The organism is Streptomyces microflavus (genome assembly GCF_014650075.1).
GTDB classification, from domain to species: Bacteria; Actinomycetota; Actinomycetes; order Streptomycetales; family Streptomycetaceae; genus Streptomyces; species Streptomyces microflavus.
In genome coordinates, this window is record NZ_BMUG01000009.1 from 340,409 (window position 1) to 398,079 (window position 57,671).

The 57,671-nt window shown below is 70.3% G+C and carries 39 protein-coding genes and 2 pseudogenes (2 of these 41 running past the window's edge); 19 read left to right on the plus strand and 22 right to left on the minus strand.

Translation table 11 applies throughout. The features are described 5' to 3' along the window. Window positions 1–932 carry the 5' portion of an amidohydrolase gene (locus IE264_RS26725; protein WP_032759864.1) on the minus strand. The gene continues 304 nt to the left of window position 1, outside the view, so only the first 932 of its 1,236 coding nucleotides appear in the window; it begins with the start codon at window positions 930–932; its stop codon lies off the left edge, out of view. A gap of 642 nt (window positions 933–1,574) precedes the next feature. Between IE264_RS26725 and IE264_RS38740 the strand changes: the two are divergent. Then, window positions 1,575–2,255: pseudogene (locus IE264_RS38740) on the plus strand (site-specific integrase); the annotation flags it as partial. 165 nt (window positions 2,256–2,420) lie between these two features. On the opposite strand, the gene IE264_RS26730 reads toward IE264_RS38740, so the two are convergent. From IE264_RS26730 to IE264_RS26740, 3 genes are all read right to left on the minus strand, one after another. Beyond that, entirely contained in the window at window positions 2,421–2,816 is a 396-nt protein-coding gene (locus IE264_RS26730) for a hypothetical protein (RefSeq protein ID WP_158706580.1), read from the minus strand. A gap of 531 nt (window positions 2,817–3,347) precedes the next feature. After that, on the minus strand, window positions 3,348–3,818 hold the full coding sequence (locus IE264_RS26735; RefSeq protein ID WP_032759866.1) for an NUDIX domain-containing protein: 471 nt from the start codon (window positions 3,816–3,818) through the stop codon (window positions 3,348–3,350). A 2-nt stretch (window positions 3,819–3,820) separates the two neighbouring features. Next, window positions 3,821–4,540, minus strand: coding sequence for a DUF5919 domain-containing protein (locus tag IE264_RS26740; protein WP_051822022.1), 720 nt, complete (start codon window positions 4,538–4,540; stop codon window positions 3,821–3,823). 280 nt (window positions 4,541–4,820) lie between these two features. On the opposite strand from IE264_RS26740, the gene IE264_RS38115 reads away from it, so the two are divergent. Continuing rightward, on the plus strand, window positions 4,821–5,063 hold the full coding sequence (locus IE264_RS38115; RefSeq protein ID WP_078657625.1) for a hypothetical protein: 243 nt from the start codon (window positions 4,821–4,823) through the stop codon (window positions 5,061–5,063). Next, window positions 5,051–5,296, plus strand: a complete 246-nt coding sequence (locus tag IE264_RS26745) for a DUF7848 domain-containing protein (RefSeq protein ID WP_032759868.1) — start codon at window positions 5,051–5,053, stop codon at window positions 5,294–5,296. The genes IE264_RS38115 and IE264_RS26745 overlap by 13 nt, the downstream gene beginning before the upstream one ends. A gap of 557 nt (window positions 5,297–5,853) precedes the next feature. Here IE264_RS26745 and IE264_RS26750 read toward each other — a convergent pair. Continuing rightward, entirely contained in the window at window positions 5,854–6,573 is a 720-nt protein-coding gene (locus IE264_RS26750) for a GntR family transcriptional regulator (protein WP_229887772.1), read from the minus strand. On the opposite strand from IE264_RS26750, the pseudogene IE264_RS38120 reads away from it, so the two are divergent. Further along, window positions 6,527–7,791, plus strand: a pseudogene (locus tag IE264_RS38120) (tyrosine-type recombinase/integrase); the annotation flags it as partial. The gene IE264_RS26750 and the pseudogene IE264_RS38120 sit on opposite strands and share 47 nt — an antisense overlap. Before the next feature lie 140 nt (window positions 7,792–7,931). Here IE264_RS38120 and IE264_RS26770 read toward each other — a convergent pair. Together IE264_RS26770 and IE264_RS26775 are read right to left on the minus strand one after the other, a co-directional pair. Further along, a complete protein-coding gene (locus tag IE264_RS26770; RefSeq protein ID WP_032759872.1) occupies window positions 7,932–8,501 on the minus strand; it encodes a hypothetical protein in 570 nt (189 codons plus the stop codon). 2 nt (window positions 8,502–8,503) lie between these two features. After that, the gene (locus tag IE264_RS26775) at window positions 8,504–15,187 is read right to left on the minus strand and encodes a polymorphic toxin-type HINT domain-containing protein (RefSeq protein WP_078657621.1); all 6,684 of its coding nucleotides are present in this window, start codon (window positions 15,185–15,187) and stop codon (window positions 8,504–8,506) included. 379 nt (window positions 15,188–15,566) lie between these two features. On the opposite strand from IE264_RS26775, the gene IE264_RS38125 reads away from it, so the two are divergent. Together IE264_RS38125 and IE264_RS26785 are read left to right on the plus strand one after the other, a co-directional pair. After that, window positions 15,567–19,898 carry an FG-GAP-like repeat-containing protein gene (locus IE264_RS38125; protein ID WP_051822024.1) on the plus strand — a complete coding sequence of 1,444 codons (4,332 nt, stop codon included), beginning with the start codon at window positions 15,567–15,569 and terminating at the stop codon, window positions 19,896–19,898. A gap of 208 nt (window positions 19,899–20,106) precedes the next feature. Beyond that, window positions 20,107–21,618 carry a N,N-dimethylformamidase beta subunit family domain-containing protein gene (locus IE264_RS26785; protein WP_229887774.1) on the plus strand — a complete coding sequence of 504 codons (1,512 nt, stop codon included), beginning with the start codon at window positions 20,107–20,109 and terminating at the stop codon, window positions 21,616–21,618. 6 nt (window positions 21,619–21,624) lie between these two features. Here IE264_RS26785 and IE264_RS26790 read toward each other — a convergent pair whose 3' ends face one another. The 4 genes from IE264_RS26790 to IE264_RS26805 are packed head-to-tail and all read right to left on the minus strand — an operon-like array spanning window position 21,625 to window position 26,283. After that, window positions 21,625–22,659, minus strand: a complete 1,035-nt coding sequence (locus IE264_RS26790) for a hypothetical protein (RefSeq protein WP_015610906.1) — start codon at window positions 22,657–22,659, stop codon at window positions 21,625–21,627. Window positions 22,660–22,669: 10 nt separating this feature from the next. Then, window positions 22,670–23,602, minus strand: a complete 933-nt coding sequence (locus IE264_RS26795; protein ID WP_015610905.1) for an N-acetylneuraminate synthase family protein — start codon at window positions 23,600–23,602, stop codon at window positions 22,670–22,672. A gap of 12 nt (window positions 23,603–23,614) precedes the next feature. Then, window positions 23,615–24,850, minus strand: coding sequence for an acylneuraminate cytidylyltransferase (locus IE264_RS26800; protein ID WP_015610904.1), 1,236 nt, complete (start codon window positions 24,848–24,850; stop codon window positions 23,615–23,617). Window positions 24,851–24,900: 50 nt separating this feature from the next. Further along, window positions 24,901–26,283 (minus strand): DUF6716 putative glycosyltransferase, encoded by a 1,383-nt coding sequence (locus tag IE264_RS26805; protein ID WP_032759874.1) that lies wholly within the window; start codon window positions 26,281–26,283, stop codon window positions 24,901–24,903. A gap of 208 nt (window positions 26,284–26,491) precedes the next feature. Here IE264_RS26805 and IE264_RS26810 point away from each other — a divergent pair, with 208 nt between their 5' ends. The 5 genes from IE264_RS26810 (at window position 26,492) to IE264_RS26830 (ending at window position 32,630) form a co-directional block, all read left to right on the plus strand. Beyond that, window positions 26,492–27,505 (plus strand): glycosyltransferase family 2 protein, encoded by a 1,014-nt coding sequence (locus IE264_RS26810; protein ID WP_032759906.1) that lies wholly within the window; start codon window positions 26,492–26,494, stop codon window positions 27,503–27,505. Then, window positions 27,505–28,899 carry a polysialyltransferase family glycosyltransferase gene (locus IE264_RS26815; protein ID WP_032759875.1) on the plus strand — a complete coding sequence of 465 codons (1,395 nt, stop codon included), beginning with the start codon at window positions 27,505–27,507 and terminating at the stop codon, window positions 28,897–28,899. The genes IE264_RS26810 and IE264_RS26815 overlap by 1 nt, the downstream gene beginning before the upstream one ends. Before the next feature lie 67 nt (window positions 28,900–28,966). Further along, window positions 28,967–30,136, plus strand: a complete 1,170-nt coding sequence (locus IE264_RS26820) for an acyltransferase family protein (RefSeq protein ID WP_229887776.1) — start codon at window positions 28,967–28,969, stop codon at window positions 30,134–30,136. Between the two features lie 46 nt (window positions 30,137–30,182). Next, a complete protein-coding gene (locus IE264_RS26825) occupies window positions 30,183–32,093 on the plus strand; it encodes a sialidase family protein (protein ID WP_032759876.1) in 1,911 nt (636 codons plus the stop codon). A gap of 75 nt (window positions 32,094–32,168) precedes the next feature. Beyond that, window positions 32,169–32,630: a MarR family winged helix-turn-helix transcriptional regulator gene (locus IE264_RS26830; protein WP_032759877.1), complete on the plus strand. Its 462-nt coding sequence runs from the start codon at window positions 32,169–32,171 to the stop codon at window positions 32,628–32,630. Between the two features lie 25 nt (window positions 32,631–32,655). On the opposite strand, the gene leuE is transcribed toward IE264_RS26830, so the two are convergent. Continuing rightward, window positions 32,656–33,321, minus strand: a complete 666-nt coding sequence (leuE, locus tag IE264_RS26835; protein ID WP_032759878.1) for a leucine efflux protein LeuE — start codon at window positions 33,319–33,321, stop codon at window positions 32,656–32,658. Window positions 33,322–33,570: 249 nt separating this feature from the next. On the opposite strand from leuE, the gene IE264_RS26840 reads away from it, so the two are divergent. Then, window positions 33,571–34,614: a L,D-transpeptidase family protein gene (locus IE264_RS26840; RefSeq protein WP_190167711.1), complete on the plus strand. Its 1,044-nt coding sequence runs from the start codon at window positions 33,571–33,573 to the stop codon at window positions 34,612–34,614. Window positions 34,615–34,873: 259 nt separating this feature from the next. Here the strand turns inward: IE264_RS26840 and IE264_RS26845 are convergent, their stop codons facing one another. Together IE264_RS26845 and IE264_RS26850 are read right to left on the minus strand one after the other, a co-directional pair. Beyond that, a complete protein-coding gene (locus tag IE264_RS26845; RefSeq protein WP_015610895.1) occupies window positions 34,874–35,989 on the minus strand; it encodes a hypothetical protein in 1,116 nt (371 codons plus the stop codon). Then, window positions 35,989–36,768 (minus strand): RNA polymerase sigma factor, encoded by a 780-nt coding sequence (locus tag IE264_RS26850; protein ID WP_015610894.1) that lies wholly within the window; start codon window positions 36,766–36,768, stop codon window positions 35,989–35,991. The genes IE264_RS26845 and IE264_RS26850 overlap by 1 nt, the downstream gene beginning before the upstream one ends. Window positions 36,769–37,094: 326 nt before the next feature. On the opposite strand from IE264_RS26850, the gene IE264_RS26855 reads away from it, so the two are divergent. Continuing rightward, window positions 37,095–38,276, plus strand: a complete 1,182-nt coding sequence (locus IE264_RS26855; protein ID WP_032759879.1) for a UDP-N-acetylglucosamine--N-acetylmuramyl-(pentapeptide) pyrophosphoryl-undecaprenol N-acetylglucosamine transferase — start codon at window positions 37,095–37,097, stop codon at window positions 38,274–38,276. A gap of 85 nt (window positions 38,277–38,361) precedes the next feature. On the opposite strand, the gene IE264_RS26860 is transcribed toward IE264_RS26855, so the two are convergent. Both IE264_RS26860 and IE264_RS26865 read right to left on the minus strand, forming a co-directional pair. Continuing rightward, window positions 38,362–38,664 (minus strand): hypothetical protein, encoded by a 303-nt coding sequence (locus tag IE264_RS26860; protein ID WP_015610892.1) that lies wholly within the window; start codon window positions 38,662–38,664, stop codon window positions 38,362–38,364. A 165-nt stretch (window positions 38,665–38,829) separates the two neighbouring features. Then, window positions 38,830–42,078, minus strand: a complete 3,249-nt coding sequence (locus IE264_RS26865; RefSeq protein ID WP_032759880.1) for an AfsR/SARP family transcriptional regulator — start codon at window positions 42,076–42,078, stop codon at window positions 38,830–38,832. Window positions 42,079–42,255: 177 nt separating this feature from the next. Between IE264_RS26865 and IE264_RS26870 the strand changes: the two genes are divergently transcribed. From IE264_RS26870 to IE264_RS26885, 4 genes are all read left to right on the plus strand, one after another. After that, on the plus strand, window positions 42,256–42,867 hold the full coding sequence (locus tag IE264_RS26870; RefSeq protein ID WP_015610890.1) for an NADPH-dependent FMN reductase: 612 nt from the start codon (window positions 42,256–42,258) through the stop codon (window positions 42,865–42,867). 8 nt (window positions 42,868–42,875) lie between these two features. After that, entirely contained in the window at window positions 42,876–43,625 is a 750-nt protein-coding gene (locus IE264_RS26875; protein WP_032759882.1) for a thioesterase II family protein, read from the plus strand. A 59-nt stretch (window positions 43,626–43,684) separates the two neighbouring features. Next, window positions 43,685–46,012, plus strand: coding sequence for an AfsR/SARP family transcriptional regulator (locus IE264_RS26880; protein ID WP_078657622.1), 2,328 nt, complete (start codon window positions 43,685–43,687; stop codon window positions 46,010–46,012). 345 nt (window positions 46,013–46,357) lie between these two features. Further along, entirely contained in the window at window positions 46,358–46,948 is a 591-nt protein-coding gene (locus IE264_RS26885) for a hypothetical protein (RefSeq protein WP_032759883.1), read from the plus strand. Between the two features lie 9 nt (window positions 46,949–46,957). Here the strand turns inward: IE264_RS26885 and IE264_RS26890 are convergent, their stop codons facing one another. Further along, window positions 46,958–49,456, minus strand: coding sequence for an ATP-binding protein (locus IE264_RS26890; protein ID WP_106973148.1), 2,499 nt, complete (start codon window positions 49,454–49,456; stop codon window positions 46,958–46,960). Window positions 49,457–49,590: 134 nt separating this feature from the next. Further along, window positions 49,591–51,195: an aspartate aminotransferase family protein gene (locus IE264_RS26895; RefSeq protein WP_032759884.1), complete on the minus strand. Its 1,605-nt coding sequence runs from the start codon at window positions 51,193–51,195 to the stop codon at window positions 49,591–49,593. Window positions 51,196–51,392: 197 nt separating this feature from the next. On the opposite strand from IE264_RS26895, the gene IE264_RS26900 reads away from it, so the two are divergent. After that, on the plus strand, window positions 51,393–51,941 hold the full coding sequence (locus tag IE264_RS26900; protein ID WP_015610884.1) for a flavin reductase family protein: 549 nt from the start codon (window positions 51,393–51,395) through the stop codon (window positions 51,939–51,941). Window positions 51,942–52,051: 110 nt separating this feature from the next. Here IE264_RS26900 and IE264_RS26905 read toward each other — a convergent pair whose 3' ends face one another. The 4 genes from IE264_RS26905 to IE264_RS26920 all read right to left on the minus strand — a co-directional run bounded on the left by IE264_RS26905 (window position 52,052) and on the right by IE264_RS26920 (window position 55,769). After that, the gene (locus IE264_RS26905; RefSeq protein WP_032759887.1) at window positions 52,052–53,227 is read right to left on the minus strand and encodes an acyl-CoA dehydrogenase family protein; all 1,176 of its coding nucleotides are present in this window, start codon (window positions 53,225–53,227) and stop codon (window positions 52,052–52,054) included. 102 nt (window positions 53,228–53,329) lie between these two features. After that, on the minus strand, window positions 53,330–53,755 hold the full coding sequence (locus tag IE264_RS26910) for a YybH family protein (protein ID WP_015610882.1): 426 nt from the start codon (window positions 53,753–53,755) through the stop codon (window positions 53,330–53,332). Window positions 53,756–53,849: 94 nt separating this feature from the next. Next, window positions 53,850–55,283, minus strand: coding sequence for a flavin monoamine oxidase family protein (locus IE264_RS26915; RefSeq protein WP_229887780.1), 1,434 nt, complete (start codon window positions 55,281–55,283; stop codon window positions 53,850–53,852). 108 nt (window positions 55,284–55,391) lie between these two features. After that, the gene (locus tag IE264_RS26920; protein WP_015610880.1) at window positions 55,392–55,769 is read right to left on the minus strand and encodes a YybH family protein; all 378 of its coding nucleotides are present in this window, start codon (window positions 55,767–55,769) and stop codon (window positions 55,392–55,394) included. Window positions 55,770–56,030: 261 nt separating this feature from the next. Here IE264_RS26920 and IE264_RS26925 point away from each other — a divergent pair, with 261 nt between their 5' ends. Further along, on the plus strand, window positions 56,031–57,671 hold the 5' portion of the coding sequence (locus tag IE264_RS26925) for a type I polyketide synthase (RefSeq protein WP_032759890.1). The gene runs 12,237 nt beyond the window's last position; 1,641 of the gene's 13,878 nt are visible here — the first part of the coding sequence; its start codon is at window positions 56,031–56,033; the stop codon falls past the right edge of the window.

The window sequence follows — 57,671 nt, forward strand, 5'->3', positions numbered from 1 at the left end:
ATCACGGACTTGGCCCGGTGCATTCCGGCCACCTCGTCCACGGCGGCGTGCACCAGGTCGGGCGCGTCCCGCCAGGCCTCCAGGTCGAGGCAGCGGACCGTGCCGGAGAGCTCGGCGTGCTGCGGGACGACGTTGGGGGCGTGGCCGGTGTGGAGGCGGCCCCAGGTGAGGACGAGCCCCGAGCGGGCGTCGACGCGGCGGGAGAGCAGCGCGGGGACGTCCACGGCGACCCGGGCGGCGGCGGTGACCAGGTCGGTGGTCAGGTGCGGGCGGGCGGTGTGGCCGCCGGGCCCGTCGAGGGAGATCTCCAGGCGGTCGCAGGCGGAGGTGATGGCCCCGACGCGCAGCCCGATCTTCCCGGCGTCGACCTTGGGGTCGCAGTGCACGGCGATGATCCGCCCGACGCCCTCCAGCACCCCGGAGGCGATCGCGTCGACCGCACCGCCCGGGAGGACCTCCTCGGCGGGCTGGAAGACGAGCCGCACCGCGTTGGGCAGGAGCCCCTGCCGGTCGAGCGCGGCGAGCACCAGCCCGGCGCCGAGCACGGTGGTGGTGTGGACGTCGTGCCCGCAGGCGTGGGCCCGGTCGGGGACGGTGGACCGGTAGGGGGCGTCCACCTTGGTGTCCGGGATCGGCAGCGCGTCGATGTCGGCGCGCAGCGCCAGCATGGGCGTCACGCCGTCCCACTCCCCCACGTCACAGACGAGCCCTGTCCCGACGTCGAGCACCCGCGGCTTCAGCCCGGCCCTCTCCAGCCGGTCCTTGATGGCGGCGGTGGTGCGGAACTCCTGGTTGCCCAGCTCGGGGTGCATGTGCAGATCCCGGCGGAAGGCGATCAGCTCGGCCCTCAGCTCGTCACCGAGCCTGCCGGGCAGCCCACCTCCCCCCGGCTGGTCGACCAGGTCTTCGGGGCGGGAGGCGCGGGACTTCAACTGGTTCACCTTGTGAAGGGTAGGCCCCTTCGCCCCTCAACTGGCCACAGATCAACAAAACTTCAGCCGCACAGGGGAACAAAAGGCCGGGTGGGAGCGTGTGACGGGCCGTGACAGTGGGTATACCTTGCGGCTTCCTCGCCAACCGGGAAGGCGCCAATGAACCACGTAAGGAGCGCGCAGACCCACGTATGCACTCGCGCCCCTGCGCAGGCTTCGTCCATTGACGTTGCTGTCGACTGCCCCCTGAAGCCGCGCCCTGGCGGGGCTTCAAGTGCACTTCAGAGCGTACCTACGCTGCGACCTTCTATCCCTGTTCGACCCCACAGCGCGCTCGAAGCTGGCCCGCGATATCAGATATGCCCCTTCGACGCCGGTATCGATCTCCACCGCCCATCAGGTGCTGTCACTCCCGGTCAGCGCCATGAGGCAGCCCACAAGATCACCAGTAGAGAACCGCTCCGGGGCAAGCACGTGGCGGTCACCCACCGCCACGAGGAGCAGATCGAAGAACTGTCGCGTACCCATCGCGAACTCCCGAACCCGATCCCACGACATTACGAACCCTGCGGGGAAGCTTCTACCCTTCCGGCTCCGCTGGTGTCCGTGGTTATGCGAGGGAATCCCTGGGTGTTGCCGTTACTACTGCCGTCACTGCCCCTGCCCCACATCCACTCCGTACTCAAGTCTGCCCTAAAGCACGCCGTGCGCAAGGAGGAGATCCCGTGCAACGTGGCCTGCAATGTCCGCTCCGGCACACCACGGCCCCACCGCGGAAGCGCGCGCGTTCCTGGCCGCCGCCAGCGGTCACCGGTGGCAGCGATTGTTCGAACTCGCTCTGCACACTGGGCTCTGCAAGGCCGAACTTCTCGATCTTCGCTGGGAGGACCTCGACCTGGCCAGTGGAATCGCCAGCATCCGACGCACCCTTCACGCACCAACTCCGGCGGCCTGGCCACCTTCCCGACCAAGACTCCAGAGTTCCGAACGACGCATCTTCCTGCCCACGCCATGCCTGCGCTCCCTCGAACATCACCGCAACCGGCAGCGCCAGGCAAGGCTCCGCCGCATCCGCGTCCACACCCTCCGCCACGCTGGTCCTGAAACAGGGGCGTCGAGCCCGTCGTAATCGAGGAACTCCTCGGACACGCTCGCATCGGCGTCACCGCCCCCGTTCATGCCCGCACAAGGCTCCGTTTCCAGCAAGACGCCATGACCTGCTCGACCACACCCTCCGCGGCTCCGCCGGCCAACCCGGAGACCGTTACGACCCACCGCGCTGCGCAGCCACCGTCCCCTGATACTGCCGTCAGACATCGCTGAAGCCCCATCAGTCGCAACTGACAGGGCTTCAGATTTATGCCTGGAAATTCATGTGGCTTGGATGGAAATTCCGCTTTCGATAGAACCACGCTACCGAATCACTCAGAAATAACGCCTGCCTGCCCCAGAAATCTGGCTGCGAGTCCTTCCATCGCAATCAGCGAATCACAAAATGGAGGAACTATTGACACTCGACCAGTAGCCGCGAACCGCCTCGATGATCGGATCATACTCGACGGATGCCACAACGGATACCAGAGTAGGTCCCATCAATGAACCATCCTCGTCACCTCGCGCCACCACAACCACGTCCCCCTTGTATACGTATCCGTGGATCAACCAGTCGTCCAGCGACTCGGCGATAGACAGGGTTGTGCGGTCATGGAGCTCCTCCTCAGCCAGCAACGCCGAAAGTACGGCATCTCTGTTCGAGAACAAGAGACCAAGCCGATCGTCTTCCAGATGCGCCAGGCCTCTCAGCCTGGCCATGGCTGTGCCCAGAATGCACGGTTCGGCGTCACCGATCAATTGACTGTCGATGATGAGCTGGAACCGGAACATTCCGCGCCCCTCCGAAGGGGCGACAAGAAATCCGAATCGACCGTCATCGGTCAAGAACCTCATATCTAGCCTCTCTTGACCTGAATAGGAACACGACTCATCGGAATCGGAACCGGAGTACCCGACTTCGTCACACCGCCAGTACTGCCACTCCAGTGCCACTTACCGTTGCCGTCATCGAAGTAGCGGTAGTACTCGGCACTCTTGCCGGAACCGACCTTGGTCCATCTGGTGCCGTCGACGAGGACACTATTCCCGAATTGTTCCCCAGCGTCACCCGGCAGTACCGCCCTCTTCGGAACATATGGGTTTGGACCACCCGTCGGATCATGGTGCCCCGGGTTCTCATAATTGGAGCATGTGCTGTTATGAACGAGTACCGGCGTAGCGCCAGCCAGCACATAGTACGTGTGCTACGCGAAGCCTTTGACCTGCCTTTTCGCAGGTCAAGTGCGGTCTGCTGGTCCGGTGAGGTGCGTGGGTGTCCGTGGTTGTGCGGGGTTGTTGCCGTCGCTACTGCCGTCAGATGGTTCAGCCCAGGTACGGCTTCTCGCGCTGTTCCCGGAAGTGTTGGAGCCTGAGTCGTTGGGTGTGGTGCATCGGCAACTGCTCGATCTCTTCAGGCAGTACGAACCGGAGTTCGGTGGACTCGTCGGAGATTGCCAGTTGGCCGCCGGTGATGCGGGCGGTGAAGCAGACGTTGAACTGTCGCCGGACCTCGCCGTCGGTGTAGGCGATGATGTGTTTCGGGTCGGTGTAGGTGCCGACCAGGCCAGTGATCTCGACGTCGAGGCCGGTCTCCTCTTTGACCTCGCGGACGGCTGTGCCTGGCAGGGAGTCGGTGAGGTCCATTCCGCCTCCGGGCAGGGCCCATAGGTCGTTGTCGCGGCGGCGCTGGAGGAGGATGCGCCCGTGGTCGTCGGTGACGACGGCGGAGGCAGCGACGACCATGCTGTTCGGCTTGGGCGCGTTGGGGTCGTCGTAGTACTCGGTGCGTGCCACGGTCAGTCTTCCTCTCGTACGGGGGTTGCGGTCGCCCACACGGCGTCGAAGCTGTCGGCGTAGGTGTCGAACATGCCGCTCTCCTGGTGTCGGCGAAGGTGCCACACGGGGGCGGCGTACGCGTTGACGCCCCAGACGTGTGCGTTGACGAGTTGCTGGTCGTCGGCGCGGTAGAGGGAGTTGTAGAGCGTGGTTTCGTGGGTGCGGACTTCGATGCCGGGGGTGTCGGCGAGCGGCTTGTAGTGCATGAGCGCGAGGCGGCAGCGGGATTCGATGCCGTGTCCGAACCGCTCTTCCTGGCCGCGGGCTTGGACGTTGTCGCTGTCGGGGTCCCCGATCGCGATGCGGACGGTGCAGCCTTCGGCGGCGCGTTCGGTGAGGAGTTCGTTCAGCCGCGGGTAGGCCTCGTGGAGGAAGACTGCCGCGTAGACGAGGATGTCGATCCGTTCCCGGGCCTGGGCCATCAGGTCGGTGAACGCCGAGACGGGGATGTCGGCCCGCTGTTCGTAGAGCGCCACCAGTTCGGGGCTGATGGCGCGGGCGGGGCGGGCCTGGCGGAGCGCCGGCCAGAGTGCGTGCACGTCTTCTCCCAGGGCCTTGGCCGCCTGGAGGGCGGTGGCACGACGTGGGATACGCCCGAGGTTCACCCAGCGCTCGACCGACTTGGGGTCGACCTCGACCTGCTGAGCGAGTGCGGCATACGTCCAGCCTCCCGCCGCCATGACGGCTCGTAGTCTCTCGTTCGGCACGAGTCTCCCCTTCGTCCCAGGACGGCACTAGGGACGTTCTACACGGTGCGGGACGTCCCGTAATGGGGTTTGGTGGAGGTTCCTTCGTCCTGGTGACCGGCGTGAGGATCGGTGCCGACCTTGCGGCACCAACAGGCCCAGGGCACGCATCAACGCCGCCGAGGAGCGTCACCGTGCGAATGAGCGCCACCCCGTGTGTTCCCGCCCTGCGACTGGACGCCCGGTCGCGGGCCGCCTCGCCGGGGCGGTCACGATGACGGCCCCCACCCCTGATGCCGACGGGCACACCGTCTCGCCCGATGCCGGCGCCGTGGTGGTCGACCGGCGGAGCGGCAAGGTGGGCGTGGTGATGGGGCGTGTAGGGCCGTGCGTGCAGCTTCGGCCGCCGTGCGGTGGCCGGGAGTGGGACGTGCCGCCAGAGGACGTACGTACGCCGACTCCGGCGGAGGAGTTGAGCGCGAAGGTGGCCGTGGCCAACCGGAGGTGGGGACGGTGACCCCTCGCTCGGTCCTGCGCTACGAGACCTGGACGCTCCAGCCCGACCGCGAGCCGGACGCGGAGCCGGTCCATTACGCGATGCAGTGCGCCGTGGACGGAGAGACCTCGCCGACAAGCGAGGACTTCGCCGAACCGCAGGACTGGGTACTCCGGCACTGCGGCCAGAACCCGTCCCACCACACCTACCGGGAGATCATCACCCGCCCCTGGCGGACCTGGCGCCAGACGTGACCCGCCTCGCTCGCCCAGGCGCCGCACTGCGCTGACCCACCCGACTCCCGTCCCTGCCGGGCGCAGCCGATCGAGGCTCCCCCGCACTCGTCAGCCCCGGCAGGGACGGGCCTCACGTACGTGCCGTGCCCATGGCTGTGGGGGTTCTGGCCTCTGCCACAGAAAGTCAGCCACGACGACGGGCTCGCCGACCGACCACCCGCCACGTGTGTCTCGCTCAACCCCGCACCGGCATCAGCCCCGTTATCTCCATCGTCACGGCCCCCAGCCAGGCAGCAAGCATGGGCGTCCGGGACGGCGCGAGCCCGCCGGGCGGCCTCTCAGGTGCCCGGCCAGCCTGCTGCTGAGGGGTCGGACCGGGGCTTCCGATTGGTGGTCCGGCTACGCTCCCGGGCTCTGCGCGCCGAGTGGTCGGCGGCCGTCGCCAGCGGTGCGGCAGACAGGAGCGGGCGGCGGTCGCCGACCGCCGGCGCGGCGGCCCGCGTCAGCGGGGCGCCCTTGATCAAGTAAAGAAACTCTGAACAGCTCGCCTGCTGGTCAGGCTGTCCGGACGATGGTCAGGGTCGCTGCTGTCGGCGCTTCTTCGATTCGGCCAGTGCGGTATTCAGCTTCTCGCTCGGCGATACGCCCGGTTCGGCGTCGTCGTGGAGGGGTGGCAGGAACAGGCCGCGTCGGCTCTTCTCTCGCTTGACCTTGCGGCGCTCGCTGAAGAGTCGTTGATGCTCTTCGCGGACCACGTCCCATCGCCGGTCTAGCTCCGCTTCCCGCGCCAGCAGCTCCTCGTCGCTGAGGTCGGCGAACTCGGTGGCGGCAGCACGCGCCTCCCGGTCGATCTCATCGCGCAGCAGGTAGTTCGTGATGGGCCCGTGGTACTTGCCCGGCTCAGGCTCCTGGCGCACGAAGACGCCACGCCCCTTGACCGCGTACACGAGCCCCGCTTGCTTGAGGCTTCGATAGGCGTTCTGGGCGGTGGAGTTGGCGACTTTGAACCGCTCTTGGACCTCCCGGGCGGGAGGGAGCTGGGAGCCCGGAGGGTAGGTGCCATCCAGGATTTCCCGGCGGAGGATGTCGGCGACCTGGGCGTACGGCGGTCGGGCGTCTTCGTTGCGGATGACGTCGACCGGCCAGTCCGGCCCTTCGGTGACAGAGTCCTCGTGATCGCCATTGGCTCCTTCGGCATTCTGGCCGGCGGAGGTGCTGACGTAGCTGCCCCGGCCGAGCTGGGAGTAGACCAGCCCTCGCCCCACCTCATCCCGCCGCACCCGCTCCCGCGCCAACAGCGACGGAACCGTCTACCAGCGCAAGGACAGCCGCTGGGAAGCCGCCGGATACATCCTCGCCCCCGGCAACACCCGCAAGCGCATCCGCGTCTACGGCACCACCCGCAAGGAGGCCCTGGCCAAGCTCACCGAGAAGATCGCCGCCAGCAACCTCGGCCTGCCCGTCGCGGCAGCCGACATCACCGTCAGCGCGTACCTGAAGTACTGGCTGAACGGCGTCGCCGTCCACCAGGTGCGGGAGAACACCCACACCCGCTACGCCGCCTGCGTCCGCCTCCATCTCAACCCCGGCCTCGGGGCCAAGAAGCTCGCCCGGCTCACCGCCCGCGACGTCCTCACCTTCCTCGACCGCCTCCGCGCCAACTGCCAGTGCTGCGCCCAGGGAAGGGACACGGCCCGGCATCAGTGCTGCGCCATCGGCCAGTGCTGCGATAAGCAGCTCTCCCCGCTGACCGTGACCTACGTCCACTCGGTCCTCAAGTCCGCCCTAGAGCACGCCGTCCGCGAAGACGACCTGCCCCGCAACATCAAGACCCCCGCACCCCGCCCCCGGCGCTTCAAACCCTTCACCGCAAGCGAGGCCCGGCAGTTCCTCCACGCAGCCAGTAGCGACCGGCTCCACGCACTGTACGAACTCGCCCTGCGCACCGGGCTCCGCAAGGGCGAACTCCTCGGGCTGCACTGGGAAGACCTCGACCTCGACAGTGGCACCGCCAGCATCCACCGCTCCCTCCAGCGCACTCCTACCGGTGGCCTGACCATCCTTCACACCAAGACCCGCGCCTCCGAACGCCGCATCGCCCTCCCCACCGAATGCATCAACTCCCTCAAGGCCCACCAGGAACCGCAGTTGGAAGAACGCGGGGCAGCCGGAACAGGCTGGACAGACAATGGGCTCGTCTTACCACCCCCACCGGTAGACCTCTCGATCCCACCAACCTCACCCGCCGCTTCCGCCGTCTCCTCCACCGCGCGCAGCTCCGGACCATCCGCTTCCACGACCTTCGACACTCGACCGCGACCCTGCTCCTGGAACAGGGCATCGACCTCGTCGTCATCAAGGAACTCCTCGGCCACGCCCACATCGGCGTCACCGCCGGCGTCTACGCCCACGTACGACTCCGCCTCCAGCGCCAGGCCATCGACACTCTCGGTAGCACCCTCAGCCCGACCGATGACTCGGATGACCCGCCCACCGCAGCCGTCGTCCGCTGACGTTGCCGTCACAAGACGTCAGGCCCCGCCGGAGATCATTCCGGCGGGGCCTGTTTGATCTATTTTCCCGAGCAATGTAAACGCCCGGGCATTAGGCGTCCCACATCAGGCGCTTACCGAACCCCTTGATTCGGTTCAGCCTATCCGCGTGAAGAAGTATCACTCGCTGGGATCGTATAGGAAGCCGCGAGACTCTCGTCAAAAAACACGATCAGCTCGTCAGGCATATACGTGAATCCCTCTCCCTCAGCCGCACCTAGAGCAATAACTAGGCTTGACTTATTGGAGAATCCAAGGCGATACGCCCACGGCATTTCAGAACACCCGTCGTTGGGAACGTGCCAGGCAGGACTGATTTCCACAATATCGACCCCAAGGAACCTCTCCCAATCGACATGGTCGCTCACGTCGATAGTGTCCCCAGGCAAGTCGGCGTCCGACTCTCCAGGTTCCCTAAGCTCGATTGCCATCCCTTCGTTGAGGCCATCCATCGCCCAGGACAGGGACAGTGCAGCCCCGGTGCTCATGACCAGGTCAACGGCCATGTCGACTTCATGAGCACGATCCTCCCTGTGCCCTTCGGGCCAGGTTTCCCCCTGCGGAACTACGTAGCGGACCGCACTCACAGACACCCCCGCGATCACACCCCGAAGGTCGGCGAGACTGGCGTCGCCGCACGCCTTTGCATCCCACGGCTCGATTACCAACATGCCTAGTACCGCCCGAAGTATTGGAACTGTCCATTTGCGTCGAAGGTCGCACCGATCCCGCGCCCACCAGCAGAGTCCGGCATGATATACCGCGTTCCGCCTGCGAAGTTGCCGGAATTGACAGCGGACGTAGCTGTTTGCGGATTTGTCAGAATGTCGTCCAACAAATCCTGCCCGGCAGTCTTCAACTCCTTGCCGGGAACCACAGGGAGATCACCGCGGTTCATATGCTTCTGGTATTCACGCCCTGCATGAGTCGTCTTCCCCTTGGCTGGACGCATTCCACTCTGCGAAAGCGCATCCAGATCGGGGCAGCCTCCGGAGTTATGCACGAGCACGGGAGTCACACCCGCCAGCACATAGTACGTGTGGAGGTTACTGATGGTCAGGTTGTAGACCGCTGCGTCCTGGGTCCACCTATCAATAGCGGCGATCTGGGTGCGCCCACCCGCGCTGGTCTGAAGACGCTGGCCGGGGATCAGGTCCTTGGCATCAACCCACTCTCCCGCCTCGGGCACCCAGAAGGGGTGCCCATCTGTGGCTGTGATGGCAGTGGGCTTACTATCCGAATCCGGCGATGCAGCAAGGGTGATGTACACAAGATCCTTGCTCCCATCGCCCCTTATTTCTGCAGTGACCGTCTCAGCACGTGATTTCCCAGTCTCGGGGTCGGTGGCCAGGACCTTGTCTCCAGCCTCTACCTCCTCAATGGGCATAGCAGTGCCGTCGGCCATCAGCACCTGGGTACCCGGGGGGAAGCTGTTACCGGTGTCACATTTTCCGCTTCCGCGCCCCGCCTTGGCGCGACCTCTGCCTGACAGACGAATGCGACCGTTGCCTTCCAAGCCGACTTCCTGAAGGACGCTCATCAGGTGCGAACCGTAGAGGTCGTCCTCGCATGAACCGACTTCCTGGCACGCCCCCCAGAAAGCGGATACCTTGATGCTGGATTCGTCGTCACGAGTACCGGGCTGATAGTGGAAAGTGTTCAGGATCCTGTCATAGGCAAGAAGGAACTCACGCCGCTTAACTTCTGGGACGGGCAGTCTCCCGCCCTGAGGACTCAGATATTTCTGTTCATTCACTCCCGGCTGTGGATTGGGATTAGCTTTCCGATACGGGTCTGTCGTAGGCATGAACTTCTGGCCGGGCTTCTTGACCGTGACCGTTCCGTTCCGGCGGTCGTAGGCGTCCTCATCCTGGGCACTGCCGCCCGTAGCCATGGGCCGCAGACCGTCGGGGTCCCATTTTGTGATGGGGTCGTTGTTGGCGTACGTGTACCCGTTCATCTGCTGCGGGTCGGTGAGATCGAAGAGCGGATCAACAGAAATGAAGCGGCCGAGGTCCGGGTCGTACTCCCGTGCGCCGAGGTGAGTGAGCCCGCTGTCCTTGTCCATCGTTCCGCCGACGAACCCCTTGTCGCCCGACCACGTCGAGGGCGCGATGCCGCGAGGTGCGCCGAAGATCGTGGTCTTGCGGCGGGTGACGGTCTGCGACGCGTCGGCGGAGACCTGCGTGGTGGTCGTTCGGTGGTGGTCGCCGACCAGGAAGGTCAGCTTGCCGCCCGTTCGCATGGCGACCGTCTCGCCACCGGCCGCGTAGTAGCGCGTACCTGAGACCTTGCCGGCCTTGTCCAGGTGCAGTTCGTTGCCGAAGGGAAGGTAGAGCGTGGTTCCGGTGGAGTCGCGCCGCACGATGCGGTCGCCTCCGGAGCCGTAGAGATAGCTGGAGGTCTGGGTGGCTTGCGTGACCGACTGCAGATGGCCTTCCGCATCCCACTTGAGAGCCTGCGGAGCGGCGTTGCCGATCTTGCGGGTCTCCATATTGCCGGCGTCGTCGTAGGTGTACGTCTCCGTCCGGGCCTGGGCACCCGTCTGCGAGACGCCCGGCAGATTGTGCGTTCCCGCTTTCGGCGTGGCGTACGTCCGCACGATGTCCGAGGCAGGCCCTGCGGCGGCAGTGTGCTGTGTTTCCGTCTTGCGGTTGCCCACGACGTCGTAGGTGTATGTCGTCCAGTACGGATCCGGGCCGCCGATCACCGCAGGAACAGGGGCGGTTGCCGCGCAGTTGTCGGTGGCGGTCCACGCTTCGGTGACCTGCCGCAGGGCATCGCGAGCGAAGCACTGCGTGTCGTCGACAGCGGTGGCGTCCTGCCCGGTGGTCGTACCGATCCGGGTGACGTTGCCCGCGGGATCGTAGGAGTAGCGGACATCATCGATCCGCCCGGGAGCGGCCTCGCGATCCGCCAGTGCCCGGGTCAGGTCGCCCGTGTGCTCGTCGTACTCGCTGGTCAGCCACAGATGCCGGCCGAAGGCTCCGAGCTCCTTCTTCGCGGGGCGGCCGTAGTGGTCGTATGTCACGGAGGACAGCAACGTGTCTCCGCCGGCGGAGACCACCATCGGGAGGCCGGAGGCGTGCCCGTAGGCGTTGATGACATCCTCAGCGGGAAGACCCCCCATCGCGGGGTGGGAGCTCTCCATCAGGTGCCCCGTGTTGGGGTTGTAGATGTCCGTCCACTCGTACGTGCCGGCCAGCGCTCCCTCGGCTGCCGGGATCGTTACGCGGCTGATGGTGGGCTTGTAGAAGGCGTTGTATCCGACCACGGTGCTCATGTACCGGGCGGAGCCCTCGTACCGGCTCGTGCTGTAGAGCTGTCCCAGCCCCTTGGATGCCTTGTCGTACTCCCAGTCCGCCCGCTTGGTGGTGCCCTGCAGCAGCTCGGTCGGACGGCCCAGTTCGTCGTACTTCGTCGTCAAGGTGACCTTGCGCCCGTCCGTCACCGTTACGGGACGCCCACCCTGGTCGTAAGCCGTGTCGGAGATGCCCTTGTCCGGGTCCTCCATGTGGTTCTGCCGGCCTGCGGCGTCGTAGCCGTACTTCCACACCGCCCCTGAAGGGTCGGTCAGTTGAGTCAGCTGTCCGAGTTTGTTGTACATGTAGGCCGTCGACTGCGACTTCGTCCTCGCCGCGTCCGTGTACTGCTTGAGGTCGGTTGTCCGGCCCAGCGCATCGGTCACCGTCGTGACCGCCGTCCCACCGCGGGGAGGGACGATCGTGGTGGTATCACCCGTATAACTCGTAACCGTCCGCTTCGTCTCGTCGCCGAACTTGCGGGAGACCACCGCTACCTGGCGGCCCACACCGTCGAACAGGGTCTCCGTCGCGGAGGGGTACTTCAGCTCCTGTCCTGTCACGGGGACGGGCTCAGCCGCTCCATCGGTGTAGTACGCACCCGATTCGTGCCATGCCTGGCCTCGGCTGTTGTAGCGGCTCTCGGTGACCAGGCGCCCCTTGTCGTCCGGGGAAGGCGCCTGGGTCCCCGTCTGTCTCATCAACCCGTCGTAGAACGTGTAGGACGTCTGGTACCCGTCGACATGGTTGAGGGTCTTCGTCGTGACGACGGTCGGACCGTTCCTGCTGGTCTGGTACGCGAAGGACTGAGTGGGCGAGTCAGGAAAGGCCGTCGCCGAGCGGGACGGCATCCAGACCTGTGCAGTGCGGCCGAGCGCGTCGTACGTTGCCACGGTGACCCGGCCGTTGGCATCGGTCACCTTCTTCGACAGCCCGCGCAAAGGGTCAACATCGGTGGTCACCTGATGGCCGAGAGGGTTGGTGACCACAGTCTTGGTCGGTACCTCGCCCACCGTCGGCGTGTAGACGGTCCTGGTGGTCTTCCCGTAGGCGTCGCTCACCGACAGCGCACGGCCATAGATGTCGAAATCGGCCACCGGAGTCGTCGACACGGTGTCGTATCCCGTACCGGCACCATTGATCGTTTCGACCTTGGTCACATTGGCTTTGGTCGGCGCCTGAAGCAGTGTCGTCGCACCGTCGTAGTACACGCGCTCGTCGCTGATCACATCGCCCGGCCCGGCCGACTGGCCGCAGAGCGCCGCAACCGCCTTCTTCTGGGAGACGGTGGAGACGAGACGGGCCGGGATGTTGGCGACATAGGTGATCGTCGAGCACTTCTCGTCACCGGTCTTCGCAGCGTCGCCCGTGTCGGATTCGGAGGTGATCTGGCCGAAGGCGTCGAACGTGCGGGTGAGAGAGGTTCTGCGGTCCCCGGTCGACGTCCCGGTCCGTGTCTCCTCTTTCAGCGTTCCGGTGAAGTACGCCTCGAGATCAGGCAGCCCCGCCCGTGCCCTGGTCGCCGTCAGCTCGGAACGCCACGGTGTGTACGACACGGCGGAGACAAACTTCGAGACGTCGCCGTTGTATGTCGCGCTCTCACGCACGAACCCGGCGAACTGCTCGCGGTCGGTGACCGCGACGCCGACGGAGTCCTTGACCGATGCTCCGTCGATACCGCGGAAGTACCGCACCTCGGCGAACGTCGGTGGTTCCTCGATCCCACCGACCCGGGTCTGCACTCTGCCGTAGCCACGGGCCACCGAGTAGGTCCGGTCGTCCTTCTTCACGAACTCGTCGGTGGTCTTGGTCCAGGCCGCGCCGTCCAGGTACGTGTACTTGGTGGTCGTGTCGGGCGTCTTCGCGAGGTTGTCGCCCTCTAGCACTTCAGTGACAACATAGGAGTTGAACCAGTCGGTCTTGGCGGTCTCGCCTTCGAAGGCCCACTTCACCGGATAGCAGCGCGTCTTGTTGGACGCGTCGGCGGCGGGAAGAGTGCCGGCGGTGCAGTCAGGGGCCGAGTAGAGCGCGCCGATGGTGCCACCCATCTCGTTGGTGACCTGGTACATCCGCAGGCGGATGAACGGGGCCAGTCCATCCCCGGTCCTGTCGACCCGGTTCGCCATCTGCACGCCCGCGAAAGTGACCGGGGGAAGCTCGGTGCTGCCACCGGTCCTGCCGGTGCGCTGGATGGACTCAAGCCACATCGGAGTCGATATTCCGTCCCCGGAGGCCGGGAAGCCCTGCTCCAAGGTCCAGGAGTCCACTTCCTTGTGGACCCCGCCCGTCAGCACCTTCGTGGTGATGGTCGAAAGCCTCTTACGTGACCAGAAGGTCGGCGAGTGCTGGTCCTTGCACTCCGTCGCGCCTTCCTTGCAGTAGAGGTCGTACGGCACGTCGGGCCAGTTCTGCGCGTGAGCGGTGTCGAACGTCCCGCACGTGGTCAGGCACCGCTCCTTGACGCCGAAGTCGATGCGCCCCATGGCCTTGCCGGTGTACGCCGAACCGTCGCGGAGTCCGTAGTCGATGTGATCGAGGTAACTACCTCGGTCGTAAGGGGTGACGGTCGCCTTTCCAGTGGTTGCGGAGACGTTACGCCCGTAGTTGTTCGTCTCGTTCTTCCAGTAGTAGGACATGGCATTGCCGTGCACATCGACGACGTAGTCGAGCTGCCAGCGCCACGCCTGCTGGCACCAGGCGGCCGTGAACGAAGCGTTGTAGCAGGGTTCTCCGGACTGATTGCCGAAGACGGGTACGGTGAGGGCCGAGTTGGTCGCCGGGTCGTCGGCGGCCGTTCCGTTGTCGCTCCACCCCGGAAGTCTGTTCAGTCCGAAGAAGTACTGCGTGCCGTCCGTCGTGGTGATCTTCCAGTGTTCACCGACGCCATCGACACCGGCAGTTCCCTTGTCACCATTAGCCGCTCCGGTGAGCTTTTCGATCTTCTCTCCGGCGTCCTGAGCCGCGTGCCAGCCGCTCTTGCTGTCTCGCACCAGTTCGGTCGTTCTGCCGCCCAGCGACAACGTGGCGTTGTCGTTGTACCAGCACTGATCCCCGACCTTCGTGGAGTTGGTCCCGCCTTCCTTGTCGTCCTCACAGACCTTGTACCGCCGCTCGATGTAACCCGGCTCCCAGGACCAACCGTCACCGATCCAGCTGGGCTGGTTGTTCGATGCGGCTGTCCGGCCGTCGACACTCTGGGATGAGTACTGGAGCGAAACGGTGGGTTCGAGTCCGCCCGGAACGGAGGGAACTTCAATGGGATGCGACCAGTTGAAGGAACCGGTGGATCCACCACCACTCCACGATCCCGAGGACTGAAGCGATGTCGCCGTGAACGATCCGGACGACCCCGACTCGGCGGCGGTGGCCGCGAGTACGGTCCGCGATCCGACGGCGGCCACCGTCGATGCCGAAACGGTCTGCTTCTCGGTGTCGTTGACGCTCTTGAGGGGTTTGCTGGTTCTGCACTCGGCCTTCTGCGGGGTGGTCAGCGCGCAGGCAGGCATCTCGACCATGCGGAGCCGCGCCGCCCAGTCACCGCCGTACGCGCCGCTGAACGTGGAGTAGTCCACCTCCACCCGCACGGAGCGGTCGTTGACCGCTCCATCCGTCCGTTCGACGGCCAACAGCAGGCCGTCGACGCCGGCCTTGTCAGCAGCTTTCCGGTCGACGACGGACACCCGCGCCGTAGTGGGCCGAGCATCACTCGTGGCTGCCGATCTGGTCCGTTGCCCGACCGCCTCCGAGAGACCGACCGACAGTACGCGGCCGGCCTTGAGCAGTGCGGTGGAGCCGTCGAGCTCCACCTCGGTGCTGGCCGCGACCGGCCACGTGACCTGGGGCGACCGCCACGGGTGGCTCTTCGCATCATCCTTCAGCTTCGCGCCACCGAACTTCACCGGCTCGACCGGCACGGCTGCAGGCTGTTCGATGTCGGCCGAGGACGCCTGGGCCAAGAGGTCCGAGTCGGCTGCGAAAGTAGCCGCTGGAACGACGCCCAGCAAAAGTGCAACAGACAATGGCACAGCCAACCAGGACCTTCTGAACCTACCCATTCCTCACCCCTTGCAGACCCCGTAAACAACCGTCGGAAAGTAGCAGGATCTCCACAGGAAAGTCACTAGCCCCTCGAAGAATCGACCAACTAGACCGCTTATGCGCATTTCGGGTACCACTGATTCGCCCTCCCGGGTCCATGCCCCATCGAGACCAGAAGTACTTAACCGCCCATAACACCCAAAGGCGCGACACATTTGACCTCACTCACCGGCATTCCGGCATCACATTGCGGTCTTATCGGACTTCGGCGTTCCCGATCCAGGCACATGGACCTATCGTCGGCGCGGAAAATGTGAACTTTCTGGGGGGAGTGAAATGAATCGCACAAACAGCTGGGATCAAAGAAGAAAAAGACCGCTAAGGCAGTCCGTTTCTGTGCTTCTGGCGGCAGCCGTCGGCGTGACCGGAGCCCTCGTTCCGGCAGTCGCCGCAGCAGAGCCCGCGAGCGCACAGCACGTCGCGGCGACCACCGGGGCTCCGATCGACGACGGTTCGGTCAGCGAGGAGGACCAGGCACTGGCCACTGCCAAGTCGACCGGCTCACCGGTCGAGTTGGAGTCCGCCCGTACGGAGATTTCTGATACCTGGGTACACCCGGACGGCTTGTTCTCCGTCAAGCGATACGGATCGCCCGTGCGCCTGTTCCGCGACGGGACGTGGATACCGACCGATGCCGATCTGGCCTTCTCGTCCGACGGCGGGGTGAAGCCCAAGGCCTCGACGGTGGACGTGACGTTCTCCGGTGGCGGAACAGGGCCTCTGCTCTCGGGCGTCAAGGATGGGCGCACGCTCGCCCTCTCGTGGCCCACCGCCCTGCCGAAGCCGGTGCTCGCCGAGAACGTCGCCACCTACCGGGAAGTGCTCCCCGGCGTGGATCTTCAGCTCAAGGCAGAGGTCGAGGGCTTCTCGCAGCTCCTCGTCGTGAAGACCGCCGAAGCCGCGAAGAACCCGGCTCTGACCTCCCTCTCCTACCAGGTGAAGACGATAGGGCTGGCCGTGTCCGCAGACGCGGAGACCGGCAGTCTCGCGGCGGTCGATCCGGCTGGGCAGACCGTTTTCACCAGTCCGACACCGCTCATGTGGGATTCGCGGACCATTACCTCCGCCCCTGCGGCCAAGGCGGCCTTCGCCAGCGAGGCCGAAGCCGGGAGTCCGGGCGATGTGTTCGAACCGCCGCCCGGCGCCGCGGACGCGAAGATGCCGACCACGGTGAGCGGCGACAGCATCCAGATCAAACCGGACCAGGACCTGCTGACCGGCCCAAGAACCACTTATCCCGTATATATCGACCCGTCCTGGGCCTGGGGGAAGAAGGAGAACTGGACTCGCGTCTACAAGAAGTTCCCCGAGGCGTCCTTCTGGAATGCCAACGAAGTGGCCCGAGTCGGGTACGAGAACGAGACCAACGGCCTCTCCCGCTCCTTCTTCCAGATCGATACGGACACCATCAAGGGTGTGCAGGTAAAATCCTCAACCTTCCGAATCAAGAACGTATGGTCCTGGTCCTGCCAGGCGCGCCCGGTTGAGCTCTGGGAGACGACACCGATCTCCAAGAAGACAACGTGGGCGGACCAGCCCAGCAAGGTCGGCGGAGTTCCACTCAGAACCGTGACAGACTCGAAGGGCTGGAGCAAGGATTGCGCCGCCGGCAATCTCGAGTTCGATGTCACGGCAAAGGCGAGTCAGGCTGCTGCTGGCAAGTGGTCGAGTATCACCCTCGGACTTTATGCTTCCGACGAGGGAGACACATACGGGTGGAAGAAGTTCGACGCCAAGACTGCGATCCTGGAGACCACGTACAACAGTCCGCCCAAGACGCCCTACCGCCTGGGAACCAATCCCAGGACGTCGTGCTCAGCAGGTGGGCTCATCGGCAACACCAGAGTGAGCCTGCATGCCACCGTCGACGACCCGGAAGCAGGCAATCTGGAGGCGCAATTCCAGGTCTTTCCCAAGGGCAGCACGACCCCGGTCGTCAGTCAGAGTCTCTCGGCTCTGAAGGGTCGCGTCGTCACCCTCCCCGTCACCGATGCCAAGCTTCCGACGGGTGATTACACCTGGAAGGTCCGCGCGAAGGATTCCGACGGTGCCACCTCGGCCTGGACCTCGACGTGCGCGTTTTCGGTCGACCGCACACGCCCGAGCAACCCCCCCATCATCTCGTCTCAGGGCAACAAGTTCCCATCCGGCGAGAACGGGTGGCCCAACCCGACCGGTATGGCACGAGAGGAAGGCAAATTCACCTTCGCGCCCAACGGGGTGACGGACATCGATCACTACGTCTGGTGGACCGACCACGCCCCGGAACTCAACGAGGCGCAGCCAGGGGCACCGGCGTCAGTGCGTCCGCCCAGCTACGGTCCGCACTTCGTTCACGCCTACAGCGTCGACAAGGCCGGCAATCGCTCCGATGCCGCGAGCTACCTGTACTACGCCACACGGTCCGCCGAGCGGGACGCTCCGGGTGATCTCAACGGCGACGGCAACAAGGACATCTGGAGCGTCGATTCGAACGGCACCCTGCTGACCTACGCGGGGCAGCAGGACAGCACGTTCTCCTCGGCCACCAACGGAGGGCAGTCCTTCAGTGACGCCGACATCTCCTATCGCACCGACTGGGGTCAGGACGGCTACACCGACCTGGTGACGCTGGAGTACGACACCGTCAGCAAGCGAAAGCACCTTTGGACGTACCCGAACAACGGCCTCGGCATCGCAACCACTGATCACCAGGAAGGCAAGCAACGCCTGACTGTCAAGTGCCCCGTGGTCGACGAGGACTACGGCTGCGTCGGCGAGCCCGGGTGGACCGGGAACGACCATTGGAGCAATGCCGACCAGATCATTGCCCCCGGTGACATCAATGCCGATGGCAAGCCCGATCTGCTGGTCCGGCAGGGCAAGCTCCTCTGGGCCTATTTCGGTGACTTCACGAAGCGGCTGAGTACACCCGTTCTGGTAGGGGGCACCGACTGGGACCAGTTCACCGTGCTCGCACCCGGCGATCTGAACGACGACGGTCTCGCCGATCTCTGGCTGCGCCACAAGAGCTCGGGCGACATTCTGAGAACGTACGGAAAGAAGGGATCGAACGGGCTGCTCGACCCCACCACGTGGGGCAGCAGCACGGATCGTTCGAAGATTGGCACTGGCGTGACTGCTGCCGCCTTCCCGGAGGTCGGTTCGGTCGGTGACTTCACCGGTGACGGAGTGGCCGACCTCTGGGCGCGCAAGGCCGACAACACCATGGTCGGCTGGCCCGGCAGAACCACCGGGTCCACGCTCTTCGGTAGCTCGTTCGCCATCGACGGAGCCGTCGGCGGAGCCCGCATCCCCGCTGGGACGACGCTCACCGGCGGTCAGTCCTACACCTCCCGGTCAGCCAAGCTGACCATGAAGGACGACGGCGACCTGGAGATCACCTCCAACGCCGGCAAGCGCCTGTGGTCGACGAAGACCGCGGGGAACGTCGGGGCGAAAGCCGTCATGCAGACCCAGGGCAACCTCGTGGTCTACAAGGCCGACGGCACCACCGTGCTCTGGGATTCCAGGACGAGCGGCGCGGAAGGCTACGCCGTACTGCAGGACCGCGGAAACCTGGTCATCCACAATGCGAAGGGTCAGTCGCAGTGGAGCAGTGGCACCGTGATTCGGCACGACTACAACGGTGACGGGCGCAGCGACCTGGCGGACTGGTACGACCATGCCGACAAGTCGGACTCCATCCACAACTTCCTGACGAACTCGGACGGTACGTTCAAGAACCCGTTCGCGGGGTGGAACGTACCTGCGGACTCCTGGAACGCCGAACTCATGAAGCGCACCACCGGTGACTTCAACGGAGACGGTATCGGCGATGTGGCGGCCGTCTACGGATACCAGGATGGACGTGTCTCCCTGTGGACCTGGCTGGGCAACACGCAGGGCAGGTACGCAGCACCGTTCGAGTCGTGGAAGGTTCCGGCCGGCAACTGGAGCTTCAAGCGGATGAGGCTGAACAGCGGCGACTTCAACGGTGACGGCCGTGACGACGTGGCCGTCTGGTACGACTACGCCGACGGGCGCGACGCCCTGTGGACGTTCACCGCGAACGTCCGCGGCGGCTTCAACACTCCTTTCACGTCGTGGGCCAGTCCCGCTGGGAGCTGGACGGCAGCACGTGACAAGCAGGTGACCGGTGACTTCAACGGTGACGGGCGGGACGATCTGGCCGTCTTCCACGGGTACTCCGACGGAAGCAACAAGATCTTCACCTTCATCACCGCCCCCACCGGTGGGTTCAATTACCCAGTCGGCTCCTGGACCAGCAGCTCCTGGGGCAGTTGGGACCGCACAACGATCCATGCCGGCGACTTTGACGGGGACGGGCGGGACGACATAGCCGCCTGGTACGACTACGCCGACGGCCACGACAGCATCTACACATTCCCCAGCAGCCCTGCAGGTACGTTCAGTTCGACCACAGAGGCCTGGACGACGCCTGCGGGAAGCATGTGGCGGGACCACATGTCGATCGTCATCGGTGACTACAACGGAGACGGCCTAGACGACTTCGGCGCCTTGTACGGATATGACGACGGCAGCGTCAAGGCGTGGACCTGGTCGGCCCAGACCAACCGCACTTTCGCCAAACCCGTCAGCAGCTGGGGGGTGACCAGCGGCTTCAGCTTCGCCCGCGCGCTTGTGGTGGAGCGCTACGACAGCTGAAGGCCTGAAGGTGGTCCGCACCGGGGGTGGTGCGGACCACTCCCGGCAGCCGGAGACGATCCACTGTCTGCAGTGTGTCCCGGCACACAGGCACCGCACCTATATCTCATGCTCATCCCACTCGTACGATGAGCGATTGCTGACAGGTATCGACGCGTGAGGCACGAGGCCCGGCGTCCGGGCCCCCGGAGTGTGTGCTGTGTCGAAGGTGTCCCGTCGTGTTGCCCTAGGAGCCCTCGGGGCCGGAGCCGTCGCGGTGGCCGGTTACCAGTTGCGCGGTGAAGCCGAATCCCTGCCGAGACGTCCTGCGGCGAGTACGGGGAAGAACCCCGTGGCCCGGGAGAACCGCTCCGCCGGCTCGCAGCAATGGCGGATCGGGCAGGGCGGCACGCGGGCTGCCGACGACAAGAAGATCCAGATACAGGGGTACGCCTCGGCCACATCGGTGAGCCGTGGCGAGTCGATCGACTTCCACATATCGGCTCACCGCGCCCAGGAGTGCACCGTGGCGGTCTACCGCGTGGGCCACTACGGCGGTGACGGCGCCCGGCATCTGCTGACCGGCGACCCGGTCCGGGTGGAGCCCCGTGAGCGGCCGGTTCCCGATCCGGACACCGGGCTCATAGCCTGCGACTGGCCGGTCGCCTGGACCCTGGACGTTCCGGGCGCGTGGGTGTCGGGGATCTACCTGGCCGTATTCACCTCGGCCGATGGTTTCCGCAGCTCCACACCGTTCGTCGTACGCGACACCGAGCGCCGGTCCGACCTGCTGATGGTGCTGCCCTTCACCACGTACCAGGCGTACAACCTCTGGCCCTTCGACGGGCGCACCGGCAAGAACCTGTACAAGGGTTACACCCCCGCGGGCGAGATCGGCGGGAACGAGGAGCGGGCCCTCCAGGTCTCCTTCGACAGGCCGTACGTGGACACCGGGGTGCCGCGTTGGTTCGAGATGGACACCGCCACGGCCCGGTGGGCGGAGGAGGCCGGGTTCGACATCACCTACGCGAGCAGTGTGGACCTGCACGAGGGACGGATCGACCCCGCCAGGTACACGGCGGTCGTCTTCTCCGGACACGACGAATACTGGTCGCAGGAGATGCGCGACTGCGCCGAGGAAGCTGTGGAGGCGGGGACCCATCTCGCCTTCCTCGCCTCGAACAACATCTACTTCCACATCCGCGTCGAGCCCTCCGCGGACGGCCGTGAAGGCCGGGTGGTGACGTGCTACAAGGAGACTCCGGACCCCGAGCCGGGTGCGGCGGGCCCCACCGTGCGCTGGCGCAAACTGGCCAAGAAGCGGCGGAAGGCCGAACAGGGCCTGCTGGGCGTGCAGTACAACGGCATCCTCGCGAAGCCCGCACCGCTCGTGGTCAGGGAGAGCGGCCACTGGTTCTGGAAGGGGACAGGACTGCGGGACGGCGACAGCATTCCGGATCTGGTGGGGGTGGAGGCCGACGGTTTCGATCCCTCGATGCCCCGCCCCGCAGACAGCAAGCAGACGCTCCTGGCCGCTTCCCCGTACACCGACAGCTGGGGCCGCGGCCGCCGTGAGCACAACGCCAGCCTGTGCGAGAACACCGAGGGAACGCTCGTCTTCGTGGCGGGCACCTTCCACTGGCCGCTCGCGCTGAACGAACCCGCTCACCTCAACCCGCTGGTCCAGCGGGCCACCAGGAACCTCGTGGACAGGATGCTGGAACCTCGCCGGCAGGTGTGAGCGCCCCTACGCGTGGGCCGTCGACGTCAGCCGCTGCACCCCCCGGGCCGTCTCCGTGACCCCGCTGAGGAACCCCTGCGCGCGCGGGGAGGCCGTCGTGCGGAGCCATTCCGGGGCGATGTCGCAGACCGCGACGTTCACGCCCGTGCCGGCCAGGGCCAGCGGGAGGGTGTGGACCACCGTCGAGGGGAAGCTCACCACCGTGTGGCCGATGGGGCCGCGGCGGGCGATGAGTTCCAGGGGGAGGTCCGGGCGGACGATCTCCAGGCCGGTGGCGGCTTCCAGGGCGTGGAGCTTCTCGGCGGACTCCCGGCGGTGGGCGAAGTAGCGGGTCGCGCCGTGGGCGCGGGCCAGGGCCGTGACCGCCTCCTGGTACGGGACCGGGTCGACGACCCCCGTCTCGACCAGGGACGTGCCGACGAGGTCCGCCCCCTTGCCGATGCTCGGCGGGCCGAAGCGGGCGCGGGTCCAGGCGAAGGTGTTGGCGGTGACGGTGATGCCCTCGGGGGGCTCCACCGGCATCGCGGTGAAGACCTCCACCGTGTGCCGGGCCGTCGGGGTGAAGCGGCGCCGGGCGGTGGCCGTGACCGGGGCGAGGAGCAGCTCGCGCGGGCCGCCGCGGCCCTTGCGGTGCCAGCGGGTCAGTCGCTCGCCCCGGGCCAGCTGGGTGACGAACTCCATGGTCGCCGTGCCGTCGTCGACCACCGTGAGGCGCTCGGCGCGGACCAGGGTGAGCAGGAGCTGCACATAGCGGGAGAACGGGTCGCCGATCACTATGTGGTCGGCGCGCCTGACCAGTCCGGCCAGGGCTCGCAGGGCCTTGAGAGGCGCGCCGGACTCCCCGCGCGCCTCCTGCCAGCGGACGGTGATGCCCTCGTCGCGGGCCAGCTCCGCCATCCGGCGCAGCTGGCCGCGCGACATCGGGTCGACCGGGGGGAGGACGACGACCGTGGTGGCGGCCGGGTCGTCTCCCCCCATGGCGTGGGTCCACTCCAGGACGTTCAGGAGCTGGACCGGGCTCTCGACGAAGGCGAGGTTCACCGGTCGGCGCTCAGACCGCGACCGGCTCGGGGGCCGGCGCGTTGTCGGCCTCGGCGACGACGCCCGCGACCCGGCGGAGCTTCTTCATCGGGCCGAGCTCGGACTCGTACACCTTCTTGACTCCGTCGCCGAGGGAGGCCTCGATGGTGCGGATGTCGCGGACCAGGCGGGTCAGGCCCTGCGGCTCGACGGAGGCGGCCTGGTCGGAGCCCCACATGGCGCGGTCCAGGGTGATGTGGCGCTCGACGAAGGTGGCGCCCAGCGCGACGGCCGCGAGGGTGGTCTGCAGGCCCGTCTCGTGGCCGGAGTAGCCGATCGGGACGTTGGGGTACTCCTGCTGGAGGGTGTTGATGACCCGCAGGTTGAGCTCCTCGGCCTTGGCCGGGTACGTCGAGGTGGCGTGGCAGAGCAGGATGTTGTCGCTGCCCAGGACCTCGACCGCGTGGCGGATCTGCTTCGGGGTCGACATGCCGGTGGAGAGGATCACCGTGCGGCCGGTGGCGCGCAGGGCGCGGAGCAGCTCGTCGTCGGTGAGGGAGGCGGAGGCCACCTTGTGGGCGGGGACGTCGAACTTCTCCAGGAAGGCGACGGCCTCGGTGTCCCACGGGGAGGCGAACCAGTCGATGCCACGCTCGGCGCAGTGCTCGGAGATGGCGCGGTACTCGTCCTCGCCGAACTCGACGCGGTGGCGGTAGTCGATGTACGTCATCCGGCCCCAGGGGGTGTCGCGCTCGATGTCCCACTGGTCGCGCGGGGTGCAGATCTCCGGGGTGCGCTTCTGGAACTTGACCGCGTCGCAGCCGGCTTCGGCGGCCGCGTCGATCAGGGCGAGGGCGTTGCCGAGGTCGCCGTTGTGGTTGATGCCGATCTCACCCGTGATGTAGACGGGGTTGCCGGGTCCGGCGGTACGGGTGCCGAACGTGCGCAGGCGGGAGGTGCTCATGGTGGTGCTTCCTTACTTGGTGGGGACTGTGGGGACAGAGGGAGAGGTGGTGAGGGTGGGGCCCAGCAGCCAGGCCGCGATCTCGCGGATGGCGCCGTAGCCGCCGGGGGTGGTCGTGACGGCGCGCGCCGCGGCGCGTACCGAGTCGTGGGCGCTGCCGACCGCCACGGGCCAGCCCGCGAGGGCGAAGCAGCCCAGGTCGTTGACGTCGTTGCCGACGTAGAGAACGCGGTCGGGGGCGATGTTCTGCTCGTCGCACCACTGCTTGAGCGCCTCGTCCTTGCGGTCGATGCCGTGCAGGACGGGCACCTGGAGCTTGCGGGCGCGGGCGGCGACGACCGGGTTCTGTTCGGTGGAGAGGATCAGGAGGGGCACCCCGGCCTTGCGCAGGGCGGCGATGCCGAGTCCGTCGCCCCGGTGCACGGCGACCGTCTCGCGCCCGTCGGAGTCGACCATGACCCGGTCGTCGGTCTGGGTGCCGTCGAAGTCCAGGACGACCGCGTCCACGTCCGCGAGGGAGGGCAGCGGCGAGGGGTCCAGGAGCGGGGCGAGCGCGCGGGCGCGGGCCAGGTCGTGCGGGTCGTCGATCTCCAGCACCCGGGCCGGGTCGGTGGGGACCAGGGCGGTGTGGCCGAAGAAGCGGTGGCGGTGGGTACGGAAGCCCGCCGCGTCCATCGCGTACGCGGCGCCGGTCTCCAGGTAGTCCTGGGGGCGGTCCTGGCGGCGCGGGCGTACGGACTTGTCGTGGTTGACGCCGTACGTGCCCTCCTCGACCGCGGCCCCGTCGCGCCAGACGAACCCGTGGAACGGGGCGACGGTGACGGCCGTGTCGGCGCCCTCGTGGGCCACCGCCCTGGCGACCCCGTCGATGTCCTCGCGGGAGACGAACGGGCTGGTGCACTGGACGAGGAGGACCACGTCGACGGTGCGGGCGCGCTCGGCCTCGTACGTGTCCAGCGCGTGCAGGACGGCCGCCTCGCTGGTGGCGGTGTCGCCCGCGATGGCGGCGGGGCGCTCCACGCAGTGCAGCCGGTGGGCGGCGCCGAGGTGGGCGGCGGCGGTGCGGGCGGCCTCCGCGATGGTGGCGTCGTCGGTGGTGACGACGACGTCGGTGACCTCGGGGGCGCCGAGCGCGGCGCGGACGGCACGGGCCACCAGGGGGATGCCGCCGACCTCGGCGAGGTTCTTGGCGGGGACGCCCTTGGATCCGCCGCGGGCGGGGATCACGGCGAGCACGGTCGGGGTCATCGAAGCCCCTGAAGTCACGGTCGGGGTCATCGAAGCTCCTGAAGTAGTGGTCACAGCTCCCCCATCCGGCGGATCACCGGGGCGACGCGCTGGACGCCGTGGCGGTAGGCGCCGCGCGCCGCGTTGCGGACGGTCTCCCGCACCGCGCCCCGGACCCGGCCGGGCTCCTGCGGCGCGACGGCACCGGGCAGCGGCGTGCCGTCGGGGGCCAGGTGGTGGCGGGCGAGGATGCCGGGGAGGTAGCCGGAGGCGGTGGCGGGCGTGTAGTAGGGGGCGAGCGGAGGGAGTTGGGCGGTGTCGAGGAGTCCGGCGACCTTGGCGCGGGCGGTGTCGTAGGCGGTGCCGTACGAGCCGTCGGCGGCGACGCCCTGGCCGGCCAGCCACTCCCCGTCGGGGCGTGGGCGGAACCCGCCGTCGAGCCGGTCCCACGAGGTGAGGAGCCCCGAGCCGACGAAGTGGTGGTTGCCGAGGGGCTCCCGTACGCCGAGGTCGGTAAGGACCGCGGTCGGGATGCGGCGGTGCAGGGACTCCAGGGCGGCGGTCGAGGAGACGGTGACCAGGAGGTCGGTGCGGTCCAGGACCTCGCCCATGTGCCCGTACACCAGGCGGAAGTTGGGCGGCAGGCCGCCGGGCAGCCGCTGCGCGAGCTTCTGGTAGGGCAGTTCCTCGATGTGCGTGGTGTGCTCGCCGGGCTTGGAGCGCAGCTTCAGCAGCACCTCGCGGCGGGGGTGCAGCCGGGCGTGCTCGACGAGCCGGCGGAGCAGGTACGTACGGTCGGCGCGGGAGGCCGGTACGGAGGGCTGGGCGGCGAACACCACGGTGTCGCGGCCCTCTTCGGCGCGGTACGGGGCTCCGCCGAGGAAGGGCAGCGCCGCTTCCGTGACGGCCGAGGCGTCGGCGCCCACTCCCTCGTACACCGCGCGGAAACGTTCCGCGTCGTGGGCCGAGTTGGCGAGGACGACGTCCGCGCCGTGGCGGAGCAGGAGGCCGTCGGCGAGCTTCTCGTAGACGACGCCGACGTATCCGGTGACGACGACCGGGCGGCGCGCCGGCTTCAGCGCGGCCAGCCCGTGCAGCATCGCCTGGACGCCGCCGCCGACGAGGGCGAGTACGACGACGTCGTAACGCTCGTCGCGCACGGTGTGCAGGAACTCGACCGCGGTGACCTCACGGACCCGCTCGGCGTCGATCCCGACCTCGCCGACCTCCGCGAGCTGGCGGGGCGTCGGGGTGGCCCGGCCGCGCAGCAGCAGCCCGCTGACCTCTACGGGGCGCGCGCCCCGCTCGTCCGCCCCGTCGGTCAGGCGGCGCGCGGTGAGCGCGCCCCATTTCCACCGGGTGTCGGAGTCGGCGAGGACGGCGACCCGCAGCGCCGGGCGGGGCTCGGCGGGGGTTCGGGCCGGTTCGGCCGTATTGCTGGTACGTGGGGGCACGTCCTAGAAGTTAGGAAGGCATTTCGATGAGCAGCCCAACGTGACGGCAACAAATGGTTAACAGGCGGCCGACGCTTGGGGATTCCGCCGATCGGAAGGGTCAACTGGCGGCCCATTCGGTCCGCTTCACCGTTCGGACATTCACCGTTCACCCGCAGTACTTTTCCGGGACAAGGAAAGTGCCGGGTCTCCAACTAGCGTGATGCGGGTGGTTAAGCTCTCCGTCATCGTGCCGTTCTTCAACGTGCAGACATACGCGCCCGACACCCTCAGAAGCCTTCGGGCCAACGCCCGGGAGGACTTCGAGTTCATCCTCGTCGACGACCGTTCGACCGACGGGACGGCCGACGTGCTCCAGCGCGCGAGGAAGGACATTCCCGGCGCGAAGGTGATCGTCCATGAGCGCAACGGCGGTCTGGCCACGGCCAGGAACACCGGCCTCGACGCGGCGAGCGGGGAGTATCTGACCTTCCTGGACGGCGACGACTGGCTGGCCCCCGGCTACTTCACGGAGCTGGTCGCCGCGGCCGAGCGGCTGGAGTGCGACTTCGTACGCGCCGACCATGTGCAGGTCACCGGCCGCACGCGGACGGTGCACCGGGTGCCGCACGGCCTGCGGAACGTGGTGCTCAGCCCCCGTTCGGTGATCCTTCCGGCCGACCGCACGACCTCGGTGGACTATCCGTACGCCTGGGCCGGTATTTACCACCGCCGCCTTCTCGACCAGGGCCTTCTGCATTTCACCGACGGACTGCGCACCGCGGAGGACCGGCCGTGGATCTGGCGGCTGCACCGGGAGGCGGAGAGTTTCGCGGCGGTCGGACTGCTCGGCGTTTTCTACCGGCGGGGAGTCGCTTCCTCGCTCACCCAGATCGGGGATGTCCGCCAGCTCGATTTCATCCGGGCATTCGACCAGGTCATCGCGGAGACTTCGCAGGACCGCGACGCGGATATTCTGCTGCCGAAGGCAATGCGCACCTACTGCGCCGTCATGGCCCACCACCTCGGGTCCATGGAGCGGTTCGAACCGGGCGTGGCGCGGACGCTGCGCTCCATGAGCGCCGCCGCCCTGCGCAGGCTTCCCGGCGACCTGCTCGACGAGACCCTCACCTCCCTGGGCGACCGGCGCGCCGCCCTGCTGCGCCGGGTACGCCGCCGCCCCGTCGGCGCCGAACCCACGCCCGCCGCCACACCTGCCGCCGCCACCGGAGCCCGTGCCTGATGTCTGCCATCCGTTCCACCCAGCTCTTCTTCGCGGCCTCCCAGTACGCCGCCGCCACGGTGACCGCGGCCATCCGGGCGGGGCAGTTCGGCCCGCGCGCCGAACACCGCCGACTGCTGATCGTCAGCGACACCTCGCCCGCCCCCGAGGTCGGCACCCCGCTCGACCGGATGGCCGGATTCGCCTCGCTGCGGCCGGAGTTCGACGAGGTCCACTCGTGGAACACGTTCATCAGGCCCTTCCACCCGGCCGGCTGGTTCCCGCGCGAGCAGGACACCCTGCTCTGGGAGCGGTACCTGCGGCTGGCCTGGGAGCTGGGCGACGGGCCGGTGGAGATCGCCTGCGAGTCCATCCAGGCCAACCCGTCCAGCGCGGTGGCCAAGATCTTCGGCGAGAGCCCCATCCACCTCTACGCCGACGGGCTGATGAGTTACGGGCCCACCCGCAGCAAGATCGATCCGCTGATCGGCACCCGGGTGCAGCGGCTGCTCCACCTGGACCTGGTGCCGGGGCTGCGGCCGCTGCTGATGACCGAGTTCGACGTCGAGCCGGAGGTCGTGCCGACGATCGAGTTCCTGAAGGTGCTGGGCGAACTGGCCGACTCCGCCGAGGAGTTCACCGCACCGGCCGACTCCCCGGCGCTGCTGCTCGGCCAGTACCTCTCCGCCATCGACGTCCTCACCGCCGACGAGGAGCAGGAGCTCCATCTGCGGATGCTGCGCGGCACGGTGGCGCTCGGCCACACCCGCGTCGTCTTCAAACCGCACCCCGCCGCCCCGGTGAGCTGGTCGCGCGCCCTGGAGCAGGAGGCCGAGCTGCTCGGCGCCGAACTCACCGTCCTGGACTCCCCGGTGATCGCCGAGGTGGTGTACGAGCGGACCCGCCCCGCGCTCGTCGTGGGGGCGTTCTCCACCGCGCTGCTCACCGCCGCCACGTTCTACGGCATCCCCGTCGCGAGGGTCGGCACCGAGGAGCTGCTCGCCGCGCTGACCCCGTACCAGAACAGCAACCGCGTCCCGGTCACCATCGTCGACGCCCTGCTGCCCGCCCTGGAGGACCGCGAGGCGGTCACCTCGTGGCGGCTGCCGGGCGAGGAGCGGGTGCGCGGGGAGCTGTCGGGTCTGGTCACGGCCGTCGGCTTCGCCATGCAGCCGCAGATCTACCCGGGGCTGCGCGGCGCCGCCGAGGAGTACCTCGCCGCGCATCCGGCCCCGGCCTCGTCCCCGTACTTCCGGCGCCGCCGCCTCACCTCGCTGGCGCTGCCGGGGGCACTGCCGGGGCAGCTCGACTTCATCCCGCGCAATGCGACGGTCCGCAGGATCGCCCGGCAGGCCGTCGCCTGGAAGCGGGGCGCGGGCCGGCGGCTCCCCGGTGTCCGCAGCGCGCGCGGCTGAGGGGGCGGGGACGAACGGGGGACGAACGGGGGACGAGCAGGGAGATGAGCGGGGGATGAGCGGGGGGATGGACGTGACGAGTACGCGGACGGGTGCGCCGACGCTGCCGGTGCAGGAGGTCCGGGCTGCGGAACCGGTGCGTCCGGCCACCGCGGCGCCCGGGAAACGGGACCGGATGCGGGCCCTGGACGGGCTGCGCATCGTGGCCGCCCTGATGGTCTGCCTCTACCACTACGCCGGCAAGGAAGGGACGGTCGCCGAGTCCTGGGGCCAGTCGCCCGCGCACCTCTTCCCGACGCTGTCGTCGTTCGCGACGTACGGCAGCCTGGGGGTGCAGCTCTTCTTCATCATCAGCGGCTTCGTCATCTGCATGAGCAGCTGGGGCCGTACGGTCGGTGACTTCTTCCGCTCCCGGGTCGCCCGGCTCTACCCGGCGTACTGGGCGGCGATCGTCGTCGTCACGGCCGCGGCGGTCCTGCTGCCCGTCGTCGTACGGCCGCTGCGCCTGGACGAGCTGCTGGTCAACCTGACCATGCTCCAGCAGCCGATGGGTGTGGACCGGGTGCTCGGGGTCTGCTGGACGCTCTGGGTGGAGCTCCGCTTCTACGTCCTGTTCGCCGTCTTCGTCGTCTGGCGCGGGGTGACGTACCGCCGGGTGGTCATCTTCTGCTGCGGCTGGACCCTGGCGGGCGCCTTCGCCCGGATCGCCGACCATCCGCTGACCGACGCCCTGGTGATGCGGGACCACGCGCCGTACTTCATCGCGGGCCTCGCCCTGTACCTGATCTACCGGCACGGCAGCGACCTGCTGCTCTGGGGCATCGTCCTGATCAGCTGGCTGCTGGGACAGCGGTACTCCGTCACCGCGCTGTGGCACCCGGGCGGGGGCGGCGAGTTCGACCGCTCCCCCTATGTGATCCAGCTGATCGTGACCCTCGCCTTCGTGGCGGTGGCCGCCGTGGCGCTGGGCTGGCTGCGGTGGGCGAACTGGCGCTGGCTGACGTTCGCGGGGGCGTTGACGTACCCCTTCTACCTGCTGCACGAGCACCTGGGCTGGTTCGCGATCCGCGTCATGAGCCGCGGCCTGCACCTGCCGCCGCAGCTGACCCTCGTCGCCACGGTGGTCGCGATCCTGGTGCTGGCGCATCTGCTGCACCGGTTCGTCGAGAAACCGATCGGGCCGCGGCTGAAGCGGACGATGACACAGCAGAGCCTGCGGGTGCGGTCCAAGCGGTGAGTGCCGGAGCCCATCGACTACGAGCACGGATTCGAGGATCGACACCATGCGCTTTCCCGGACGGCCGCCGCACCCGCGTCGCCGCAGAACCCGGCCGCTGACAGCCGCTCTCACCCTGATGCTGGCGGCCACGGCCCTCACCACCCCCGCTTCCCCTGCTGCCGCAGCCGTACCGGCGGCGGTGACCACCCCGTTCAAGGCGGGCACCGAGGGCTACCGCTGCTTCCGTATCCCCGCGCTCGTCACCACGCCCTCCGGCGCCCTGCTGGCCTTCGCCGAGGGGCGGGTCGCCACCTGCAGCGATATCGGGCACAACGACATCGTGATGCGTAAGTCCACCGACGGCGGCCGTAGTTGGGGCCCGTTGAAGGTGGTGGCCGGAGCGGCCGACGAGGACGCGCACGGCAATCCGGCACCGGTCGTGGACACCGCGACCGGGCGCGTATCACTCCTGTACGCGACCGGCGGCTGGAGCGGCACGCCGAGCGCCCCGGTCCGGGGCCCGCGCAGCCTGCGGGTCGTGCACAGCGTGGACGACGGCGCCGGCTGGACGGCGGGCGCCCCGCTCCCCCACCTCAAGCCCGCCGACCGGGCCTGGATCTCCACCGGACCCGGCCACGGCATCCAGCTCGCCCGCGGTCCGCACCGGGGCAGGCTCGTCGTCCCGGGCGACTACACGACCACGGGCGGCCGGGCGGGCGGTCAGCTGTACGTCAGCGACGACGGCGGACTGACCTGGGCCCTGGGCGCACACGCGGACGTCGACCGGGCCACCTCCGCGTTCCCGGCCGAGCTGTCCGTCGCGGAGACGACCGGCGGGGGCGTGTACGTGAACGCGCGCAGCTCGGCCCGGTGCGGCACGAACGACCACCGGACGGCCGCCACCAGCGCGGACGGCGGGACCACCTTCGCCGCACCGTTCTCCCCCGTGCCCGGCCTCGACACCCCGCCCGTCTCCGGATCGCTGCTGCGCCTCCACGCGAAGGAGCTGGGCGCCGCGCGGGACCGGCTCCTGTTCTCCGCCCCCTCCCGCCTCGGCCCGCACACCCTGGAGGACCGCCGCGAGCTGGCGATCCGCTCCTCCTACGACGAGGGCAGGAGCTGGCGGACCGTCGGTACGGTGATCACGCCGGGCCGGTCCGGCTACTCCGACCTGGCGCTCGTCCCCGGCGGCGCCATCGGCGTGCTCTACGAGACGGCGGGGAACATCCCGCACAGCGACATCGCCTTCACCTCGTTCACCGAGGGCCAGATGGACGCCGCCCAGCGCGAACTGCGCCTGCCCCGCACCTCCGACACCGGCCCGGGCCAGTACGGCAACCACGCTGTGGTCCACGGCGGCGCCCAACTGGGCACCCGCAACTCCGGCAAGGCCATGACCTTCGACGGCCAGGACGACTACCTGCGCCTGGTCTCCTGCTCGGACTCGCTGCGCCTGGGCGCGGGCGACTTCACCCTCACGGCCTGGTTCCGCCACACCGCCACGACGGGCGCGCTGCCGATCGTCTGGGGGTACGGGATGGGCTCCGGCGTCCAGCAGTTCTGGCTGCGGGCGGAGCCGGGCCAGGGCAGGATCCGGGCCGCGATCGACACGGGCACGGCGTACGCGGAGGCGAAGACCACGTCCTCGTACAACGACGGGCAGTGGCACCACGCGGTCGTGAAGCGGCAGTCGGGCCGGCTGACGCTGTCCGTGGACGGCGGCCAGGAGTTCGGTGCCGCGGCCCCGGCGGGCAGCATCTCCCCGCCCGCCGAGTTCTCCGTCCACATCGGCGCCCGCCCGGACTTCCCGAACCAGCCGGCCGGTGTCACCGAGCTCTTCCGGGGCGGCCTGGACGACATCCGCATCTACGGCCGGGGCCTGACCGCCCAGGAGGCGGCACAGGTCAAGGCCGGGGCGCTGGATGTGGCCAACGAGGAGGAGCGGGTGCGGCTGGGCTTCTCCAGCATCTGGTAGCAGCCGGCCGACACGAACGCGTGGGGACCTCAAGCCACTTGACCTCAAGTTGGCTTGAGGTCCTACCTTCGGGGCATGGACTACTCACACGACGACGCAGGACTCGCCCGCCAGCCGATCGGTTACTGGAGCTGGGCCGCGCACGACGCGACGGTCACCCACATCCGGTCGGCACTGGCCGAACACGGGCTCACGCAGCCGCCCTGGTGGGTGATGAACCAGGTCATCGGCGCGGGGGAGGACGGCCGCGGCCGCGCCGAGGTGGTCACCCTGCTCAGCGGGTACCTCGACACCGGGGCGGACGGCATCGAGGAGGCCGTCGACGAACTCCTCCGACGCGAGCTGATCACCCAGGACGACGAGGACCGGCTGCGGATCACCCCCGAGGGACTGGCGCTGCGCGACCGGGCGTCCGTACGGGTCGCGCGGGCCCGCGCGGAGATCCACGAGGGCATCCCCGACGAGGAGTTCGTCGCCGCGCTGAAGGTGCTCCAGCGGATGATCCGGAACGTCGGGGGGAAGGCCTGGCACGAGTGAGAGAGCCGGCCGAGCCCCCGGACGCTTAGACGCTGCTGAGCGAGAGCTTCGCCGCGAACCCGAGGAACAGCACGCCCGCCGCCGAAGTCGCCCCCGCCGAGAGCCTCTTGCGGCGGCGGAAGGCGGCGGCCAGGCGGGTGCCGCCGAAGATCAGCGTCGAGAGGTACAGGAAGCTGGCGAGCTGGAGCAGCGTCCCCAGCAGCAGGAACGACAGGGCCGGGTAGGCGTAGCCGGGGTCGACGAACTGGACGAAGAACGAGATCAGGAACAGGATCGCCTTCGGGTTGATCAGGCTGACCACCAGCGCCCGGCGGTAGGGGTTCTCCGTCGTCGCCCCCGCCCCGGGCGTCTCGGCGGCCTCCGCCAGCTCGGCGGTGCGCCGGTGCCGTTCGCGCCACAGGGAGGCCGCCGCGCGCAGCATGCCGATTGCCAGCCAGGTCAGATAGCCGGCGCCCGCGTACTTGACGACGGCGAACAGCAGGGGCGTGGTCTGCAGCAGCGAGGCCGCGCCGAGCGCGGACAGCGTCATCAGGACGGCGTCCCCGGTCCACACTCCGGCGGCGGCCCTATAGCCGGTGCGCACGCCGCGTCGCGCCGCGACGGAGAGCACGTACAGCGAGTTCGGGCCCGGCAGCAGAACGATCAGCAGCAGGCCGGCGAGGTAGGTCGGAAGGTCGGTAACACCCAGCATGGACGGAGTTTCGCACATCTGTACGCCGCCTCGCCCAGCCGTCTCGCCAGCCGTCCGGCCAGCTGTCCGGACGGCTGGGAGGCAGCCGTCTCGCCGTGACCTTTCGGCCGTCCTGCCGTGACCTGGCGGCACTAGCGTCGTGCGCAGGATTCGACCACCGGGCAGGACGGGCATCCGTCAGGGGAAGCACCGGTGAGGCACCGGAGGATCGATCGGACGGTCGAGCCGTACGAAGTGGGGGAAGCGGGGATGGCGGGGATGGCCGACAGGAACGTGGGCGCGGAGAGCGACGCGTACGCCGGCGGGGGCGACGGCCCTTACACGCGGGGGCTCCAGGGCAGCGGCCCGTACACACGGAGGAACCGGCGCGGCAGACGGGCGGCCGGGGTGACCGCCGGGGTGCTCGTGACAGCAGCCCTGGCGGCGGGGTGCGGGCCGCAGGACCCCGGGGCGGACGCCCTGCGGCAGCCATCGGCCCGGGCCACCACCGCGCCCGCCTCTCCCGCCACCGCGCCCACCGACGACGGCAAGGGCGGGACCGGCACGGCCGAGCCGTCCCCCAGCACCCCGCCCGCGAGCCCGTCGGCCCCGCCCACCGAACCGCCCACCACACCGCCCGCGCCCTCCTCCCCCGCACCCCGGCCGAGCACCGCCCCACCGCCCCAGGTCCTGATGCGGACCGGGTCCGAGGGCGCCCAGGTGCGGGAGTTGCAGGCCCGGCTGCGGCAGATCGGACACTTCGGGCGCAACCCCACCGGCTACTACGGCACGGTCACCGCCGACTCCGTACGGTCCTTCCAGGCCAAGCGCGGCACGGAGGCGACCGGCTCCACCGACGCGGACACCTGGCGGAAGCTGCAGTCCATGACCCGTACGCCGACGGCCGACGAGCTGGACCCGCCGACCGAGCGGCCGGTGGCCGATCCGGACAAGCGGTGTCTGACCGGCCGGGTGCTCTGCATCAGCAAGAAGAGCCGGACGCTGGCGTGGATGATCGACGGCCGGGTCGTCTCGGCGATGGATGTGCGCTTCGGCTCGGAGTACACACCGACCCGTGAGGGCGAGTTCCCGGTGTACTGGAAGTCGAGGGACCACGTGTCGACGCTGTACGACACCCCGATGCCGTACGCCCTGTTCTTCAGCGGCGGCCAGGCCGTGCACTACTCCGCCGACTTCGCGGCCAACGGCTACGGCGGCGCCTCGCACGGCTGTGTGAACGTGCGGGACAGGAAGAAGGTCGCGGCCCTCTTCGACCAGGTGAAGAACGGCGACAAGGTCGTCATCTACTGGTGAGAGCGGTACGGGTCCGCTCGTGACCGTGTTACGGAATCCACTGGTGAACGCGGTACGGGGAGAGAGGGCGCGGGCGGGACCGGGGGAACGTGTCCCGCCCGCGCCGATGCGCTGAGCCGAAGGTACGGGGGGAACCCCGGCTCGTCGCGCTGCCGATGACCAGTCGGCTCACTCTGTACTGCGCCCGGCCCCCGAAAAACGTCACACTTGACCGAAACCCACTCGGTGCCGGGTCGCCGTACGGGGAGGAAAGCGCAGGTCAGCGGGCAGGAAGGGCCGTCGGCCCAGGGGTCGCCGCCCTCAGCGGCGCCGCCGCCTCCGCCTCCGCCCGGATGCCGACATCGCCCCGGCGGTCGCTCTCGGCGAGGGGCGGGGCGGGTTCGAAGGAGACGGGCGGCAGGGAGCCGCCGTCGCCGTCACCCGGTCCGTCGTCGTCCCCGCCTCCGCCGGAACCGCCGGAGCCCCCGGAGCCGCCGCCGTTCAGCAGCCGGTCGCAGAAGCGCTCCAGGTTCTCCTCGCCCTTGGCGAGCTGGACCAGCTGGCGTCGGCTCCGCTCGTCGAGGGTGCCGGCGCGGAAGGCCTTGCAGGCCTTGACGGACTTCTCGTACCACTTGCCGCCCTGGTCCCGGCCGTCGTCGGAGCCGTCGGGGTGCTCATCCTGGCCGCCGGGGCTCTTGGAGGCGTCCTCGCGTCCCGAGCCTCCGGGGCGGTTGCTCTCCCCCGTACCGTCGTCGTCCGTCTCCGTGCCGGGCCCGCCCGGCTCCGGGTCGGCGGGCTCCTCGGAGGCGCCGGGCCGGCGGCTCTCGGGCGGGGCGACCGGATCCGGGTCGGCGGGCGGGGACGGTTCGGCCGCGGCGGAGGGATCCTCGGCGGGCAGGCCGGACACCAGCGGTTCGGGGGTCGCCGCAGATACGGAGGAGGCGGGCGCGGGTGAGTCGTTGCCGCCGAAGGGGCCCGGGAGGACCCCCGTACCGGCGGCGACGGCCACTCCGCCGAGCGCGCAGCCCGCGAGCGAGACGGCCAGGCCGAAACGGACCGGGCGGCTCCAGCGGGGGCGGCGGGGCGGGGCGGCGGGGGCGGCGCCGATGTGGACGGAGTGCAGCGTTCCGGGCTGTCCGGGGAGTGCGGCGCCCGCGCTCCGTCCGGCGAGCCGGTCGCCGCCGGCCCGGGTGGCCTGCCGGAACGCGGTGAGCACGGCGTCCTCGCCGGGGAGTTCACCGGCCGGGGCGCGGCGGACGGCACGGGCCGCGCCGAGTGCTTCGGCGAGCCGGAGGGCGTCGTCGCGCGCCCGGTCGCCGAGGGGTACGACCGGCTCGCCGCGGAGCAGTTTCTCCGCCGCGTCCTTGTCGAGCCACTCGTCCTGCTCGTCGGCCATCACATGTCCCTCTGCGTCCACGGTCGCGAATGCGTCACACCGGGAGTGACCCCCGCGGGCGCTGCCGGACCGGCCCTACCGGGGCGCTGAGAGGGTACGGCACCGAGCTCCGCACCGCCGCCCGCGCCCTGACCTGCATCGCGCCCGGAACCCGGCCCCGGCGCCCGGTCCTCTCCCTCGGGGCCGCCGCCCGGCGCGGGCGCACCGGCGGGGCGGGGCGAGTCCGGGTGCTCGGAACCGAGGAGTTCGGCGAGGCGCTTGAGGCCGCGGTGGGCGGCGGTCCGTACGGCGCCGGGGCGCTTGCCGAGGGTCTGGGCAGCGCTCTTCGCGTCCAGGCCGACGACCACGCGCAGGACGACGGCCTCGGCCTGGTCCTGCGGGAGCTGGGCTATCAGGGACATCGTGCGGTCGGTGTCGAGCGCCTCCATGGCGTCGCCCGCGGTGTCGGACTCGGCGGGCCTGCCCGTGAGCTCCGTCTCATCGCCCCCGATCGCGGGGCGGCGGCTGCGCATCCGCAGATGGTCGAGCGCGCGGTTGCGGGCGATCCGGGCCGCCCAGCCGCGGAAGCGGTCGGCGTCCCCGCTGAAGCGGTCGAGGTCGCGCGCTATCTGGAGCCAGGCCTCGGACGCGACATCCTCGGCGTCCGGCTCGCCCACCAGCGTCCGTATGTAGCCCAACAGCCGTGGCTGTACAGCGCGGTACACAGCACGGAAGGCGTCCTCGTCCCCGTCCTGTGCCGCGAGCACCGCGGCGGTCAGCTCCGCGTCGTCCCCCAGCACTCCCTCAACCCGCCCTGCTGTCCTCAATCGCAGCTGGTCACCACTGCTGCGCCACTCTGCGCGACTCAGCACGCTACGTGCTCGGCAGGGGTCACGTCCATGACTTGTACAACTCGCAACAATTCGCGGCCCTCGGTGCGGTGTGACAGAAAACGCAGTCGCGGCGCTGAGATGAGTACGGGGTCGTGCTGCGACCCCGTGGAAGACGGCCGGGGCCTCTCCTGTGGGGGGTGGCGGCCCCGGTCGTCGCTCCTCTTCGCCTGCGCTCGGACCAGGCACGCTCCTGGCCGCTGAACCTCTGGTCGGTCGGCCCTAGACTGCCCCGGGTGAATACCGCGTCTCCCTCACCCTCCGTCCTCCGCCTGATCGTGACGGGCGGTGGCACCGGCGGTCACACGTACCCCGCTCTCACCGCGATCCGCACCTTGCAGGCACGCCTGGCCGCTTCCGGGCGCACGCTCGACGTGCTGTGGATCGGAACGGCCGAGGGCCTGGAAGCCCGGGTCACGAGCGCGGAGGGCATCCCGTTCACCACGGTCGCCACGGGCAAGATCCGGCGTCACGCGAATCCGCTGAAGATGATCTCGCCGGCCAACATCCGGGACATGGCGCGCGTGCCGGCCGGGATCCTTCAGGCGCGCAGTGCGGTCTCCCGCTTCCGGCCGGACGTCGTTCTCGCCACGGGCGGTTACGTCGCCGTGCCGACCGGTCTCGCGGCGAGGATGTGCCGGGTACCGCTGGTCCTGCACGAGCAGACCGTGCGCCTCGGCCTCGCCAACCGGAAGCTGGCCGGCTCGGCCGCACGGATCGCCGTGTCCTCGGAGTCGACGCTGTCGCTCCTGCCGCAGAGCGCGCGGGCGGCGGCCGTGGTGACCGGCAACCCCGTCCGGCCGGAGGTCCTGGCCGGCCACCCGGACAAGGCCGTGACCGCGCTGGGCCTCCACGCCTTCGACCGGCGCCTGCCGACGGTGTACGTCACCGGCGGGGCGCAGGGCTCGCAGCAGATCAACGACGTGGTCGGCGGCGAACTGCCGTGGCTGCTGGAGCGGGCCAACGTGGTGCACCAGTGCGGTCCGGCCCATGTCGTGGCACTGTCCGCCCGCGCCGCCGGGCTGACCGCCGACCTCGCCGCCCGGTACCACCTCACCCCGTTCGTCGGACCGGAGCTGCCGGACGTGCTGGCCCTGGCCGATCTGGTGATCTCGCGCAGCGGCGCGGGCACCCTGGCGGAGCTGACCGCCCTGGGCAAGCCCGCGGTGTTCATCCCGCTCGCCTCGGCGGCGGGCAACGAGCAGGCCCACAACGCCCGTCATCTGGAGGAGTCCGGGGCGGCGGTCGCGCTCCTCGGCGACGTCACCGGCGGGCACCTGCGGGAGGCGGTCGGGCCGCTCCTCGACGATCCGGCACGCCGGGAGGCGATGGCTGCTGCGGCCAGGGCGCATGGCCGTCCGGATGCTGCGGAGCGGCTTGTGGACGTGATCCTGTCCGCAGTGGAGGACAGGGCCTAGGGGTACCGCCCGCCGCGGCAGCGACGTGACTTTCCCGGCGGTCCGGTCCGGCCGGGGGGCGGCGGCCTCCCCGCAGATCAGCAGATCAGTGGTCGTCCCAGTGCCCGTCGTGTTCCGAGTGCCGGTGGCCGTCGTGGACGTAGTCGACGTGGTCGCCGTGCGGGACCGCCACGTGGCCGCAGTCCGGGCCGTGCCGGTGGTCGTGGCCCTCGTGGACCGCGTGGGTCGACTTCGTGCATTCGTCCGCGTGGTCGCCGTGCACGCGGTGCAGGTGGCTGTCGTGGACGTAGTCGACGTGGTCCTCGTGCGGGATCGCGACGTGTCCGCATCCCGGAGCGTGCCGGTGGGCGTGGTCGGTATGGGGGCGGTGCTCCGTGGTGGTGGACATCTGCGTGGCTCCTCTTCGACGGGGGCATGGCTGTGCCGACGGAAGCCGGGCACGCATACCTGGCGGTTATGGGTGATTTTATCGCTGTTCGTACGGGAATTCTGAGGGGAGCCACGCGCATCGGGTGACGTACTCGGCGGGCTGTACGGCGAAGCGCCGCGTCCTCTACCGGTCGGCGGACGGCGCCCCCGCCACCAGGGTCTCCGTGTGGTCCAGGCTCTCGCCCGCGGTGAACTGGGTCGCGTACACCGCGACGCCCAGGTCCTCGCGCAGGCGGGCCGCGATGCGGTCCACGTCGTCGCGCTCCGCGTGGGGCTGCGGGGCGCCGGAGCGCAGGCGGGTGGCGGTGGCCGTGCCCAGGAGGCGGGCCGCCTCGTACGGGCGGCCGGTGAGGGAGTAGGCGCCCGCCACTCCTTCCAGGGCCAGGGCGACCGAGCGGGGGTCGCCGGCGGCGCGGGCGGCGGCGAGGCCGTCCAGGTGGAGGGTGAGGGCGCCGGGGCCGTCCTCTCGCTGCTCCGCGATGAAGCCGAGCTCGGCCAGGACCAGGGCCAGGCCGGGGGCGTCGTGGCGGTTGCGGTTCCAGGTCAGCCAGGGGCGCAGCAGGCTCTCCGCCTCGTCGAGGCGGCCCTCGCGCCGGCTGCCCAGGGCCAGGCCGACCGCCGCGAACTGCTCCGCGGGGCGGTTGCCCTGCTCGACGGCGAGCCGCAGGGCGCGGGCGTGGAAGTTCTCCGCCTCCCGGTAGCGGCTCATGAGGAGGGCGATCCGGCCGAGGCCGGACATCTTGCGGGAGACCTCCGACCAGAGTTCCAGGGTCTCGGCTATGCGCAGGCCCTCGCGGTGCAGCTGGGTGGCGCGCTCGTAGTCCCCGTTGATCTCGGCGAGGACGCTGAGTGTCTCGGTCGCCTTCAGCTTCCCCCAGTTCTCGCCCAGTTCGACGAAGTGGTCGTGCGCCTCCAGCGCGTTGCCGTGCAGCGCCGCCAGGTCGCCCCGGCCGAGCGCCAGTGCCGCGCGGCTGCTGAGCGCGGCCGCGGTCCCCCAGGGGTCGCGCAGGACCCGGAAGTCGCGCAGCGCCCGCTGCACGCTGCGCTCCCCGGCCGAGAGCGCTCCCACGTTCCACTGGGCGAATCCGAGGAACCACTCCGCGCGGGCCCGCTCCACGGTCTGCTCCGCCCGCGCCGGTGGGCACGCGAGTTCGGGGCCTGCGCTCCTGCCGGGCTCACCGAGGAGGAGGGTGAAGCCGGTGTGCCAGGCCCTGGCCTCGGCCCGGGCGGCGGGCTCCACTTCGCCCGGGGTGTTCAGGGCGTCGGCCAGCGCCTTGCGGCCCTCGCCGAGCCGGCCGCGCAGGAAGCGGTACCAGCTGAGCGCGTTGACCAGGCGTACGGCGGTGGCGGCGGCCCCGGTCCTGCGGGCCTCCTCCAGCGCGCGGTGGAAGTTGGCCGACTCCGCGTCGAGCCGGCGCAGCCACCGGTACTGGTCCCGCCCGTACAGGTGGGGGCGGGCCCGCTCGGCGAGTTCGGTGAAGTGGCCCAGCTGGCGGGCGGCGATCGCGGTGGCCTCCGCGGAGTCCCGCAGCTTCTGCTGCGCGTACACGGCGACGGATTCCAGCAGGCGGTAGCGGGTGGAGCCGGGCCCTTCGGCCCGGAGCACCAGCGAGCGGTCGACGAGCGCCGCGAGGATGTCGAGCACGTCAGTGCGCTCCACCTCGCCTCCGGCGCACACCTCCTCGGCGGCCTCCAGGCAACAGCCGTCGGCGAAGACCGCGAGCCGGCGCAGGACGGACTGCTCGCGGGGGTCCAGCAGGCTCCAGCTCCAGTCGATGGTGGCCTGGAGGGTGCGGTGGCGCCGGGGCGCGTCCCGGTAGCCGCCGGTCAGCAGCCGGAAGCGGTCGTCGAGCCGGTCGTGCAACTCCCTTACCCCCAGCGCCCGGACACGGGTGGCGGCGAGTTCCAGGGCGAGCGGCAGGCCGTCGAGTCTGCGGCACATCTCGGCGATCATCGGCGCGGTGGTGTCGTCGAGGACGAACGCCGGGTCTCCGGCGGCGGCCCGCTCGGCGAACAGCTGTACGGCGCTGGAGGCGCGGAGCTCCTCCACCCCGTCCTGGCCGGGCGGCGGCAGCTCCAGCGGCAGCACCGGCCAGACGGCCTCCCGGGTGAGACGTAACGACTCCTGGCTGGTCGTCAGGACATGGAGGCCGGGGGCGCTGTCGAGCAGCGGGCCGACCAGGCGCACCACGGCGTCGAGCACGTGCTCGCAGTTGTCCAGTACGAGGAGCACCCGCTGCGGTGCCAGGACGCCGGCCAGTCGCCGTACCGGATCGTCCGTGCGGTCGTCGGGCACGCTCTCCCGGATGCCGAGGACGCCCAGCACCAGCTCGGCGAGGTCCTGCGGGTCCATCGAGCCGTCGGCGGCGTCGGTCCTGGCCAGCTCCACCAGCCAGGCCCCGTCGGGGAATTCGGCCGCCACGCCCTCGGCCGCCGCCACCGCCATCCGGGTCTTGCCGACCCCGCCCGGCCCGGTCAGGGTGACCAGCCGCCGGTCGAAGAGAAGCCGGCGCACCTCGGCGAGGGCGTCACCGCGCCCGATCAGATTGCCCGCGGGGGCGGAGAGATTGGTGCGGGCCCGCGCGACGGTGACGACGGCGGCCGGGTCGGGTTCGCGGCGGGCGAGCTGCGGGTCGTGGCGGAGGATGGCGCGCTGCAGCTCGACCAGGGCCGGGCCCGGGGTCAGCCCCAGTTCCTCGTCGAGGCTGCGCCGGAACTCCGCGAAGCTGTCGAGGGCCTCGGCCGGCCGGTCCGCCTGGTAGAGGGCCCGCATCTGTGCGGCCCGCAGCCCTTCGCGGAGCGGGAACCGGCCGACCAGGGCGGCCAGTTCACCCAGCAGCGCCCCGTGCTCGCCCAGCGCGAGCCGGGCGTCCGCGTGCTCCTCCACGACTCTCAGCCGCTCCTCCTCCAGGCTCACCGCGGCGGGGGCGGCGAACGGCAGGTCGGCGAAGTCGGCGAAGGCGGGGCCGCGCCAGAGGGCGAGCGAGTCGGTCAGCAGGTCCGCCCGGGTGCGCGGTACGTCGCAGGCCCTGGCCTCGGCGACCAGGGCCCGGAAGCGGCCGAGGTCGAGTGCTTCGGCCGGTACGTCGAGGAGATAGCCGGGCGGCCGGTGGACGATCAGCGACCGGGCGCCGGGCTCCGCGTTCTCCAGGGCCCTGCGCAGTTGGGAGACCTTCGCCTGGAGGGAGGAGACGGGCTGGGCGGTGAAGGTGGAACCGCCCCAGAGGTCCTCGATCAGCTGTCCGGTGGAGACCACGTGACCGTGGTGGACGAGGAGGTCCGCGAGGAGGGTACGCACCTTCAGCTCGGGGACCCGGACCTGCCGTCCCTGCGCTGTCCACACCTCCAGTGGCCCCAGAACCCCGAATTGCATAACTGCACAGTAACCCGGTCGCGTCAGCGGGCGATGGCCGAAGTCGTGCAGGTCACAGCCATTTGACGCAACGCTGACAAGCGTTCCGAAGCCGGTCCGAAGCAAACCCGAAGGGGTGTCGGACAGAGTGGAGCGGCGGGCCGAGTCAGCCTGGAAGGAATATGCGGAGAGGCAGGAATGTCCGAAAGTGATCAGCTGCGGCTCGTCGTTGTCATCGGCAGTGTCCGCAAAGGCAGGTTCGGTCCGGTGGCCGCCGAATGGATGGCGTCCCGGGCCCGGTTGCGTCCCGACTTCGACGTGGATGTGATCGACCTCGCGACGGCCTGGCTGCCCGACGTCATGTCCGCCGACCCGGCGGCGCTCAAGCCGCAGGCGGTGCAGGACCTGGCGCCCTGGCTGGCGGCCGCCGACGCCTTCATCGTGGTCACCCCGGAGTACAACCAGAGCTTTCCGGCCTCTTTGAAGAACGCGATCGACTGGTACGACGAGGAATGGCACGCGAAGCCCGTCGCCTTCCTCTCCTACGGGGGAGCCTCCAGCGGGCTGGCCGCGGTGGGCCATCTGCGCCAGGTGTTCGCCGAGTTCCACGCCGTGACCGTCCGCGAGACCGTCAGCTTCCACGAGTACCGGGAGTGCTTCGGGGCGGACGGCCGGCCGGTGGCGGGGGACGCGGCGGCCTATGAGGAGGCGGCCCGGCTGATGCTCGACCGGCTCGCCTGGTGGGCCAGGGCCTTGCGCCTGGCGCGGGCCCGGGAGCCTTTCACGGCGAAGCAATTGCACACACAGTGAGGAATTCCGTGGACAACCTTTGGTTCCGATGTTTCGGCCCGCCCGCGGAGAGCGACGCGGTCCGGCTCGTCTGTTTCCCGCACGCGGGCGGCTCGGCCAGTGCGTACGCGCCGCTGGCGCGGCTGCTGACCCCGCGGGTCGAGGTGCGGGCCGTGCAGTACCCGGGCCGTCAGGACCGCAGGCGCGAGACGCCGGCGGGTGACATCACCGAGCTCGCCGGGCGGATCGCCGAGCGGCTGCGGGACCCGGAGGGACGGCCGTACGCCCTTTTCGGCCACAGCATGGGGGCCCTGCTCGCCTACGAGACGGCCCGCGTCCTGCGGAGCTGGGACGTGCAGGCCCCCGTACGGCTGTTCCTGTCCGGGCGCGGTGCGCCCTCGCCCGTGCCGCCCCGCAGCGATCTGCTGCCGGACGACGCGGCGATCCTGGCCGCCGTACGGTCGCTCGGCGGCACGGGAGCCGCGGTGCTGGACGACCCCGAGATGGTGGAGATGGCCCTTCCCGCGCTGCGGGCGGACTACCGGGCGCTGGCCGCGTACTCCTGGCACGGGGGTGACCCGCTCGACGTGCCGGTCACCGTGCTGAACGGCCGCGACGACCCGGTGGTGACGGCCGAGGACGCGGCCCGCTGGGTGGAGCACACCAGCTCCACGTTCGAGGTGAAGGAGTTTCCCGGCAATCACTTCTACCTGGACCAGCAGGCGGCGGAGGTGGCCGGAGTCCTGACCGACGGAGTCCGGCAGGCAGCGGGACGGTAGGGGACCGTCTCCGGCCACGGCCGACCGTACGACCGGAAGTGCGATGTTGAGGGGGGAACATGCAATTCAGGATTCTCGGACCGCTGGAAGTGATGTCCGGCGACCGCGCGCTGTCCTTAGGGGGGTTCAAACAGCGGGCCGTGCTCGGCCTGCTGCTGCTGCGTCCGAACCAGGTGGTGGCCACCAGTGAGCTGCTGGGGGCTCTCTGGCCGGACGAGAGCCGTCCGATGACGGCCAGGAAGATCGTGCAGAACGCGGTCTCCGGACTGCGTACGACCCTGTCGGTGCACCACACCCGGGACGAGCCGCAGGGCGCGGGGGCGCCCGAACTGATCACCCGGGCACCGGGGTACGTACTCCGGGTCGATCCCGCCCGGCTCGACATGACGCGCTTCGACGACAAGGCCACGGCGGGCCGGGCGAAGCTGGCGGCCGGGGAGCCCGCCGCCGCCGCCGAACTGCTGCGCGAGGCGCTGGCGGAGTGGCGCGGGCCCGCGCTGTCGGACCTGATGGAACAGGGCCTCGACTGGCCCGAGGTGGCGGGCCTGCGGCAGCTGCGGCTGGACGCGATGGAGTACCGCTTCGAGGCCGAACTCGCCTGCGGGCGGCACCACACGGTGCTCGGGGAGCTCAACTCGCTCGCGGAGGCGGAGCCGCTGCGCGAGCGGCTGAGCGGGCAGCTGATGCTGGCCCTGTACCGCTGCGGGCGGCAGGCCGAGGCCCTGGACGTGTTCAGCCGCGTACGCCGGGCGCTGGTCGAGGAGCACGGACTTGAGCCGTCCCGGGACCTCCAGGCGCTCCAGCGGCGCATCCTCCACCACGACCAGGAGCTGACCTCTCCGGTGGAGGAGGTACCGGCCTCGGTGCGGCTGCTCCACGGCGCGGCGGCCACCGGTCCTTCGTCCGCCGGGCGGCCGGCGGTGGCCGCGCCCCCGGCGCCTCCCCTGCTCACCGTCGCCGGGCAGCAGCCGGAGCGGGCCGCCGCCGAGGCTCCCGCCGCAGCGCGCACCCCGCACCCGGCCCCCGCGCAGGCGCGCGGCGGACCGGTGCTCGGCCGCAGGCGTGATGTGTGCGTGCTGCTGGTGCGCGTCAGGGCCAGGACCGGTGGCGGGGCCGGGGTGCCGGAGCAGCTGGATGTGCCGCTGAACGAGGCGGCCGCCTCCCTCGCGGAGATCGTCGAGGCCCATGAGGGCACCATCGTCGGTTCGTTGGGGTATCTGACGGCTGCCCTGTTCGGGCTGCGCGACGACTGGGCGGCGGCACCGCTGGAGGCGGTACGGGCGGCGTTCGCCATGCGCGACTCGGTCGGCGGGCTGCCGGGGCTGGGCATCGAGGCGGTGGTCACCATGGGCCGCGCCCTGGTGCGGGAGGACTCGGCGGGGGCGGTCTCCGTGGTGGGGACGCTCCTGGACACCGCCCAGCACCTGCTGTCGGACGTGCCGCCGGGCAAGGTGCACGTCGGCCCGGAGGTGGCCGCCTGCACCGAGGGCTGGGTCCGCTACCGCAAGGTCGCCCGGGGTCCCGACGCGGCCGCCAAGGTGCGTGAGGCGTGCGCGCTGCACCCCCGGGAGGTCCCGGTGCGCGGCGGCGAGGCCCATGCCCGGGAGCACGAACTGGCCATCGTCAGCAGTCATCTCGACCACTCCCGCCACCACCACGCGCCCTATCTGGTGACGGTGCTCGGCGACCAGGACCAGAGCCGCAGCCGCTTCCTCACCGAGTTCCAGCACCGCGTCGGGCGGCTCCCGGACGAGGCCCGGGTGCTGCGGCCGGCCGCCCCCGAGCAGGGCGGCTACGGGCTGCTCGGCCTGACCGACGCCCTGCTCGACGCGTGGGCGGCCTCCTCGGGTGCCCGCCGGGACGCCCCGGTGGACGAACTGCTCACCGAGCTCGTCCGTGGTGCGGCGGGCACCGGGCCGACCGGGGACCGGCTGCTGCGGTCCCTGCTGGTGGCGGCCCCGCCGTTCCACGCGGCCCGGCCGCGCGCCGTCATGGACGTGTGGAAGGAGCTGCTGGTGCTCTGCGCGCGGCAGCTGCCGCTGGTGCTCTGTCTCGACGGTCTGCATCTGGCGGACGAGTCGGTGCTCGACTGGGTGGAGGAGCTGGTGGCGACGGTGGAGGACGCTCCGCTGCTGGTCGTGGCGGGCGCCCGCCCGCAGCTGCTCGGGCGCCGGCCGCTGTGGGGGGTGGGCGGGGGCCGCACCAGCATGCTGAGCCTGGCTCCGCTGCCCGAGGCCCCGGCCGCCCCGCTGCGGGTGGCGGCGGCCGGTCACCGGCGGCCCGCGGTCCACCAGCGGGTGGCCGAGGTGCCCCGGCAGACCCGCGGCCAGGGGTGGGGCGCGGGACCGGGCGACGAGCCGCATGTGGAGCGCAGGATCGCCCGCTGAGCGGAGAGTGAGCGGGGCTCGCCGCCGAGCGGGCAAGAGCCGGGGTTCGCCGCTGAGCGGCCAGGGCCGGGGTTCGCCGCTGAGCGGCCAGGGCCGGGGTTCGCCGCTGAGCGGCCAGGGCCCGGGGGTTGCCGCTGAGCGGCCAGGGCCGGGGTTCGCCGCTGAGCGGATGGAGACCGAGGTACGCCGCTGAGCGGGCAAGGGTTGGGGATCGCCGCCGAGCGGGCAAGAGCCGGGGATCGCCGCCGACCGGCCAGGGTCGGGGTTCGCCGCTGAGCGGGCAGTGACCGGGGAGAGGACCGGCGAATGGGCCCCGGGTGTACCGGACTTGGTTTGCTTCCCACCATGGAAGACAACCTGATCGGCCCCGTGGCCCCCCGCCCCTCTTCGCAGCCCGCCACCGGCGACGGCCCCTTCGAGCACGGCGGCGCCCTGGCCGCCTTCGTGGGGCAGGAGTTCGCCGTGGCGCTGCGGGACGGGCTGCGCCGGGCCCGTATCCCGGCCGGGGCGGGCGCCGGCTCCGTACGCCGCGTTCCGCCACCTCTACGTACGCGTACGGCCGCCCCGCTCACCCCCGGCGAGTCGCTGCTGCGGGAGCACGCCGACGCGATCGTGCTCCGCTTCGCCAACGCCCTGCCGTCGGTGCCCGCGCTCGCGGGTCCCGCCCGGCGCGGGCTGCGCATCGCGCTGGTGGGCTGGGCTCAGCAACTGTGCTCGCCCGCCCGGCGGTCCGGCCCGGCGGGCGAACGCGGTACGCCCGGCGTGCCGGGAGCGGCCCCGCACCAGCAGACGGTCGCCGTGTCACTGCTCATCGAGGCGGCCTCGCTGACGCTGCCGCCGGGCTCCCCCGCGGTGCCGGAGGCGATCCGGACGCTGGCCAGGGTGGTACGCCTGACCAGCTCCGGAGGCCCGGCGGGAGCCGCCCTGGTCCCGTGAGAAGGGGCCCTACCGGGCGAGTTCGGTCTCCCGCTTCGGCAGGAGGAGGGATTCGAGCAGCCGGTCCAGGGCGTCGTCGGCCACCGGCAGGAGGCTGATGACCAGCGTGTGCGGGTGGCCGGCCGACCAGTGCGGCCGGCGCGCCAGCAGCCGGTCGTCGGCGGCGACGACGTGCAGGACCGGTACGTCGTCCAGCTCCGCGATCGTACGGTCGAGGGCGTCGAGCAGCGGGGCGTCGGCGTGGTGCAGGTCGTCCCAGATCATCACGAGGGGCTCGGCGCGGGCCGCGAGGGCCAGGAACTCCCGCCAGGCGGCGAGGGATTCCTCGCCCACCGGCTCGGCCGAGCGCAGCAGCGACCGGAGCGGGGGCAGCAGGCGCCGCCGGGTGTCCTCGTCGTCGGTCAGCCGGGCGATCGCCCCGTCGAGACGGACCGAGGACATCATCGTGCCCTCCTCGGAGCGGATCCCGCAGTAGGCCGCCAGCACATCGGCCGGCATGCGCGCACCACCACCGCCGGTGCCGGTCCCGGCCGGGGCGGCGGTCGCGGTGAGCACGCGGACCTTCTCGGTCTCGCCCTCCTCGACGCGGCGCTGGAACTCCATGAGCAGCTGTGTCCTGCCCCGGCCGGGGCTGCCGAGCACGGTGACCATGTGGGGGGCCGAGCGGCGGCGGGTGCGCGACAGCATGGAGCGCATCAGGTCGAGTTCGCATTCGCGGTCGCCGTACGTCACCTCGCCGGGGCCCCCGGGACCGTCGGCGACGGACAGCAGCTCCCAGGGCGCGGAGGCCGAGGCGCAGGCGTGCCGGTAGGTCGCGTGCGCCTCGGTCAGCCGGTGGGTGGTGTCGCAGACGTGGATCTCGCCCGCCGCGACGGACGCCAGCATGGCCTGGCAGTCGTCGGCCAGTCCGCCGCCGGACCACCCCGTGGTCGTACCGCCGGTGTTACGGGGCGGGGCGGCGCGGCCGGTGCACACCGCTCCGTACACCGACAGGCCCTCGGCGACCGGGAGCCGGGGGCCGCCGGGGGGCGCGGGCAGGGTGAGGCAGTCGCGTACGGCGGCGGCCGCGCGGGCCGCCCGGACGGCTGCGGGGTCCTCCTGCCCGTCGTCCTCGAAGAGGCCGAGCAGGAGGGAGCCGAGGGAGGAGGCGACGGTTCCGCCGTGGGCCTCGACCTTCTCCCGGGCCAGCATGGTCAGGGCGTCGAGCGCCCGGTCCATGTCCTCCGGAGGCAGGCCGCCGAACTCGGGCCCGAAGCCGAAGCGGACCAGCAGCGCGCTGGCCGGCCGGGGCGGGGCCGGGGCGGGGCCGGGGCCTGCGGTGAACGCGGGGGCGGCGCTCCCGGTGTGCGGGGGCGGCGGCGCGTCACCGGCGGTCGGCTCATCGGTGCCAACGTTGTCGTATACAACGCCGGGGGTGCCGTCGGGGAAGTCGTGGGAGAGGCCGGCAGCGATGCCGCCGGAGGCGCTGCGGGCGATGGAGCCGGAAGGGCCGCCGTGGGTGTGACCCCGAGCACCGCCGGAGGTGTGCCCCGCGCCGCCCGGGGTGTAGCGGGGGGTGTGTTTGGAAGCGCCGCCCGGGGTGTAGCCGGAGGCGCCGCCGAAGGTCTGCTCGGCGGCCCTGCCGGGGTTGAGCCCGGCAGGGCCGCCGGCAGGGCCCCCGTCGGCTCCGTCGCCGCCGAACTCCCGGGCGGGTCGCAGCACGGTGACCGACGCCGGGAGCCCCAGGGACTGCGGGGCGCGCGGCGGGTCGAGCGCGGGGTCCTGGTTGAGCACGGACTGCTGGAGCCGCTGGAGCTCCAGGCTCGGCTCCAGGCCGAGGCCGCCGACCAGCTCCTCGCGGACCCGGCCGTACACGGAGAGCGCCTCGGCCTGCCGCCCGCAGCGGTACAGGGCGAGCATCAGCTGGCGCGAGGCCCGCTCCCGCAGGGGCTCCGCCGCCACCAGCGCCTTGAGGTCGTGCAGGATGGACTGGTGCCCGCCGCAGGCCAGCTCGGCGTCGAAGCGGTCCTCCATGACGTCGACGCGCTTGTTCTGCAGCGCTGTCGCCTCCGGCCAGCAGATGCCCTCCTCCACGAGGTCGGCGAGGACCGGGCCGCGCCACAGCGACAGCGCCCCGTTCAGCAGGACCCGGGCGGTCTGCGGGTCGCCGCCCGCCAGGGCCGCCCGGCCCGCAGCCACCCGCTGCTGGAAGGTGAGCAGGTCCAGCTGTTCCGCCTGGACCTGCACCGTGTAGCCGGGGCTGCGGGTGAGCAGCCGGGGGGCGGGCGAGTCGGACGTGGGGCCGGCGATCGCCCCGCGCAGCCGCCAGATCGCGTTCTGCAGGATCTTCCGCGCCGTGGTGGGCGCGTCGCCCCCCACCCAGAGCGCACCCAGCAGCTGATTGGTCGACACGACCTGGTTGGAGTGCATCAGCAGATAGGCGAGTGCCGCCCGCTGCCGGATCCCCCCGAACTCCACCAGCCCCTCGTCGTTCTCCGCTTCCAGCGGTCCCAACAGGCGAAAACGCATGGTCCCCCCTCGATGCCCGTCCGCGGTCCGGGCCGGCGACTCCCCAGTCACCGGCGAACTGCATATGCCATTATGAACGGTTGCCGCGTACGTGAGGTTGCGTGCCGCTGCGGAAAACTGGTAATGCGTCCGCTTCAAGCGGCGGTGAGCGCGTCTCCCCTGCCGTCCCGCAGCAGGGCGCACACATCGCGCAACCCGGTATCCAACTGGGCGATCTCCGCGTCCGAGAGCCCCACGGAGGGCTCGAAGCGCAGCGTGTTCAGGGCGCTGGCGGTCGGGAACGTCCGCACGCGGTGGGCCCGCAGCAGATGACCGGCCAGGACGTAGCCGAACAGGCCGCCCTGCGCGACGCCCCGGACGGTCGGGGACGTGGAGGCGGACTGGTCCCGGAACTCGATGCCGAGCATCAGGCCCCGTCCGCGTACGTCCTCGATCACGTCGGGGTGGTCCGTACGCACGCTTTCGAGCATCGCACGCAGTGCCTCGCCGCGCTCGGCGGCGCGCCGGTAGGCCAACCGGTCGTCGGCTTCCAGGAGTTCGAGCACCTTGAGCGCGATGTGGCAGGAGAAGCTGTCCTTCGCGAAGGTCGAGCTGTGCACGATCTCGAATTCCTTGCGGTAGTACGCCTGCCGCACCAGCATCACGGACGTCTTGGCGATCCCGCCGCCCAGCGTCTTGGCGAGCGTGTAGTAGTCGCCGCGCAGTCCGAGTGCGGAGCTGGCGAGGAGGGTGCCGGTGCGGCCCATACCGCTCTGGATCTCGTCGACGACGACGGGACAGCCTATCGCCGCGCTGAACTCCTGTATCTCCCGGGCGAATTCCTCCGAGAGCACCCGGATGCCGCCCTCGCCCTGGATGGGTTCGACGACGAAGGCGCAGAAGACCGGGAACTCCCGTTCCGTGACGGTCACCCGGCCGTCCGCGACGGTGAGCGCCAGCAGGACCCCGCGCTCCTCGGCGTAGACCTCCTTGAGCACGTCGGGCCGGTCGTGCGGGACGAACCTGGCCTGGGCGGCGAGCGACCTGAAGGGCGCCCGGTAGCCCTCGTTGTGCGTCAGCTGGACGCTGGCGGCGAGCTTGCCGTGGAAACCGCCCTCCAGGGCCAGGAACAGCGGCGGGCGGGCCGTCGTCACGGCGTTGCGCCGCTCGGTCTCCGCCGCGAGCAGGTGCACGGCGGCCGTGGCGTCGCCGGTGACGGTGAGGCCGAGGCGGGTGAGGGCGGCCGGGTCGACGGTGGCGGTGCCGCTCGCCACGGCGGCGACGGCGCTCTCCCGCTGCGCCGCGATCTCCTGGGCGAGGGCGGCGATCCGCATGCCGCGGTCGAGTTCGGCGTGCTTGACGGCGGCCTCGACGGCCTCGGCGCCGCTGTTCCCGAAGATCGCGAAGTACGGTTCTTCGGTGCCGAGTTCCCGGTGGATGATCCGGTTGAGCTCGGCGGCCAGCCGGTTGGCGTACGGGTGTCGGGAGAACTGGGCGTGCACCGGGGTGCCCTGGGCCAGCAGTTCCTGGGCGCGCGCCACCACCGCGGGGTGGTTGTGCCCGAGGAGGACCGATCCGTAGCCGCCGGCGAAGTCGGTGACGGGGACTTCCCGGCCCTCGTCGTCCAGCAGATACAGCGTGTTGCCCTCGGCGCGTACGTACTCGACGGCGAGCCCCGCGCCGGCCAGGACCTCGCGCAGATAGGGCTCGGCGAGTTCGGGGACCTCTGGGGCCTCGGGTGCGGAAGTGGTGGGTTCCATGGCTCAAAGGGTGCGGGTGCCGGGTCAACCGGCGGTCATTGCGGGGTCATTCGCCGCGTCCGGCGGCGGGTGGCGTCCCGATTACCCGACGGTGGGAGATGCCCGGATTGGCCCGGGTACGTTGATGAAAACCGGCTGCCGCCTTGAGTGCGGACGGTTCTGAGCGCGCTGTGCGCAATGTATTCGGAGAGGGTGGCATGAATTCCGCGTCCACTGAACTCGATCCCGCGGCTTTGCATTCCGGGTCCCGCCCGGTCGATTCCGCCCGGCTGAGAGAAGTGATGTCCCGTTTCGCGACCGGCGTCACGGTGCTCACCGTGGGCGGTGAGCATCTGCACGCCATGACGGCGAACGCCTTCAGCTCGGTCTCCCTCGACCCGCCGTCGGTGCTGTGCAGTGTGGGCCACAGTGCCGTGATGCACGGCGCCCTGACGTCCGCCGGCCGTTTCGCCGTCAATATCCTCGGCGTCCCGCAGGAGGGCCTGGCCCGGCATTTCGCCGACAAGAGCCGCACCCTGGGGGCCGCCCAGTTCGACGGCGTGCCGTGGCGGTCGGGCGAGCACACGGGGGCACCGCTGCTCGCCGGGTCGGTGGCCTGGCTGGAGTGCGAGCTGACCGACTCGCACGTCTTCGGCGACCACACGATCTTCATCGGCACGGTCCTGGCGGCCGGGCGGGGCGACCACGAGGACGGTCTGCTCTTCGTCAACGGCCGCTTCGGCCGGGCCGACGCCGCCGCGGGCTGACCCCGGGGACACAGCACGAGGCCCGGGCCGCCGATACGGCCCGGGCCTCGTGCGCGATGTCCGGCTCGGCCGCCGCGCCGGGAGTGCGCGCGGCGGCCTGGTGATCAGGATCAGAGGAAGTACGTCCCGGGGTCCATGCCGAGCAGCACCCGGCCCTGCACCTCCAGGTTGGCCTCCAGCTGGACCAGCGCGTGCAGGGAGAAGCCCTGGATGTCGCGGTGGAAGCGCTGCAGGGGAACGTCCCGGCGGATGACCGAGCCGCCGCTCGCCGCGAAGAGCAGCTCGACGGCCTCCTTCGACAGCTGCGCGGCGAACGCCGTCTGCCCCCGGATGACGGCCTTCTGCTCGTCGGTCGGCTGCTCGCCCGCGTCGGCGGCGTCCTGGAGGACCCGCTGCCAGCCGGCCGAGAGCGCCCGGGCGGCGTCGATCTTGTTGGCGGCGGTGGCGACCTTCTGCTGGGTGAGCGGGTGCAGGCTCTGCTCGGTCCAGTCGGTGTAGGTGATGGCCCGCCCCGGCAGCCGCTCGACGAACAGCTCGTACGCGCCCTGCGCCATCCCCAGGAAGGTGGCCGCGACGCTCGACATGATGTAGCCGAGGAGCCCGTAGTTACGGCCGGTGGCACCGGTGTTGGCGCGGTCGCCGGTGGCGCTCACCATCGCCTCCTCCAGCGGCACCACCCGGTGCGCGGGGACGAGGACACCGGTGGCGGTCGCCGTCGAGGAGCCGGTGCCGGCGCCCGCCGAGACGTGCCAGTCGTCGGCGAGGGACAGCTCACTCGTCGGGACCAGGGCGACGAGCTCCTCGCTCGTCCCGTCCGGGTGCTCCACCATCGCGGCGAGCATGTCCCAGCCGGCGCCCCGGACACCGGAGTTGAAGCGCCAGGTGCCGTCGAGCCGGTAGCCGCCGTCGGCCGGCGTGAGGGTGCCGGTGGGGGCGAAGACGATGGAGACCCGGGTGGAGCCGCCCTCGAAGACCTCCTGCTGCGCCCGGTCGGGGTAGAGGGACGCGGCCCAGGTGCTGGTCAGCCAGACCATGGTCAGCCAGCCGGTGGAGGGGCAGCCCCGGGACACCTCGGCGATGATCCGGGCCTGCTGCGCCACGTCGAGGTCGAGCCCGCCGTGGGCGCGCGGAACCGCCGCGCGGAACACCCCGGCCTTCTCCAGCAGTGCGATGTTCTCGTCCGGGATCATCCGCCGGTCCTCCGCCTCGACGCCGTTGCGGCGAAGGGTGGGGACGGCGTCCCGCACGGCGTCCAGTACGGACGTCAGTTCTTCCTGCGTGGCCACACTCTCTCCTCGGTCTGCCGTGCCGGGCACGGGAAGCGCGTACGGCACGGCTGTGGACCGGCGTTCACTCCGCGGGTCCACAGCCGTGCTGGTGGTGCTGGGTTACTCCGCGACCAGGCCGGTGGCGGCCACCGGGCGGTCGATGGCCATCAGCCAGCGGCCGTCGGCGCCGCGCCGCAGGACGTCGGTGCACTGGCCGGCCAGGTGCACCGGGGAGCCGTCCGGGCCGGTGGTGTCGATGCTGTAGTCGACGCCGATCAGGGCCACGTCACCGGCGACGTACGAGTGGGTGACGGTGGCCTTCAGGCGCGGCTTGACGGCCAGGAACTCCTTGAAGAACGCGAGCCGTGCCTCGCCCGTCAGGGGCTCGCCGGAGAAGTTGGAGATGGAGTCGTCCAGGTAGAGGCGGTTGAACAGCTCGCCGTCACCGGAGTTGAAGACCTGGAGGAAGATCTCGTTCTGGGTGTCGGTGTCGTCGGTGAGGTCCGGACGCTCGGGGTCGAAGTCGACGGTGAAGGTGTAGGACATGGGTGGGAGAGCCCCTTCCGGGTTCGGGTGATGGAGTGGTGGCGGAGCCGGGCGCCTGGGGCCGACCGCCCGTGGCCAGGCTCCGCGCAGGGCCTTAGATGGCGGCGACGGTCTGCTGGGCGGCCCGCAGCCCGGATTCGATCGCGCCGTCGATGTAGCCGCTCCAGCCGTTGGCTATGTCGCCGCTGGCGAACGCGAGCCGGCCCTTGGGCTGGGTCACGTCCGGGTAGAGCGTGGTGAGCTGCTTCGGTTTGCGGAACGCCCAGCCGCCCAGCGCGTAGGGGTCCTTGCCCCAGTCGTGCGTGTGGAGCCCGATGATGTCGAGGTCCACTCCGAGCTTCTTCACCGCGGCCTTGACCTGCGGGATGCTGTTCGGGTCCAGGGTGGGGTCGGTGCTGAAGGCGACGTACAGCATCCCCTGCGAGGTCTCCTTGAACGGCAGGAGCATCGGGATGGGGGTGCTGGTGCCCTCGACGCCCTGGCCGTAGAACCGGCCCGCGCCCTTCTTGGCGTGGATCCAGAGCTTGACGGCCTTCTTCACCGCGATGCCCTGGGAGCCCGCGGTGGTGAGCGCCGGGGGCAGGGTCGGGGTGAACTTGATCGTCGGCCACACGTTGACGGGCACCGCGATGACGGCCTTGGGTGCGCTGAACGTCGCGCCGGACTTGAGCGTGACATGCACCTTGCTGCCGGTGTCGGCGACCGACGCGACCGGGGAGTTGAGCATGATCTTCGGTTTGGCGTCGGCGATCATGGCGTTGAGCAGGGCACCGGTGCCCTTCGCGATCCGGTACTTCTGGGTCTCGCCCCAGCCGTCGTTGGTGTGCCCCGCCAGCGCCCACCAGTGGGCGAACATGGTGAAGCCGCCGTCGGTGCTGGCCCCGCCGGAGTAGATCGCCGTCTGACCGTTGATCAGCAGCTCCTCCTCCGGGGTGAGGGCGAGCTGGGTGAGCCGGTCGCGCAGCGACAGCTTGTCCAGGCTCTGGAGCAGATCGGCCCGGTACAGCGGTTCGAAGGGCTTCTCGAAGTACTGCCGCGAGCCGTCGAACATCCGGTCCATGATGGTGCCGATCCGGCCGAACCCGTCCTCCGGGGTGAACGCCTTGGGCCCGGTGGGCGTCGGCAGCATCACCCGGTCGATCGGCAGGTCCTCCTCCAGCGCGAGGGAGTACCGGGTCAGTTCGGCGCCGAGGTGCGGCTGGGTCGACTCCACCCAGGTGCCGCCGCGCTCCACCAGGTGACCGGCGAAGCTGCCCGTCCAGGTGCGGCCGCCGATCCGGTCGCGGGCCTCCAGGACCAGGACGCGCTTGCCCTTGGCCCGCAGCTCCCGCGCCGCCGTGATGCCCGCGAAGCCGGCGCCGATGACGATGACGTCGTACGACGTCTCCTCGGCCGCCCCCACCGAGGCGGGGGTGGTGGCCGCGGCGGCCGGTGAGGCCAGTGCCGCGGCCACCGGGACGGTGAGCGCGGTGGCACCGGCCGCCTTGAGCAGGGTGCGGCGCGTCGGTCTGTTGCTGCTGGACTGCATGGTGTCTCGGCTCCCCCGTACACCGGCTGCCGGTCCGCGCGGCGGAGCGGGCATACCGTTCATCTTCGTGTGGTCTCTGGCTTGTTCGGGCGCGGGTTTCCGGTCGGCTCAGCCCTCGCCGAACGGGTCGTCGATGGCGTAGCGCCAGACCTTGTCCTCGCCGAGACGCAGCACGTCCACGCCGACGCCCTTCAGGTGCTCGGGCTTGCCGTCCGCGTCGACGGTGTCGATCGTCCAGTCGACGATCAGCAGGGCGGTGTCGCCGGTGACGAAGGTGTGCCGGGGCACGGCCGTCATCTTCGGCCCGCTCTTGAGGAATTCACGCTGGTACGCGCGGCGGGCGTCGCCGGACAGCGCCTTGCCGGGCTCCCAGACGGCGACGGCGTCCTCCGTGTAGAAACTCTCGACCGTTGCGAAGTCGCCGGCGTTGAAAGCCTCCACATACAGAGCGGTGTGCTTTTCCACGTTGTCGGTCAGCTGTGACATGACGGGAGTCGACCTGCCTTCTCATGATTTCGGCGTCGTGACCATTCGGTGCCACGACACTATTGGGGGCCATTCAACTTGGCGTCCATGGACGGGTAATGCGCTGATCTCCCCGTTCAGGAGAGCGGAATTACCGCTCGGTGGGCGGTCGCTGAGATGCCGGAGAGCGCTTCCTGCCTACGATCCATGGCAGTTTCACCGAAATGCTTTTGGCGGTCGGCCGGTCAGGTCTTCATCAGCTGGAAAGGGCAGTCGAGCGCGATGACGAATCAGAGTCATTTCCCCAGGGCCACGGAGCGCGGCGGGCACGAGGGGCCCATCGCGGTCGTCGGAGTCTCCTGCCGGCTTCCCGGGGCCGACAGCCCCGCCGCCTTCTGGGAGCTGCTGAGCACCGGCTCGGACGCCATCACCGGTGTGCCCGAGGGCCGTTGGCGGGCCGCGTCGGGAGCGGAGGCCCCCGAGGGCACCGAGCCGGGCATGCGGCGGGGCGGGTTCCTCGACTCCGTCGACACGTTCGACGCCGCGTTCTTCGGCATCTCGCCGCGTGAGGCCGTCGCCATGGATCCGCAGCAGCGGCTGGTGCTGGAGCTGGCCTGGGAGGCCCTGGAGGACGCGGCCGTCCGGCCGGCGGCGCTGCGCGGCAGCCGTACCGCCGTGTTCGTGGGCACCCTGCGCGACGACTACGCGGCGCTGCTGTACCAGTACGGCGACCGGGCCATCACCCAGCACAGCATGGCCGGCATCAACCGGGGCGTCATCGCCAACCGGGTCTCGTACCACCTGGGGCTGCACGGGCCGAGCCTGACGGTCGACTCGGCCCAGTCCTCGTCCCTGGTCGCCGTGCACCTGGCCTGCGAGTCGCTGCGCGCCGGTGAGTGCGACACGGCGATCGCGGCGGGCGTCAACCTCAACATCCTGGCCGAGGGCGCCGTCACCGAGGAGCGCTTCGGCGGCCTTTCGCCGGACGGTACGACGTACGCCTTCGACGCCCGCGCCAACGGTTTCGTCCGGGGTGAGGGCGGCGCGGTCGTCGTGCTCAAGCCGCTGGCGAGGGCCGTGGCGGACGGCGACCGGATCTACGGTGTCGTGCGGGGCAGCGCGGTCAACAACGACGGGGCGACCTCCGGTCTCACCGTCCCCGGCCAGAGCTCCCAGGAGCGGGTGCTGCGCGAGGCGTACGCCAAGGCGGGCGTCGACCCGGCGGCCGTGCAGTACGTCGAGCTGCACGGCACCGGCACCCCGGTGGGCGACCCGGTCGAGGCGGCCGCGCTGGGAGCGGTCCTGGGCGCCGGGCGCCCGGCGCGGGCTCCGCTGCGGGTCGGCTCGGCCAAGACCAACGTGGGACACCTGGAGGGCGCGGCCGGCATCGTCGGGCTGCTCAAGGCGCTGCTGGCGCTGCGCCACCGCCGGCTGCCCGCGAGCCTCAACTTCGCCTCGCCCGGCCCCCGGATCCCCCTGGTGGAGCTTGGTCTCGACGTGCAGCGCGAGCTGACGGAGTGGCCCGCGCCGGAGCGTGAGCTCGTCGCGGGTGTGTCCTCCTTCGGGATGGGCGGCACCAACGCGCACGTCGTGCTGACGGAGGGGCCTGCGCGCGTGGCGGACGACCCGTCGAGCGACGCGGCGGGCTCCCTGGCGGGCGACGCGTCGAGCGATGCTGCGGACCGCGTCGCCGGTCCCGTACCGCTGGTGCTCTCCGGCCGGTCCGAGCAGGCGCTGCGCGCCCAGGCGGGTGCGCTGCACGGCCTGCTCGCCCGGGAGGACGCGCCGGATCCGGCCGACGTCGGCCGGTCGCTCGCCACCACCCGTACCGTGTTCGAGCACCGGGCGGTCGTCCTGACCGGCGCCGGGGACGGTGCGGGTGCGGTGGCCGCGCTGGCCGCTCTCGCCGCCCTCGCCGAGGGG

Bases quoted from the DNA above. Each gene is read 5' to 3' on its own strand.
- IE264_RS26730 (WP_158706580.1), bottom strand. From the start codon at position 2,816: ATGTTCCGGTTCCAGCTCATCATCGACAGTCAATTGATCGGTGACGCC.
- IE264_RS26740 (WP_051822022.1), bottom strand. From the start codon at position 4,540: ATGGCGGCGGGAGGCTGGACGTATGCCGCACTCGCTCAGCAGGTCGAG.
- IE264_RS38115 (WP_078657625.1), top strand. From the start codon at position 4,821: ATGACGGCCCCCACCCCTGATGCCGACGGGCACACCGTCTCGCCCGAT.
- IE264_RS26770 (WP_032759872.1), bottom strand. From the start codon at position 8,501: ATGTTGGTAATCGAGCCGTGGGATGCAAAGGCGTGCGGCGACGCCAGT.
- IE264_RS26775 (WP_078657621.1), bottom strand. From the start codon at position 15,187: ATGGGTAGGTTCAGAAGGTCCTGGTTGGCTGTGCCATTGTCTGTTGCA.
- IE264_RS26795 (WP_015610905.1), bottom strand. From the start codon at position 23,602: ATGAGCACCTCCCGCCTGCGCACGTTCGGCACCCGTACCGCCGGACCC.
- IE264_RS26800 (WP_015610904.1), bottom strand. From the start codon at position 24,850: ATGACCCCGACCGTGCTCGCCGTGATCCCCGCCCGCGGCGGATCCAAG.
- IE264_RS26815 (WP_032759875.1), top strand. From the start codon at position 27,505: ATGTCTGCCATCCGTTCCACCCAGCTCTTCTTCGCGGCCTCCCAGTAC.
- IE264_RS26820 (WP_229887776.1), top strand. From the start codon at position 28,967: ATGGACGTGACGAGTACGCGGACGGGTGCGCCGACGCTGCCGGTGCAG.
- IE264_RS26825 (WP_032759876.1), top strand. From the start codon at position 30,183: ATGCGCTTTCCCGGACGGCCGCCGCACCCGCGTCGCCGCAGAACCCGG.
- IE264_RS26830 (WP_032759877.1), top strand. From the start codon at position 32,169: ATGGACTACTCACACGACGACGCAGGACTCGCCCGCCAGCCGATCGGT.
- leuE (WP_032759878.1), bottom strand. From the start codon at position 33,321: ATGCTGGGTGTTACCGACCTTCCGACCTACCTCGCCGGCCTGCTGCTG.
- IE264_RS26840 (WP_190167711.1), top strand. From the start codon at position 33,571: ATGGCGGGGATGGCCGACAGGAACGTGGGCGCGGAGAGCGACGCGTAC.
- IE264_RS26845 (WP_015610895.1), bottom strand. From the start codon at position 35,989: ATGGCCGACGAGCAGGACGAGTGGCTCGACAAGGACGCGGCGGAGAAA.
- IE264_RS26860 (WP_015610892.1), bottom strand. From the start codon at position 38,664: ATGTCCACCACCACGGAGCACCGCCCCCATACCGACCACGCCCACCGG.
- IE264_RS26865 (WP_032759880.1), bottom strand. From the start codon at position 42,078: ATGCAATTCGGGGTTCTGGGGCCACTGGAGGTGTGGACAGCGCAGGGA.
- IE264_RS26870 (WP_015610890.1), top strand. From the start codon at position 42,256: ATGTCCGAAAGTGATCAGCTGCGGCTCGTCGTTGTCATCGGCAGTGTC.
- IE264_RS26880 (WP_078657622.1), top strand. From the start codon at position 43,685: ATGCAATTCAGGATTCTCGGACCGCTGGAAGTGATGTCCGGCGACCGC.
- IE264_RS26885 (WP_032759883.1), top strand. From the start codon at position 46,358: ATGGAAGACAACCTGATCGGCCCCGTGGCCCCCCGCCCCTCTTCGCAG.
- IE264_RS26890 (WP_106973148.1), bottom strand. From the start codon at position 49,456: ATGCGTTTTCGCCTGTTGGGACCGCTGGAAGCGGAGAACGACGAGGGG.
- IE264_RS26895 (WP_032759884.1), bottom strand. From the start codon at position 51,195: ATGGAACCCACCACTTCCGCACCCGAGGCCCCAGAGGTCCCCGAACTC.
- IE264_RS26900 (WP_015610884.1), top strand. From the start codon at position 51,393: ATGAATTCCGCGTCCACTGAACTCGATCCCGCGGCTTTGCATTCCGGG.
- IE264_RS26910 (WP_015610882.1), bottom strand. From the start codon at position 53,755: ATGTCCTACACCTTCACCGTCGACTTCGACCCCGAGCGTCCGGACCTC.
- IE264_RS26915 (WP_229887780.1), bottom strand. From the start codon at position 55,283: ATGCAGTCCAGCAGCAACAGACCGACGCGCCGCACCCTGCTCAAGGCG.
- IE264_RS26920 (WP_015610880.1), bottom strand. From the start codon at position 55,769: ATGTCACAGCTGACCGACAACGTGGAAAAGCACACCGCTCTGTATGTG.